The organism is Ancylobacter sp. VNQ12 (assembly GCF_049445835.1).
Taxonomy (GTDB): Bacteria; Pseudomonadota; Alphaproteobacteria; order Rhizobiales; family Xanthobacteraceae; genus Ancylobacter.
In genome coordinates, this window is sequence record NZ_JBMSDU010000018.1 from 1 (window position 1) to 56236 (window position 56236).

Annotated in this window: 52 protein-coding genes (1 of these 52 cut by a window edge); 18 read left to right on the forward strand and 34 right to left on the reverse strand. The window is 68.3% G+C overall.

Translation table 11 applies throughout. The features are described from left to right. Positions 1-584: 584 nt before the first annotated feature. From ACO2RV_RS19750 to pdeM, 6 genes are all read left to right on the forward strand, one after another. Positions 585-1466, forward strand: coding sequence for a class II glutamine amidotransferase (locus tag ACO2RV_RS19750; protein ID WP_423295957.1), 882 nt, complete (start codon positions 585-587; stop codon positions 1464-1466). Then, complete coding sequence (locus ACO2RV_RS19755) at positions 1463-2200, forward strand: protein glxC (protein ID WP_423295958.1); 738 nt, start codon at positions 1463-1465, stop codon at positions 2198-2200. Before ACO2RV_RS19750 ends, ACO2RV_RS19755 begins: the two co-directional genes overlap by 4 nt. Positions 2201-2208: 8 nt before the next feature. Further along, entirely contained in the window at positions 2209-3546 is a 1338-nt protein-coding gene (locus tag ACO2RV_RS19760; RefSeq protein WP_423295959.1) for an FMN-binding glutamate synthase family protein, read from the forward strand. A 105-nt stretch (positions 3547-3651) separates the two neighbouring features. After that, positions 3652-4956, forward strand: coding sequence for a type III glutamate--ammonia ligase (gene glnT, locus ACO2RV_RS19765; RefSeq protein ID WP_423295960.1), 1305 nt, complete (start codon positions 3652-3654; stop codon positions 4954-4956). A 74-nt stretch (positions 4957-5030) separates the two neighbouring features. After that, positions 5031-7556 (forward strand): ligase-associated DNA damage response DEXH box helicase, encoded by a 2526-nt coding sequence (locus tag ACO2RV_RS19770; protein ID WP_423295961.1) that lies wholly within the window; start codon positions 5031-5033, stop codon positions 7554-7556. Beyond that, entirely contained in the window at positions 7531-8250 is a 720-nt protein-coding gene (gene pdeM, locus ACO2RV_RS19775; protein WP_423295962.1) for a ligase-associated DNA damage response endonuclease PdeM, read from the forward strand. Before ACO2RV_RS19770 ends, pdeM begins: the two co-directional genes overlap by 26 nt. Positions 8251-8287: 37 nt before the next feature. On the opposite strand, the gene ACO2RV_RS19780 is transcribed toward pdeM, so the two are convergent. Next, a complete protein-coding gene (locus ACO2RV_RS19780; protein WP_423295963.1) occupies positions 8288-11359 on the reverse strand; it encodes a hypothetical protein in 3072 nt (1023 codons plus the stop codon). 487 nt (positions 11360-11846) lie between these two features. On the opposite strand from ACO2RV_RS19780, the gene ACO2RV_RS19785 reads away from it, so the two are divergent. The 3 genes from ACO2RV_RS19785 (at position 11847) to ACO2RV_RS19795 (ending at position 13650) form a co-directional block, all read left to right on the forward strand. Further along, on the forward strand, positions 11847-12278 hold the full coding sequence (locus ACO2RV_RS19785; RefSeq protein ID WP_423295964.1) for a MerR family transcriptional regulator: 432 nt from the start codon (positions 11847-11849) through the stop codon (positions 12276-12278). A 183-nt stretch (positions 12279-12461) separates the two neighbouring features. Further along, positions 12462-13076, forward strand: a complete 615-nt coding sequence (locus ACO2RV_RS19790; protein WP_423295965.1) for a 2-hydroxychromene-2-carboxylate isomerase — start codon at positions 12462-12464, stop codon at positions 13074-13076. 37 nt (positions 13077-13113) lie between these two features. After that, on the forward strand, positions 13114-13650 hold the full coding sequence (locus tag ACO2RV_RS19795; protein ID WP_423295966.1) for a hypothetical protein: 537 nt from the start codon (positions 13114-13116) through the stop codon (positions 13648-13650). A 13-nt stretch (positions 13651-13663) separates the two neighbouring features. On the opposite strand, the gene ACO2RV_RS19800 is transcribed toward ACO2RV_RS19795, so the two are convergent. Further along, entirely contained in the window at positions 13664-14662 is a 999-nt protein-coding gene (locus ACO2RV_RS19800; RefSeq protein WP_423295967.1) for an alpha/beta hydrolase, read from the reverse strand. Positions 14663-14779: 117 nt separating this feature from the next. Here ACO2RV_RS19800 and ACO2RV_RS19805 point away from each other — a divergent pair, with 117 nt between their 5' ends. Together ACO2RV_RS19805 and ACO2RV_RS19810 are read left to right on the forward strand one after the other, a co-directional pair. Further along, positions 14780-15244 carry a secondary thiamine-phosphate synthase enzyme YjbQ gene (locus ACO2RV_RS19805; RefSeq protein ID WP_423295968.1) on the forward strand — a complete coding sequence of 155 codons (465 nt, stop codon included), beginning with the start codon at positions 14780-14782 and terminating at the stop codon, positions 15242-15244. Between the two features lie 151 nt (positions 15245-15395). Next, positions 15396-16064 carry a response regulator gene (locus ACO2RV_RS19810; protein ID WP_423295969.1) on the forward strand — a complete coding sequence of 223 codons (669 nt, stop codon included), beginning with the start codon at positions 15396-15398 and terminating at the stop codon, positions 16062-16064. A gap of 18 nt (positions 16065-16082) precedes the next feature. Here the strand turns inward: ACO2RV_RS19810 and ACO2RV_RS19815 are convergent, their stop codons facing one another. Then, a complete protein-coding gene (locus ACO2RV_RS19815) occupies positions 16083-16769 on the reverse strand; it encodes a GntR family transcriptional regulator (RefSeq protein ID WP_423295970.1) in 687 nt (228 codons plus the stop codon). A 316-nt stretch (positions 16770-17085) separates the two neighbouring features. Here ACO2RV_RS19815 and ACO2RV_RS19820 point away from each other — a divergent pair, with 316 nt between their 5' ends. Continuing rightward, on the forward strand, positions 17086-18477 hold the full coding sequence (locus ACO2RV_RS19820) for an aspartate aminotransferase family protein (RefSeq protein WP_423295971.1): 1392 nt from the start codon (positions 17086-17088) through the stop codon (positions 18475-18477). A 69-nt stretch (positions 18478-18546) separates the two neighbouring features. After that, positions 18547-19404, forward strand: coding sequence for a DMT family transporter (locus ACO2RV_RS19825; RefSeq protein WP_423295972.1), 858 nt, complete (start codon positions 18547-18549; stop codon positions 19402-19404). Between the two features lie 36 nt (positions 19405-19440). On the opposite strand, the gene ACO2RV_RS19830 is transcribed toward ACO2RV_RS19825, so the two are convergent. From ACO2RV_RS19830 to ACO2RV_RS19890, 13 genes are all read right to left on the reverse strand, one after another. Then, on the reverse strand, positions 19441-20367 hold the full coding sequence (locus ACO2RV_RS19830) for an aminotransferase class IV (RefSeq protein WP_423295973.1): 927 nt from the start codon (positions 20365-20367) through the stop codon (positions 19441-19443). A gap of 24 nt (positions 20368-20391) precedes the next feature. Next, complete coding sequence (locus ACO2RV_RS19835) at positions 20392-21174, reverse strand: ABC transporter permease (RefSeq protein WP_423295974.1); 783 nt, start codon at positions 21172-21174, stop codon at positions 20392-20394. Position 21175: 1 nt separating this feature from the next. Then, positions 21176-22360 carry an ABC transporter permease gene (locus ACO2RV_RS19840; RefSeq protein ID WP_423295975.1) on the reverse strand — a complete coding sequence of 395 codons (1185 nt, stop codon included), beginning with the start codon at positions 22358-22360 and terminating at the stop codon, positions 21176-21178. Next, entirely contained in the window at positions 22357-23424 is a 1068-nt protein-coding gene (locus tag ACO2RV_RS19845) for an ABC transporter ATP-binding protein (protein ID WP_423295976.1), read from the reverse strand. Before ACO2RV_RS19845 ends, ACO2RV_RS19840 begins: the two co-directional genes overlap by 4 nt. A gap of 121 nt (positions 23425-23545) precedes the next feature. Continuing rightward, a complete protein-coding gene (locus tag ACO2RV_RS19850; protein WP_423295977.1) occupies positions 23546-24601 on the reverse strand; it encodes an ABC transporter substrate-binding protein in 1056 nt (351 codons plus the stop codon). Positions 24602-24668: 67 nt separating this feature from the next. Continuing rightward, the gene (locus tag ACO2RV_RS19855) at positions 24669-26054 is read right to left on the reverse strand and encodes an aspartate aminotransferase family protein (RefSeq protein WP_423295978.1); all 1386 of its coding nucleotides are present in this window, start codon (positions 26052-26054) and stop codon (positions 24669-24671) included. 363 nt (positions 26055-26417) lie between these two features. Beyond that, positions 26418-27614: an MFS transporter gene (locus tag ACO2RV_RS19860; RefSeq protein WP_423295979.1), complete on the reverse strand. Its 1197-nt coding sequence runs from the start codon at positions 27612-27614 to the stop codon at positions 26418-26420. A gap of 26 nt (positions 27615-27640) precedes the next feature. Next, the gene (locus ACO2RV_RS19865) at positions 27641-28450 is read right to left on the reverse strand and encodes an SDR family NAD(P)-dependent oxidoreductase (protein ID WP_423295980.1); all 810 of its coding nucleotides are present in this window, start codon (positions 28448-28450) and stop codon (positions 27641-27643) included. Further along, positions 28447-29706 carry an aspartate aminotransferase family protein gene (locus ACO2RV_RS19870; RefSeq protein WP_423295981.1) on the reverse strand — a complete coding sequence of 420 codons (1260 nt, stop codon included), beginning with the start codon at positions 29704-29706 and terminating at the stop codon, positions 28447-28449. Before ACO2RV_RS19870 ends, ACO2RV_RS19865 begins: the two co-directional genes overlap by 4 nt. A 37-nt stretch (positions 29707-29743) precedes the next feature. Next, entirely contained in the window at positions 29744-31030 is a 1287-nt protein-coding gene (locus ACO2RV_RS19875) for a TRAP transporter large permease (protein WP_423295982.1), read from the reverse strand. Next, positions 31027-31515, reverse strand: coding sequence for a TRAP transporter small permease (locus ACO2RV_RS19880; protein WP_423295983.1), 489 nt, complete (start codon positions 31513-31515; stop codon positions 31027-31029). Before ACO2RV_RS19880 ends, ACO2RV_RS19875 begins: the two co-directional genes overlap by 4 nt. Further along, the gene (locus tag ACO2RV_RS19885) at positions 31512-32495 is read right to left on the reverse strand and encodes a TRAP transporter substrate-binding protein (RefSeq protein ID WP_423295984.1); all 984 of its coding nucleotides are present in this window, start codon (positions 32493-32495) and stop codon (positions 31512-31514) included. Before ACO2RV_RS19885 ends, ACO2RV_RS19880 begins: the two co-directional genes overlap by 4 nt. Before the next feature lie 208 nt (positions 32496-32703). Beyond that, positions 32704-33642 carry a LysR family transcriptional regulator gene (locus tag ACO2RV_RS19890; protein ID WP_423295985.1) on the reverse strand — a complete coding sequence of 313 codons (939 nt, stop codon included), beginning with the start codon at positions 33640-33642 and terminating at the stop codon, positions 32704-32706. 277 nt (positions 33643-33919) lie between these two features. Here ACO2RV_RS19890 and ACO2RV_RS19895 point away from each other — a divergent pair, with 277 nt between their 5' ends. After that, complete coding sequence (locus tag ACO2RV_RS19895; RefSeq protein ID WP_423295986.1) at positions 33920-35656, forward strand: phospholipase D-like domain-containing protein; 1737 nt, start codon at positions 33920-33922, stop codon at positions 35654-35656. Between the two features lie 30 nt (positions 35657-35686). Here ACO2RV_RS19895 and ACO2RV_RS19900 read toward each other — a convergent pair whose 3' ends face one another. From ACO2RV_RS19900 to ACO2RV_RS19945, 10 genes are all read right to left on the reverse strand, one after another. Next, positions 35687-37291 (reverse strand): FGGY-family carbohydrate kinase, encoded by a 1605-nt coding sequence (locus ACO2RV_RS19900; protein WP_423295987.1) that lies wholly within the window; start codon positions 37289-37291, stop codon positions 35687-35689. Positions 37292-37293: 2 nt separating this feature from the next. Beyond that, positions 37294-38022 (reverse strand): SDR family oxidoreductase, encoded by a 729-nt coding sequence (locus ACO2RV_RS19905; protein WP_423295988.1) that lies wholly within the window; start codon positions 38020-38022, stop codon positions 37294-37296. A gap of 165 nt (positions 38023-38187) precedes the next feature. Next, the gene (locus ACO2RV_RS19910; protein WP_423296033.1) at positions 38188-39222 is read right to left on the reverse strand and encodes an NAD(P)-dependent alcohol dehydrogenase; all 1035 of its coding nucleotides are present in this window, start codon (positions 39220-39222) and stop codon (positions 38188-38190) included. Between the two features lie 41 nt (positions 39223-39263). Beyond that, positions 39264-40364: an ABC transporter ATP-binding protein gene (locus ACO2RV_RS19915; RefSeq protein WP_423295989.1), complete on the reverse strand. Its 1101-nt coding sequence runs from the start codon at positions 40362-40364 to the stop codon at positions 39264-39266. A gap of 59 nt (positions 40365-40423) precedes the next feature. Then, positions 40424-41407, reverse strand: a complete 984-nt coding sequence (locus ACO2RV_RS19920; protein WP_423295990.1) for a sugar-binding transcriptional regulator — start codon at positions 41405-41407, stop codon at positions 40424-40426. Positions 41408-41420: 13 nt separating this feature from the next. Continuing rightward, on the reverse strand, positions 41421-42344 hold the full coding sequence (locus ACO2RV_RS19925; protein WP_423295991.1) for a sugar phosphate isomerase/epimerase family protein: 924 nt from the start codon (positions 42342-42344) through the stop codon (positions 41421-41423). An 8-nt stretch (positions 42345-42352) separates the two neighbouring features. Continuing rightward, on the reverse strand, positions 42353-43162 hold the full coding sequence (locus tag ACO2RV_RS19930) for a carbohydrate ABC transporter permease (RefSeq protein WP_423295992.1): 810 nt from the start codon (positions 43160-43162) through the stop codon (positions 42353-42355). Then, positions 43162-44067 (reverse strand): carbohydrate ABC transporter permease, encoded by a 906-nt coding sequence (locus ACO2RV_RS19935; RefSeq protein ID WP_423295993.1) that lies wholly within the window; start codon positions 44065-44067, stop codon positions 43162-43164. The genes ACO2RV_RS19930 and ACO2RV_RS19935 overlap by 1 nt, the downstream gene beginning before the upstream one ends. A gap of 81 nt (positions 44068-44148) precedes the next feature. After that, positions 44149-44703 carry an SIS domain-containing protein gene (locus ACO2RV_RS19940; protein WP_423295994.1) on the reverse strand — a complete coding sequence of 185 codons (555 nt, stop codon included), beginning with the start codon at positions 44701-44703 and terminating at the stop codon, positions 44149-44151. A gap of 122 nt (positions 44704-44825) precedes the next feature. Continuing rightward, entirely contained in the window at positions 44826-46175 is a 1350-nt protein-coding gene (locus ACO2RV_RS19945) for an ABC transporter substrate-binding protein (RefSeq protein WP_423295995.1), read from the reverse strand. Positions 46176-46474: 299 nt separating this feature from the next. On the opposite strand from ACO2RV_RS19945, the gene ACO2RV_RS19950 reads away from it, so the two are divergent. Next, entirely contained in the window at positions 46475-47278 is an 804-nt protein-coding gene (locus ACO2RV_RS19950; protein WP_423295996.1) for an inositol monophosphatase family protein, read from the forward strand. A gap of 11 nt (positions 47279-47289) precedes the next feature. Here the strand turns inward: ACO2RV_RS19950 and ACO2RV_RS19955 are convergent, their stop codons facing one another. Genes ACO2RV_RS19955 through ACO2RV_RS19975 form a run of 5 tightly spaced genes read right to left on the reverse strand, consistent with a single transcriptional unit; the run spans position 47290 to position 51990 of the window. Then, positions 47290-48177: a 2-hydroxy-3-oxopropionate reductase gene (locus ACO2RV_RS19955; protein ID WP_423295997.1), complete on the reverse strand. Its 888-nt coding sequence runs from the start codon at positions 48175-48177 to the stop codon at positions 47290-47292. A 26-nt stretch (positions 48178-48203) separates the two neighbouring features. After that, positions 48204-48968 carry an aldolase/citrate lyase family protein gene (locus ACO2RV_RS19960; RefSeq protein WP_423295998.1) on the reverse strand — a complete coding sequence of 255 codons (765 nt, stop codon included), beginning with the start codon at positions 48966-48968 and terminating at the stop codon, positions 48204-48206. Positions 48969-49023: 55 nt separating this feature from the next. Further along, positions 49024-50523: a tripartite tricarboxylate transporter permease gene (locus ACO2RV_RS19965; protein ID WP_423295999.1), complete on the reverse strand. Its 1500-nt coding sequence runs from the start codon at positions 50521-50523 to the stop codon at positions 49024-49026. A 16-nt stretch (positions 50524-50539) separates the two neighbouring features. Then, positions 50540-50989, reverse strand: coding sequence for a tripartite tricarboxylate transporter TctB family protein (locus ACO2RV_RS19970; protein ID WP_423296000.1), 450 nt, complete (start codon positions 50987-50989; stop codon positions 50540-50542). Between the two features lie 23 nt (positions 50990-51012). After that, the gene (locus tag ACO2RV_RS19975) at positions 51013-51990 is read right to left on the reverse strand and encodes a Bug family tripartite tricarboxylate transporter substrate binding protein (RefSeq protein ID WP_423296001.1); all 978 of its coding nucleotides are present in this window, start codon (positions 51988-51990) and stop codon (positions 51013-51015) included. Positions 51991-52132: 142 nt separating this feature from the next. On the opposite strand from ACO2RV_RS19975, the gene ACO2RV_RS19980 reads away from it, so the two are divergent. Beyond that, on the forward strand, positions 52133-53026 hold the full coding sequence (locus tag ACO2RV_RS19980; RefSeq protein ID WP_423296002.1) for a LysR substrate-binding domain-containing protein: 894 nt from the start codon (positions 52133-52135) through the stop codon (positions 53024-53026). A gap of 15 nt (positions 53027-53041) precedes the next feature. On the opposite strand, the gene ACO2RV_RS19985 is transcribed toward ACO2RV_RS19980, so the two are convergent. Further along, positions 53042-53692, reverse strand: a complete 651-nt coding sequence (locus tag ACO2RV_RS19985; protein WP_423296003.1) for a glutamine cyclotransferase — start codon at positions 53690-53692, stop codon at positions 53042-53044. Between the two features lie 60 nt (positions 53693-53752). Beyond that, positions 53753-54973 (reverse strand): helix-turn-helix domain-containing protein, encoded by a 1221-nt coding sequence (locus tag ACO2RV_RS19990; protein WP_423296004.1) that lies wholly within the window; start codon positions 54971-54973, stop codon positions 53753-53755. 105 nt (positions 54974-55078) lie between these two features. Here ACO2RV_RS19990 and ACO2RV_RS19995 point away from each other — a divergent pair, with 105 nt between their 5' ends. Both ACO2RV_RS19995 and ACO2RV_RS20000 read left to right on the forward strand, forming a co-directional pair. Then, a complete protein-coding gene (locus ACO2RV_RS19995; RefSeq protein ID WP_423296005.1) occupies positions 55079-55339 on the forward strand; it encodes a hypothetical protein in 261 nt (86 codons plus the stop codon). Positions 55340-55363: 24 nt separating this feature from the next. After that, positions 55364-56056, forward strand: coding sequence for a DUF899 domain-containing protein (locus ACO2RV_RS20000; protein WP_423296006.1), 693 nt, complete (start codon positions 55364-55366; stop codon positions 56054-56056). An 80-nt stretch (positions 56057-56136) separates the two neighbouring features. Here ACO2RV_RS20000 and ACO2RV_RS20005 read toward each other — a convergent pair whose 3' ends face one another. Then, on the reverse strand, positions 56137-56236 hold the end of the coding sequence (locus ACO2RV_RS20005; RefSeq protein ID WP_423296007.1) for a gamma-glutamyltransferase family protein. It continues 1490 nt past the right edge of the window; only the last 100 of its 1590 coding nucleotides appear in the window; the start codon falls outside the window, past its right edge — the gene reads right to left on this strand; its stop codon occupies positions 56137-56139.

Here is a 56236-nt window from a genome sequence, read left to right on the forward strand (position 1 = left end):
CGATGGTACTATGTCTCAAGACCTGGGAGAGTAGGTCGCTGCCAGGCCTGCAAAACACAGCACGCTTCCATGCGAAACCAACCAAAACGCCGCCCCGCGATAAACCGCAGGGCGGCGTTTTGCGTTCAGGGGAAAAGAACGGCGCTGAGATGGACTGGCAGCGGGACCGAGGTCGCCTCCGCGAAACACCGGGCGCAATGCCCAGCGGCGATCACCGTCGCCCGCATCCGCGCCGAAGGCGCCCGCCGGCGGAGCCCCGCTGGCCAAACTGCGCCGCCTCCTCTCTGTTCTTGCCTGGCGAAGTGTATAATTAGCCGGCGAATAGTCTGCTTCTCCGATCCCTCACATTCCTTTCCGCCGGGCGATGCGTCGCTGTGGGTGTTCGCGCGTCGCCTGGAGCCGTAGGTGCAACCGACCGCCACGTCACTGCAAAGCCGCCGGCTATGGGTACCTCCACCCGGAGTCGGGCCCGTCGCCCTACCTTGCGAAGTTTTCGTGAAAAGAAAAATATATTCCTAGTGATTGACGTGTGTGTCCCGCGCGCCTAGAAACAGGGTGACCACGCGATACGGAGGCCCCACGACATGTGCGGCATTGTCGGCCTGTTTCTCAAGGACCCCAAGCTGGAGCCGGAACTCGGTTCCATGCTGGCGGTCATGCTCGATGTGATGTGCGATCGCGGCCCGGATTCGGCGGGTTTCGCCGTCTATGGCGCCGGCACGCCCGGCTTCGTGAAGCTCACTTTGCGTGGCCCGGCCGGCACGGATTTCTCCGCGCTGGGCGCGCAGATCGGCCATCTCGTCACGCCGCGCGACACTCATGCGGTGCTCAGCGTGCCGGTCGCCGAGGAAGGCGCGGTGCGCGCCGCGCTCGCCCGCCTCGCCCCCGAGGTGAAGGTGGTCGGAGCCGGCCAGCGCATGGAGCTCTACAAGGAAGTCGGCCTGCCGATCGACGTCGCCCGCCGCTTCAAGCTGGAAACCATGGCCGGCACCCATGCCATCGGCCATACCCGCATGGCGACGGAAAGCGCGGTGACGACGGAAGGCGCGCACCCCTTCTCCACCGGGCCGGACCAGTGCCTCGTGCATAACGGTTCGCTGTCTAACCATGCCGGCGTGCGCCGGCGCCTTGCCCGCGAGGGTTTCCGCGTCGACACCGAGAATGACAGCGAGGTGGCCGCGGCCTACCTCACCTACCGCATGCGCGGCGGCGACACGCTGGGCCAGGCGCTGACCCATTCGCTCGACGATCTCGACGGCTTCTATACCTTCGTGGTCGGCACCGAGAGCGGCTTCGGCGTGCTGCGCGACCCCATCGCCTGCAAGCCCGCCGTCATGGCCGAGACCGACGCCTATGTCGCCTTCGGTTCGGAATATCGCGCCCTTGCCGGCCTGCCGGGCATCGGCACCGCCAAGGTGTTCGAGCCCGAGCCGTCCAAGGTTTATTTCTGGGATCGCGCAGCATGAACCTCTCCGTCAGCCGGGCTGCCTCGACGGCTCCCTCTTCGGCCCCGACCTTCGTCGATCTCGCGACCTCCAGCCTGCGCGAGCTCAATTCCGCGCTGCATAAGCTCGGTGCCGACACCAACCAGACCTATTGGAAGATCGCCAATCCGGCCGGGCGGCACGCCGTGGTGGCCGGGCTCGACGCGCCCATTACTGTCGAGATCGATGGGCCGGTCGGTTATTACTGCGCAGGCATGAACAAGCAGGCTAGCGTCATCGTCAATGGCAATGCCGGTGTCGGCGTCGCCGAGAACATGATGAGCGGCTTCGTTCATGTGAAGGGCGATGCCAGCCAGGCGGCGGGCGCCACCGGCATCGGCGGTCTGCTGCTGATCGACGGCAATGCGGCTGCGCGCTGCGGCATCTCGATGAAGGGCATCGACATCGTGGTGAGAGGTTCGATCGGCCATATGAGCGCCTTCATGGCGCAGGCCGGCACGCTCACCGTGCTGGGCGATGCCGGCGAGGCGCTCGGCGACAGCCTGTATGAGGCGAAGCTGTTCGTGCGCGGCTCGGTGGCGAGTCTTGGCGCCGACTGCATCGAGAAGGAGATGCGCGAGGAGCACAAGACGCTGCTGGCCTTGAAGCTCAAGGAGGCCGGGCTCCTCGGCGAGGTCGATATATCGGAGTTCCGCCGCTACGGCTCGGCGCGCACGCTCTATCATTTCCACGTCGACAACGTGTCGAGCTACTGAGGCGCGCGATGACAGACCACAGCAATATTCCGCGCACCACGCCGCGTTACTCGTCGACCTTCGACGAATACACGATGTCGGAAATCCGCCGGGCGGCGGCGACCGGCATCTACGACATTCGCGGCGGCGGCGCCAAGCGCAAGGTGCCGCATTTCGACGACCTGCTCTTCCTCGGCGCCTCCATGTCGCGCTACCCGCTGGAGGGCTATCGCGAGAAGTGCTCGACCGAGGTCGTGCTCGGCACCCGCTTCGCCAAGAAGCCGATCGAATTGAAGATCCCCATCACCATCGCCGGCATGAGCTTCGGCTCGCTCTCGGCCAATGCCAAGGAAGCGCTCGGGCGCGGCGCCTCGGCCATGGGCACCTCGACCACCACGGGCGATGGCGGCATGACCAATGAGGAGCGCGGCCACTCGACCAAGCTGGTCTATCAGTACCTGCCGTCGCGCTATGGCATGAACCCGGACGATCTCAAGCGCGCCGATGCCATCGAGGTGGTGGTCGGGCAGGGCGCCAAGCCCGGCGGCGGCGGCATGCTGCTCGGCCAGAAGATCACCGAGCGCGTCGCCAAGATGCGCACGCTCCCCGTCGGCATCGACCAGCGCTCGGCCTGCCGTCATCCCGACTGGACCGGCCCGGACGATCTTGAGATCAAGATCGAGGAACTGCGCGAGATCACCGATTGGGAGAAGCCGATCTATGTGAAGGTCGGCGCGGCGCGGCCTTATTACGACACGGCGCTGGCCGTGAAGTCGGGTGCGGATGTCGTCGTGGTCGACGGCATGCAGGGCGGCACGGCTGCGACGCAGGAAGTGTTCATCGAGAATGTCGGTATTCCGACCCTCGCCGCCGTGCGGCAGGCGGTGAAGGCGCTGCAGGACCTCGGCATGCACCGCAAGGTGCAACTCATCGTCTCCGGCGGCATCCGAAACGGCGCGGATGTGGCGAAGGCGCTGGCGCTCGGCGCGGATGCGGTCGCCATCGGCACCGCGGCGCTCGTGGCGCTGGGTGACAATGATCCCCATCACCAGGCCGAGTACGAGGCGCTGGGCACCACCGCCGGCGCCTATGACGACTGGCACGAAGGCCGCGACCCCGCCGGCATCACCACGCAGGACCCGGCGCTGATGGCGCGGCTCGATCCGGTCGCCGCCGGCCGCCGGCTGGCGAACTATCTCGCCGTGCTGACGCTGGAGGCGCAGACCATCGCGCGTGCCTGCGGCAAGAGCCATGTGCACAATCTGGAGCCGGAAGACCTGGTGGCGCTGACCATCGAGGCGGCGGCGATGGCCAATGTGCCGCTCGCCGGAACCAACTGGATTCCCGGCAGCAACGGCAACTTCTGAAGAATATCCTGAAAAACCCCGCGCCTCGGCGCGGGGTTTGCACATCGACGCCACGCAACGAGCCCCCAAGGGGCCGGGGAACAGCACGAGACCGGATTGCATCACATGGCCAATGATCTTGCCCACACTGCCAAAGAACTCGGCATCAAGTATTTCCTGATCTCCTATGTCGACCTGTTCGGCGGGCTGAGGGCCAAGCTGGTGCCGGCATCCGCCATTGGCGGTATGCAGAAGGCCGGCGCCGGCTTCGCCGGTTTCGCCACCTGGCTCGACATGTCGCCGGCCGACCCGGACCTGTTCGCGGTTCCTGACGCGGAAAGCCTCATCCAGCTGCCGTGGAAGCCGGAGGTCGGCTGGCTCGCCTCCGACCTCGTGATGAACGACGAACTGGTGGCGCAGGCGCCGCGCAACGTGCTCAAGAACACCATGCTCGGTGCCGATTCCATCGGCTACCAGATGAAGACCGGCGTCGAGTGCGAGTTCTTTCTCACCACGGCCGACGGCCTGAAGATCTCCGACACCGCCGACAATGCGACGAAGCCCTGCTACGACCAGTCCGCCCTGATGCGCCGCTATGAGGTCATCAAGGAACTGTGCGACTGCATGCTTACGCTCGGCTGGGGGCCCTACCAGAACGACCACGAGGACGCCAACGGCCAGTTCGAGATGAACTGGAACTTCGCCGATGCGCTGCTGACCGCCGACCGTCACGTCTTCTTCAAGTACATGGCCCGCGCCATCGCCGAGAAGCATGGCCTGCGCGCCACCTTCATGCCCAAGCCCTTCATCGACCTTACCGGCTCGGGCTGTCACATGCACACCTCGCTGTGGAGCGCGGACGGCGCCAATCTATTCGAGGACGAGACGGGTGAACTCGGCCTGTCCGACATCGGCTACAATTTCATCGGCGGCCTGATCCACAATGCCGACGCGCTGTGCGCCTTCACCAACCCGACGGTGAACTCCTACAAGCGCATCAACGCGCCGCGCACGGTCTCGGGCGCCACCTGGGCGCCGAACACCGTCACCTATACCGGCAACAACCGCACCCACATGATCCGCATTCCCGATGCCGGCCGGCTGGAACTGCGCCTGCCGGACGGCGCGGCCAACCCTTATCTCGCCCCCGCCGCCATGCTCGCCGCCGGCCTCGACGGCATCCAGAACCAGCGCGATCCGGGCAAGCGGCTCGACATCAACATGTACACGGATGGGCACAAGGTGCGCGGCGCCAAGAAGCTGCCGCTCAACCTGCTGGACGCCATCCGCGCGCTCGGCAAGTCGACCGTGCTGCGCAGCGCGCTCGGCGCCCCGCTCATCGACGGCTATGTGAAGCTGAAGACCGAGGAATGGGACGCCTATTCGCGCCATCTCACCCAGTGGGAGCGCGACAACACGCTGGATATCTGACGGCGGCCGGCCGGGTTTTGCCCGGCCGCGCACACGCCTCTCGCAATTCGCGCCGCAGCCATTAGCTTCTCGGCGTGCCAAGCCCGAATCCCGCCTGCGACGATGATCTTCCCGAGCCGTTCCGCAGCTGGTTCGCCGGCCGCGGCTGGGCGCCGCGCGCGCACCAGCTCGAACTGCTCGCAATGGCGCGGGCCGGGCGCTCGACCCTGCTGATCGCCCCGACCGGCGCCGGCAAGACGCTGGCGGGCTTCCTGCCAAGCCTGGTGGAGCTCGCTGAACGCCCCCGCGCGCGCAACAGCGTGCGCCCGCCCGGCATCCACACGCTCTACATCTCCCCGCTCAAGGCGCTCGCGGTCGACGTTGCCCGCAATCTGGAGCGGCCGGCGGAAGAGATGGGCCTGCCGATCCGCATCGAGACGCGGACCGGCGACACGCCGGCCTCGCGCCGCCAGCGCCAGCGCCGCGATCCGCCGGACATCCTGCTCACCACCCCGGAACAGATCGCGCTGCTGCTCGCTTCCGCCGATGCCGAGCACCTGTTCGGCGATCTCCGGCGCATCGTACTGGATGAACTCCACGCGCTGGCCGGCTCCAAGCGGGGCGACCTGCTGTCGCTCGGCCTCGCGCGGTTGCGCCGCCTCGCGCCGGAAGCCCGGACCGTGGGCCTTTCGGCCACCGTGGCGGATCCCGACACGCTGCGCCGCTGGCTGGTGCCGCAGGCGGGCGGGCGCGAGATGGGCGACATGGTGATCGCCGAGGCAGGTGCCGCACCAAGCCTCTCCATGCTCGACAGCGTCGCCCATGTGCCCTGGGCCGGGCATACGGCGCGGCATTCGCTGAAGGAGATCTACGGTCTCATCGAGCGCCACGTCACCACGCTAGTCTTCGTCAATACGCGCATGCAGGCGGAGCTGCTGTTCCAGGAATTGTGGCGCATCAACGATGCCAACTTGCCGATCGCGCTGCATCACGGTTCGCTCGATGTCGCCCAGCGCCGCAAGGTCGAGGCGGCGATGGGCGAGGGCCGGCTCAAGGCCGTGGTGTGCACCTCCTCGCTCGATCTCGGCATCGACTGGGGCGCGGTCGACCTCGTGGTCAATGTCGGCGCACCGAAGGGCTCCTCCCGCCTCATGCAGCGCATCGGCCGCGCCAATCACCGGCTGGATGAGCCCTCGCGTGCCGTGCTGGTGCCGGCCAACCGCTTCGAGGTGCTGGAGTGCCGGGCGGCGCTGGAGGCGGTGCGGGCGGGCGCGCAGGACAGCGCTGTGATCCGCTCGGGCGCGCTCGACGTGCTGGCGCAGCATGTGCTGGGCATGGCCTGCGCCGGGCCGTTCGAGGCGGACGAACTCTATGCCGAAGTCACCTCGGCCGAGCCTTACGCCGATCTGTCGCGCGCGGATTTCGACGATGTAGTCGGCTTCAATGCCACCGGCGGCTATGCGCTGCGCGCCTATGAGCGCTTCGCCCGCATTCGCCGGACGAAGGACGGGCGCTGGCGTGTCGCCAATCCGGAGGTGGCGCAGCAATACCGGCTCAATGTCGGCACCATCGTCGAATCCACCATGCTGAAGGTGCGCCTCACCAGCGCCAAGGCGCGTTTCGGCGGGCGGGTGCTTGGTGAGGTGGAGGAGTATTTCGCCGAACAGCTCAGCCCCGGCGACACCTTCGTCTTCGCCGGCGAGGTGCTGCAATTCCTCACCATCGTCGAGAACGAGGTGCGTGTCGCCCGCACCCACGCCAGCGAGCCGAAGGTGCCGTCCTATGCCGGCGGCAAGTTTCCGCTCTCGACCTTCCTCGCCGCGCGGGTGCGGGCGCTGCTGGCCGAGCCGGCACGCTGGTCGAGCTTGCCGGGGCAGGTGCATGAATGGCTCGACCTGCAACGGCTGCGCTCGCGCCTGCCGGGCTATGACGACCTGCTGGTGGAGAGCTTTCCGCGCGGCGGCCGGCATTACCTCGTCACCTACCCGTTCGAAGGGCGCCTTGCCCACCAGACGCTCGGCATGCTGCTGACCCGCCGGCTCGACCGGGCGGGGCTGCACCCGCTGGGCTTCATGGCCAATGACTACGCGCTGGCGATCTACGGCATTTCCGACATGTCGCTGGCCATCTCGCAGGGCCAGCTCGACCTCGATGCGCTGTTCGACGCCGACATGCTGGGCGACGACCTCGAGGAATGGCTGGCCGAATCCTCCCTGATGAAGCGGACCTTCCGGCAATGCGCGGTCATTGCCGGGCTGATCGAGCGGCGTTTTCCCGGCAAGGAGAAGAACTCGCGGCAGGTGACGATGTCGACCGATCTCGTCTATGACGTGCTGCGCCGCCACGAGCCGGGCCATGTGCTGCTGCGCGCCGCGCGTGCCGATGCGGCGACGGGACTGTTGGACATACGCCGGCTCTCCGACATGCTGGTGCGCATCAGGGGACGAATCGACCATGTCGCCCTGCCGCGCGTCTCGCCGCTCGCCGTGCCGGTGATGCTGGAGATCGGCCGCGAGATGGTGGCGGGCGCGGCAGCGGATGCGCTGCTGGCCGAGGCCGAGGACGAACTGATCAGGGAGGCGACGAGTGGCTGGGATGCCGACCGGGACAGCGCTGGATGAAGTGACGCGCGAGGCCGATGGCGGCATCGTGCTCGCCGGCGCGCGTCTGGTGCTCGATCCCGCCGGTGCGTTGTACTGGCCGGCGGAGCGCATGCTCGTGGTCGCCGATCTGCATCTGGAGAAGGGCTCCGCCTTCGCCGCGCGCGGCGTGCCGCTGCCGCCCTACGACACGCGCGCCACGCTCGCCGCGCTGGCGCAGATGGTGGAGCGCTGGCGCCCGCGCACGCTTGTTGCTCTGGGGGACAGTTTCCACGATCGCGGCGGTGCCGGCCGGCTGGGGGGCGAGGAGCGCGAGACCATCGGCGCGCTGGGACGCGGGCGCGAGCTGGTGTGGATCGCCGGCAATCACGATCCCGAGCCGCTGGCAGGGATCGGCGGCACGCACGCGCAGGAGCTGAGGGTGGGACCGCTCACCTTGCGCCACGAGCCGCAGGCCGGCGATGGCGCGGGCGAGATCGCCGGGCATTTCCACCCTGTTGCGCGCCTCGTGGTGCGCGGGCGTGGCTTGCGCCGACGCTGCTTCGTGACCGACGGCGCCCGGCTGGTAATGCCGGCGCTCGGCGCCTATGCCGGCGGGCTGAATGTGCGCGATGCTGCGCTGGCGGGCTTGTTCACTGACGCCTATGCCGCCCATCTCGTGGGCGGGGCGCGGATCTACCGCATCGCCGGGCACGCCTGCCTGCCGGATCGCTGATCACCGATCCGGCACGGCTATCAGCGCGCGGCGGGGATTAGCGCGAGGCGGTCTTGCGGGGCACCGGGTTGGTCTGGTCCCAGTCCTGGCCGGAGCCGCCATTGGCCTGCGCGTCGACCTGCGTCGGCGTCCACTGCTCCAGCGCGACACGGGCGGAGGCGAGCGTCGAGGCATCCAGCTTGGCGGCGATCTCGTCGCGCTTGGCGCCGGCTTCCGCGTCACCGCCCGCCGCGGCCACCGAGAACCAGCGCCAGGCTTCCAGCAGATTGGTGCTGACGCCGAAGCCGCGGGCATAGAGCACGGCGAGATTGAACTGGCTGTCGCGCACGCCATGCTCGGCGGCGCGGGTGAACCACACTGCAGCCTCGCGATAGTCGGGCTGCCCATCGACGCCGGCGGCGAGCAGGACGCCGAGATTGTGCATGGCGCGCACATTTCCGGCGACGGCGGCACGGGTGTAGAGCGAGCGGGCGCGCGCGACGTCGCGGGTGACGCCTTCCGCCCCCTTCTCATAGAGCGAGCCGAGGCGGTAGAGCGCCGGAATGGAGCCATGCTCTCCGGCAAAGGCGAACCATTCCGCCGCCCGCGCCGCATTGGAGGGAATGCCGATGCCTTCAAGGAAGCGATGGCCCATCTCATACGCGGCGTTGGCGTCGCCCGAGAGAGCGGCCGCGCGCAGGGCCTGGCTGCCGATACTGCTCGGCAGGTCGCCGGGCGCGGACATGCTGGAGGGACCGGGCGTCGCGGCGGGCGCTGGCGGAGCGAGTGCCGGTGCCGGCGCGGGGGCGCGCGGTGCGCCGACCGAGCCGGTGATGTCGTCCGGCAGCGGTGCGCTGCCCGGCGCCACGTTCGGCGCCGCCGGCCGGGCGAGATTGGGTAGGCCGGCGGCCGGAATGGCCGCGCGCTGCTGGCCTTCGCGCATGACCCCGAGCAGGTGCCACGAGCCATAGGCAAGGCCGGAGCCGCAAATGCCGATCAGCAGCATGGCGCGGATGCGCGCCAGCCAGCGGCTGGTCGAGGATGGCGCCTGCTGGCGCTGGTGCCGCTCGCCGATGCGGCTGTGCATCTCCGGCAACACCACCGAGGCCGGCTGCGAGGCACGCCTGGCCTGGGCGATGAACTGGGCGCGGTTGGGGCCGTCCGCCGCCGGCTTCCCGTGTTCCTCGGCTGCGGTTCCCGCAGGGGTGGCCGCGCCGGCGCGCGCCACCTTGGCGGCGTGCACGGCTGCATTGAAGTCGAACTCGTCGCCGAGCGCGCCGGGCACCGGCGGATCGTCATCCGGCAGGAAGGCGGGGGCGGCCTTGGCGGCGGGCGCGGGGGCCGGCGGCACATAGGCGCTGGCGGCCTGCGGCGAGCGCGCGAGTTCCTCAAGCGCGGCGCGCATGAGCTGCGGCTCGAACTCCTTCGGAATCGAGGCCGGCGGTGGGGTGAACACCGGCTGCGCGGGCATTGCCTGGGGGGGCGGCGGCGTCATGGCGGGTGCTTCGGCGACGACCGGCGTGGCCGGTGGGGGCGCGGCGGGCGCGCGCGAGGCCTCGACCGCTGCGACCTCGCGCTTCAGCAGCGACGCGGCGCCCGTCCCGCCATTGCTGCGCGGCCGGTGGCCGGCATTGGCGAGAACGGTGGCGCGCGTCTCTTCCATCTGGATGAAGAGGTCGTTGACCGCGCGCTCGATACCCGCCAACTGCCCGGTGATCTGCGTCGAGGGCGTCGTCGCCGCATCGAGCTTCTGGGCGATCTCCGCGACCTGACGGCTCAGCGCGTCGAAATGCGGGGAAGGATCGGGAAGGCTGACCGGCCGCTCGATCCGCTCGATGCGGTCGGACAGGCCGCGGAACAGCTGTTCCATGCCGGCCGGCGCCTCGCGGCGCGCGGTGACGAGGTTCTGCTGGATGGAATCCAGCCGGCGGAAGATGTCGTCCAGCGGCAGGGTCGGCGCCGGCTGGCTGAGGAGGCGGTCCGCCAGCGTGTCGATGCGCCGCTCCAGCGTGCCCACCGCCGAGCGGATCATGCCCTCGTCGACGACCGGCATCTGGCTGACCTTGGTGGCCAGCAGGGCCACCTGATCGGCCAGCAGCCGCAAGGTGTCGGTCGACAGCGCGCGGCCCAAGAGGTCGCGGATTTCCGACGCCTGCGCCTGGAGGCGTGCAATAGCGGCACCGTCGACGGACTTGGCGTTGACGATGTCGATCTTGCGCTCGAGCGTTTCGATGCGACCCAGCAGCACCGCCGGATGCTCCGGCAGCTTGAGGGCGACGATCATGTCGCGCAGCGCCAGCAGCGTGCCGCGCAGTTCCTCGTCGCCCGCCTCGGTAAGTTCGGAGCGCTCGACGAGACGGGTCACGGTGCGCTGCAATTCGTCGACGGCGCGGCGCGGCGCCAGCGCGCCGATGAGCTGCCGCATTTCCGCCAGCTCGCGCTGGAGCGTGCCGAGCGTCTCGACCGGAGGGGAGGTGCGGACCGGGGAAGGGAGCGGCGGAAGGGCGGGGGCCGGCGCCGCGGGGCGCTCGGACGTGCGGCGGTGCTCATCGGCCGCGCGTTCGGTGAGCTTTCGTTCCGTCAGATTGCGCTCGGCCAGATTGCGCTCGGCAAAGCCGCGATCGAGTTCGTGCTGGCGCGCGGCGATCTCGGCCACCGCGGCCTCGATAGCTTCCGGGCCGGGGGCGGCGGAGGGCCGGTAGTCCGTGCGGTAGTCGCGGCGGCCGACGGCCTCGGCGGTGCGTACGATGTCGTTCATCCGCTGTTCGAAACGCTCGCTCGTGGCCGCGCCGCCGGGCCGTTGCCGCGGCGCGTGCATCGCGTCGATGCGTTCGTTGATCTGCCGCAGCGCGGCATCCAGCTTGGTGTCGGCGGAGGCCGGCGGGGGCGCGCTGGGGGGCGGAGCGGAAGGCCGGTAACCGCCGGGAGCGCTCGCGGCGGGCGTCGCGGCCGGCGCGGAGACGACGAGGCGGTCAATGGCGCCGGAGAGTTCCTGGATGCGGCGTTGCAGGTCCTCGACCGTGCCGCCGCCCGCCGCTGCCGTCTGCGCCACGCCGGCATTCGAGGCGAGCAACTGGGACTTGAGCCATTGGTCGAGCGGCTGGCCCGCGCGCTGCGCGGCCTCGCTCATCGCCCGCCATGCTTCGGGAGCGATCTGGCCTGTCGTGGAAGTGGCCCCTTGCCTCACCGTTGTCTCCGTCGCGTCGGGCGCCGAGGCGGCGAGAATCGCCGTGCATCAGCGCTGGAGGCTGCTGCACCGACTGTTCAATTTTCTTGGTAAATGTCGCGTTAATGCGCTGGTGCCGATTAACCATGAATGCGCGGCTCCCTCCGGCGAATCCGACCGGCGCGAGAGGCATCGGACCGCTCTCCGGGGCGATGGAATGTGCGGCTTACCCCTGCCTAAAACGACCGGAAGCTTATGGGAGCCACTTTTCGTGACAGGCGACAGGAATATGGGGTGATGAGAAAATCTCTTATAAATCAAAGCAGTGATGCGTCATTTAACAGTAAGTTGCCCTAACGTAGGGTGCGACTTTCTCCCCCAACGGAACCTCGTCTGCGACACTCCGGTCAACCTTCCTGACGTGTCCCCGTCAAACATTCGGAGTTCCGAGATGGATTTCTCCTCTTTCGAGGCCGAGCGCACCGCCGATCACCTTGGCGCCTCGCACACCGACCCGCAGTTTTTTACCATCGGTGACCTCGCCCGCGAGTTCGACGTGACGCTGCGCGCCCTGCGCTTCTATGAGGACAAGGGGCTGCTCTCGCCGCGTCGCGAAGGTCTGACCCGGCTTTACAGCGCCGCCGAGCGCGCCCGCCTCGCCATCATCCTCAAGGGCAAGAAGCTCGGCTTCACCCTCGCCGAGATCAAGGCGATGGTGGCACTGCGCGAAGGCACCGCGGTGCCGGCCGGCGGCCTTGCGCTGACCCGTGAGAAATGCGCCGAACAGCTGGCTCTCCTCGAGCAGCAGAAGACCGAGATCGAGGACGCCATCGGCGAATTGCGCCAGATGGTTGCCGCCTTCCCGGCGCGCAACGCGGCCTGAACGACGCCTTTTCTCCTGCTTGTCGACCTGAATTTGCGGCGGCGCCCCTTGGGGCGCCGTTGCCGTTTTGATGGACATGACCGGGGCATGTGGGGGGCAAGGCGGTTTCCCGAAGGGTGCTTCCTGTTCTAGCGTGTGCGGCCCGCTGAAAAGGCGGTTCGTGAATCGCCAGCCGAGAGCATCATGTCCCGTTCCATCGATTATTACTTCTCGACCCAAAGTCCCTGGGCCTTCATCGGCTATGCCGCCTTTCAGGATGTGGCTCGCCGCCATGGCGCCCGCATCAATTTCCGCCCGGTTTTTCTCGGCGAGCTGTTCGCGGAGACCGGCGGTCTGCCGCTGGCCAAGCGCCACCCGGCGCGCCAGCGCTACCGGCTGGTGGAGCTGAAGCGCTGGCGCGAGGCGCGCGGGCTGGACTTCCACATCAGCCCGGCGCATTGGCCTTTCGATCCCGGCCTCGCCGACCGGCTGATCATCGGCGCGCAGATCGCCGGCCATGATGTCGGGCCGCTGGTCGGACGGCTCGGCGCGGGCGTGTGGCAGCGCCAGGAGAACCTGGCCGATCCCGCCACGCTCGCCGCCATCCTCGCCGAGCTCGGCCTGCCGGCGGCGCTGCTGGAGGCCGCCGACGGCGACAAGGCGCGCGCCATCTACCAGACCAACCACGCGGATGCGGTGGAGGCCGACGTGTTCGGCTCGCCGGCCTATGTGCTCGACGGCGAGGTGTTCTGGGGGCAGGATCGGATCGAACATCTCGATGCGGCGTTGTCCAGCGGGCGTGCACCCCTGACGCCCTGATCGTGCCCGCCGCTGGCGGGGGTAAAGGGAGGAGCCCATGTCACGGGCCATCCATGCGACGGCGCTGCTGGCCGTCGTTCCATTGCTCATGCCGGCGGCTTCGCCCGTCGCGGCCCAGGCGGCACTGCCGCTGCCCGGCGCCTCCGCGCCCCGCTTCACCCTCCAGCCGGTGGAGGGCGGTGTGCTGAAGCTCGACACGCGCACCGGCGCGCTGTCCTTCTGCTCGACCAGGGCGGGAGGGAGCGCGGGCAGCTGGGTCTGCGAGGCGGTGCCGGAGGATCGCACCGCGCTGGAGGAGGAGATCACCCGGCTTCAGGGGCGCATTGCCGAGCTGGAAAAGGGCCGCTCCGGCGTGCCGGATATCATCGCCCCGCCTTTGCCGCCGACCGGCCGCGACGCGCCGCCGCCGCCGGCGGAAGGCGAACCGGCGCCTCCGGGCGCCGGCGAGTCGGCGCAGGAGGCCGAGCGCAAGCTCGACCGCGCCATGGACATGGCCGAGCATGTCTTCCGCCGGTTCTTCGACATGGTGAACCGGCTGCGTAGCGAGCCCGCGCCGCAGGAGCAGAAGCTCTGAGGTCGGCGGAAGCTTAGAGCGAGGTCACGAAGGCGTAGGAGCGCGCGAGCGCCTGGTCGGTGATGCTGCCGGGGAAGCCGATGAAGACGTGGCAGCCGCCGGGATAGACGGCGAGCTGTGCCGGATTGCCGGCCGCCAGCCAGCGTGGCGCCATGAACAGCGTGTCGTCGAGCAGCGCGTCGCGCGTGCCGACGGTGAACAGCGCCGGCGGCAGGCCCCTGAGATCGGCGTGCAGCGGCGAGATGTCGGACGTCGCCACATTGCCGCCCTCGCGCAGGAAATGGCCGACGAAGACGTTGATGTCGCGCGTGTTGAGCACCAGCGGCTCGTCACCCCACAGCCGCGCGCTCGGCGTCAGCCCGAGGTCGTAGCAGCCGGCGGTGAGATTGGCACCGCGGAACGGGGTGAGCCCATGCTTGTCGCGCAGCCGCAGCAGCGTGACCACGGAGAGGTGGCCGCCCGCCGATTCGCCGCCGATGACAAAGCGCTCGGTGCCGAAGCGCGCCGCCCCCTCGCGCAGCAGCCACAGCGCGGCCGCCTCGCAGTCGTCCGGGCCGGCAGGGTAGGGGTCTTCCGGGGCGAGGCGATAGTCGACCGACACCACGGCGAAGCCGGTGCGCTCGACGAAGCGGTGGTTCAGCCCGTCATTCTCCCGCGCCGAGCCGAGCGTCCAGCCACCGCCATGAATGTGGAGATAGACGCCCTTGGCCGGCTCCGGCGGGGTGAGGATACGCAGCGGCACCGGGCCGTGCGGGCCGGCGATTTCGATCACCTGCGCATAGGGGCTTTCCGGCGCCAGGGGGAAGGGGCCCTTGCCCTCCAGCCGCAGCTTGCGCAGCATCGCCATGGGGAAGACCCAGCGGTCCGGCACGGCGCCGAGCGCCTTGACGATGCCGGCATTCACCGCGCGGGTATCCGGCGCGATCGACGAGGGATCGAACACGGCGGGGTCGATCGAAATGTCCGAGGCGATGGCCGGCGAGCGGGACGACGTGGCGAGAGGCGAGGACATGAGGCGTTCACGCTCCGACGATGGAGTTGGATGAGGCTGTCATCGGGGGCTGATCTACCCTATCCAACCCCAGCCGGGCACATTCGTCCAGCTTGCCGTCGCTGAAAGGAGGTTGCGATGAACCGGATTCGCCTGTCGCAGGTGCGCGAAACCCCGGTGACGCGGCGCTTTTCGACCGTGCTGAGCGTGGACACGCCGGGGCGCGGCTTCACCGACATCACCGAGGCGGTTCGCCGCTTTGTCGCCGAAATCGGCGCCGGCGACGGCGAGGTCGCGCTGTTCTGCCGGCACACTTCCGCCTCGCTCGCCATTCAGGAGAATGCCGACCCGGATGTGCGCGTCGACCTCCTCACCGCGCTCGATCGTCTGGCACCGGAGGATGCCGGCTGGGTGCACGACATGGAGGGCCCCGACGACATGCCGGCCCATGTGAAGGCGGTGCTGACGGGCATCCACCTCGCCATCCCGGTGGTCGACGGGCGTCTGGCGCTGGGGACCTGGCAGGGCATCTATCTGATCGAACACCGCGCGCGCGGCCATCACCGCGAATTGGTTGTGGCGTTTGTCGGCGATGCCCACTAAAGGTCGTTACGGAACTTCCTGGTAAGCATGCCTGTCGCCGGACGGGCGAGGCGCTCGCGCGAATGCTTGCCGCAGAGGTTCCACGACACCATCATCGCAAGCGCGGCATGCGGAGAGCGCGTGGCGCGCGGGTGGAAAGGGCCGCTGCGAAGTGGACACGACGACGAGTTTTCGGCTGGTGATCGCGGACGATCATCCGCTGTTCCGGGGCGCCCTGCGCGAGGCGGTATCCCGGCAGTTCCCTTCCGTCGAGCTGTTCGAGGCGGGTGGCTTCGAGGATCTCCAGGCCCTGCTGGAACGCGAGAGCGACTTCGACCTGGTGCTGCTGGACCTCACCATGCCCGGCGTACGCGGCTTTTCCGGCCTGATGTATCTGCGGGCGCAGTATCCCGGCGTTCCCGTGGTGGTGGTTTCCGCCAATGAGGAAGCCGGCGTCATCCGCAACTGCATGGAATTCGGCGCTTCCGGTTTCATCCCCAAGACCAGCGCCGTCGACACCATGCGCGAGGCGATCGCCGCCGTGCTGGAAGGCCGGACCTGGACGCCGCCCGATGTCGACCTCACCGCCGGCTCCGACAAGGAGACGCAGGCGCTGGTCGGGCGCCTGGCGACGCTGACACCGCAGCAGGTGCGCGTGCTGATGATGCTGTCCGAGGGGTTGCTCAACAAGCAGATCGCCTATGAACTCGGCGTCTCCGAGGCGACGGTGAAGGCGCATGTCTCCGCTATCCTGCAGAAGCTCGGTGTCGAGAGCCGTACCCAGGCGGTGATCGCCGCCTCCAAGATCGAAGGCGGCACCTGGTCGCAGGCGGCAAGCTGACGCTCGTTTGGCCGCGCGCTACGGCACCTTGTTCAGTGGCCAGCCGAGGCGGCTGTAGAGGTAGCGCTGATAGCTGAGAATATCGACGCGGCGCAGGTCGCGCACGCGCGCGCCGTCGCGGGTGCGCAGCGCCAGCACGATCTCCTGCATGATCTGGTTGGTGAATTCGAGAAAGGCCGGGTCCTGGGCCATCGGGGCGTGCAGCGCCCGCGCCATCATCGGCGCGCCGCGCAGCCGCATGGTTCGGATCAGCGAGGCCAGCAGCGGAGAGCCGCAATGCTCCGAGACGAAGAACGCCCAGTTGTGGATGGAGCGCATGTGCTCGGCCGGCGTGCCGTGGAACTGCGCGTGGTGCGACGCCCGCGTCAGTTCCTGCAGGCCGTCGAAATCCTTCTCGCTCGCGCGCAGCGTGAACAGCGCCGCCGCCTCGCCTTCCAGCAGCGCGCGTAGCGACCACACCTCGTCGCATTGCTGGCGCTCCAGCAGCGGCACCTGGATGGTGCGCGCGGGGGTGACCTCCAGCGCGTCGTCGGCGACCAGCCGGGCAACCGCCTCGCGCACCGGCTGCATGCTGGTGCCGTAGGTGGTGGCGAGCGAACGCAGCGACACCTTGGCTCCGGGCAGCATCTTGCCGTCGAGCATGTCCTGGCGAATGGCGGAATAGACCTGGTCGGAAAGCGTGTTGCCGCCGTTCTGCTGTGTCACGCGCCCCTCTTTCCGCAAGATCAGCGCCGCGCGGTGCAACGGATTGCGCCGCGCGCGGCGGCACCCCGCTTCCCTTTGTGCACAGTCATGCCCGTCCGTCCATACCCTGCGGTGGGTCGATGCCGGTCACGCTAACAGGTGCAGGTACGATGTGTGATCACAAATGGTGTCGATGGTCGTTGGAGACGTCATTTTACGGCATCGCGATGGCGTCGACTTGGGTTGGAATGCCTGTATATGCGTAATCTCTTGACGCCGCCTCCGGCTGGCCTGTAGCTTTCATCGTCATCTGTGATCACACATCGGGAGCGTGTCGATGAACGTCCTGGCGCGGGGCTCCAACCACCCCGGCAATACGGTGCTGCTGCCCTTCTCCAATCTCCAGCAGCTGCGTGAGCAGCGCCCGCTGATGTTCGTCGGCGGCAAGGGCATCTTCACCTTCGACGAGCATGGCCGGGACTACATCGAGGCGGTGTCGACCTTCTACTGCGTCAATCTCGGCTTCAGCGACGAGGAACTGATCGAGGCGGCGATCGAGCAGATGCGCGCGCTGCCGTTCTACCCCTCGGGCATTCACCGCACAGCGCCGGTGGTGCTGGAGCTGGCGGAGAAGCTGGTGCAGAGCGCGCCGGTGCGCGGCGGCCATGTGATGTTCGCCACCACCGGCTCGGAGGCCAACGACCAGCTGCTGAAATTCACCTGGTACGCCAACCGCATTGCCGGCGAGCCGCAGCGCCGCAAGATCATCTCGCGCCGCGCCTCCTATCATGGCGGCACCATCGCCACGACGGCGCTGGGCGGCAGCGCCGGGCTGCAGGAGGCCTTCGGCATTCCGACCAGCGACAGCCTGTTCGTCTCGCACCCGACCTGGCCGATCGGCGCCAATGCCGGCGAGAGCGAGGAGGCCTATTGCGACAGGCTGATCGACGAGCTGCGTGACACCATCGAGGCCGCTGGGCCGGAGACCGTCGCCGCCTTCATCGCCGAGCCGGTCTCGGTATCGTCCGGCATGTTCCCCCCGCCGGTGGGCTACTTCCAGAAGGTGAAGGCGCTGCTCGACACCTATGGCATCCGGCTGTTCGCCGACGAGGTGGTCACCGGCTTCGGCCGCACCGGGCGCATGTGGGGCAGCGAGACGCTCGGTATCGAGCCGGACTGCGTGAGCAGCGCCAAGGGGCTCTCCGGCGCCTACCAGCCGATCTCGGCGGTGGTGATGTCGGACGAGTTCTACAGCTATCTCGAAGAGGGCAGCAATTCCGCCGGCATCTTCAACCATGGTGGCACCTATGGCGGCCATCCCGTTTCGGCGGCGGTGGCGCTGAAGGTGTTCGACATCTTCGAGCGGCGCAACATACTCGGCCATGTGCAGGCGGTGATGCCGGTGTGGCAGAAGGCGCTGGCGAGCCTGGAGGACCACCCGCTGGTCACTGCCACGCGCAGCTTCGGCCTTGCCGGCGCGCTGCAGATCGCCCCTCCGGGCGAGCGTGGCCCGGCGGCGGCCTCGACCTCGCTGGCGCCCGGCGGGCTGAGCCAGCTTCTCTATCAGGCGGGCCTCGCGGCCGGCATCGTGGTGCGCCCGCTACAGGGCTGCATCGTGCTGGCGCCGCCGCTGATCATCACCGAGGCGGAGATCGGCGAGCTGGCGCGCCGCCTGCGCGCCGCGCTCGACGCCACGCTTGGTGCGTCCCTTGCCGCCCTTCCGCGCTGAATACCGCGCCTCAGTGCAGAGGCCTAAAGGGGCGGCTGAGGCCGCCCCCGCCGGCCGGATATCCCTGACATGCGACCGATCGATCGATGGCTGGCGGTGGGTGTCGTCGCCTGCTGGGCCGGCACGCTGGTACTGGTGAAGCAGGGCATCGGCGAGATGCCGCCCATGCTGATGAGCATGATGCGCTTCGCGCTAGTCGCCGCGCTGGTGGTTCCGTTCACGCGGGTGTCGCGGCGGCACATTCCCTGGCTGCTGCTGGTGTCCTTCACCTTCGGCACGGTGCATTTCGGCCTGCTGTTCATCGCGCTGAGCCTTGCCGAGGTCGGCACTAGCGCGGTGCTGGTGCAACTCGGGGCGCCGATGGCGAGCCTGCTCGCCTGCCTCGCCTTCCGCGAGCCGCTGGGCCTCGCCCGCGCTTTCGGGCTGGCGCTGACCGTAGTGGGCGTCTTCGTGCTGGCGCAGGGGCCGAGCTTCCCCGGTCTGCTGCCGTTGGCGCTGCTGATCGTCAGCGCCGCCGGCTGGGCGGTAACCAACCTCATCGTGAAGGTCATGCCGCCGATCGACGCCATGGCGCTGACCGGCTGGTCGTCGCTGTTCTGCGTGCCGCAGCTGGCGCTCGCCGCCCTGCTGTTCGAGGGCAACCCATTGCCTCACCTCGCCGCTGCCGGCTGGCACGGCTGGAGCGCGGTGATCTACAGCGCGGTGGTGTCGTCGGTCATGGCCTATGGCGTCTGGTACTGGCTGCTGGCGCGCAATCCGGTCAGCGCCATCGTGCCCTATTCCATGCTCAACCCGGTGATGACCATCGGGCTCGGCGTGCTGGTGGTGGGCGAGAGCATTCCCCTGCTCAAGATCGCGGGCACCGCGCTGATCCTCGGTGGCGTGCTGATCGTGATCATGCAGAAGCGGCCGGCCGTCGCCCGCTGAGACGGACGCCGGCCCGTTCTGCCGGCGTCGGTCCGCTCACAATATCTCGGTGCCGTGCCAGCCCTCGGCGCGCTTGTTCCAGAAGGTCTCCTTCAGCCGCACCGAGATCGGGCCCGGCACGTCATTGCCGAGGATGCGGCCATTGATGCGGGTGGCGGGCATGATGCCGCCGGCCGTGGTGCAGGCGAAGATCTCGTCGGCATTGACGAATTCCTCGACGCTCACGTCGCGCACCTCCAGCTTCAGCCCGAGCTCCTCGCACAATTCGAACACCGACAGCCGGGTGATGCCGTCGAGGCCGCCGCGCGCGGGGGTGACCACCGTGCCGTCGGTGATGTGGAACACGTTGAAGCCCGGCCCCTCGGTGACGTTGCCGGCCTCATCAAGCAGCACGGCGAAGTCGGCGCCGGCATCCTTGGCCTCGAACATGCCGGCGGTGAGGTCGCCCCAGTGGAAGTTCTTCACGCGGGGGTCGAAGGAAGCCGGAGGGACGCGCTTCACCCTGGGGATCATCAGGTGCATGCCGCGCACCTCCATCTCGGCGCTGACCACCGAGATCCACGGCACCGCCGAACAGGACAGGTAGGCACGGCAGGAGGCGGGATGGCGCAGCGCGCCGGGTGCCGGCGAAGCGCGCAGGCATTCCATCGAGACGTAGGAATCGCGCACATCCGCCAGCAGCACCAGCCTCAGGAGGATGTCGCGGATCTCCGCGTCGCTCTCCGGCGGCGCCATGTGCAGCGCGTTCATCGAGTTGCGGAAGCGCGCGATGTGGTCGTCGAGGCGGAAGAAGCGGCCATCGCGCACGCCGACCACGTCATAGGTGACGTCGGAGCGGCGATAGCCCCAATGAGTGACGGGGATCTTCGCCTCGGCAAGCGGCATGAATTCGCCGTCGAGATAGGCGGCGGCGCCGGCATATTTGCCGCGCAGCGTGGCGAGTTCGTCGGTCATCGCGTCCATTCGGGTATCTCCTTGGGTCTGGTGTCAGCGGGCGTCGCCGAACCGGCGCCGGGCCAGCAGGACGAGCAGAGTGAGAAGCACGGTGCCGGCAATGAACAGGAACGCCGCGGCGGCGATGGCCGGGCTGATGCTGTCGCGCAGGGTAGAGAACATCTGCCGCGCCAGCGTGCGCTGGCCGGGGCCGGCGAGGAAGATGTTCAGCACCACCTCGTCCAGCGAGACGGCGAAGGCGAGCACCGCCCCGGTCATGATGCCGGGGAAGGCGAGCGGCAGGGTGACGTGCCAGAGCGTCTTCGCCGGCCCCGCGCCGAGGCTCGCGGCCGCCAGTTCGAGCCGGGTGTCCATGCCCTGCAGCGCGTTGGCCACGCTGACGATGACCAGCGGCAGGGCGATGACCGTGTGGGCGATGATGATGCCGAGATAGGAGCTGGAAAGGCCCATCCTGGCGTAGAGAATCTGCATGCCGACGCCCAGCACCACGGCGGGCACCACCATCGGCAGCAGGAACACGGTGTTGAGTGGGGCACTGATGAAGTTCAGCTTCTCGCGCAGCCCCAGCGCCGCCGGCCCGCCGAGCACGGTCGACAGCACGGTGGCGCCGGCGCCGATGATCAGACTGTTGACGATGGAATCGCGCCAGACCACGGTGGTGAACAGTTCCTCGAACCAGCGCAGCGAGAAGGACGGGATCGGGTAGATCAGGAACTGGCTGGAGGTGAAGGCCAGCGGCAGGATCGCCACCAGCGGCAGCAGCAGGAACACCACCGCCAGCACGCCAAACACGGCGCGGATGAGCTTGCCGGCCATCTCACATCCTCCCATTGACGCTGGTGCGGCCGGAGAGCTGCACATAGACGACGTAGAGGATGAGGGTGATGACCAGGAGCACCATGCCGAGCGCACTCGCCATGCTCCAGTTCGCCGTCTGGGTGGAATAGAAGGCGATGACCGAGGAGATCATCTGGTCGCCGGCGCCGCCGACCAGAGCGGGCGTGATGTAGTAGCCGACCGCCGTCATGAACACGAGCAGCGCGCCCGAGATCACGCCGCGAAAGCTGAGCGGCAGCATCACATGCAGGAAGGCGCGGAGGGGATGCGCGCCGAGCGAGCTTGCCGCCGGCATCAGATTGGCGGGGATGGTGAGCAGCACGCTGTAGATCGGCAGCACCATCAGCGGCAGCAGCACATGGGTCATGGCGATGATCACGCCGGTGCGGTTGAAGATCAGCGCCAGCGGGGCGGAGATCACCCCCATGCTGAGGAGGAAGCCGTTGATCAGGCCCTGTTCCTGCAGAAGGATGAACCAGGCGGCAGTGCGCACCAGCAGCGACGTCCACAAGGGCAGCAGCACGGCGGTGAGCAGGATGGTGCGCACCATGCCGGTCGAAGCGGCGGTGAGCAGCGCATAGGGATAGCCGATCAGCAGGCAGAAGAAGGTGACGACGCCGGCGATCCAGAAGGTGCGGATGAAGATGGTGCGGTTCGCGGAGGCGTCGTCCGGCAGCATGGCGATCTCGCCGGCCTTGTCGCGCTCAAGGTCGACGGCGGCGAGCAGATAGCGGTCGGTGGTCGGCTCCAGCGCGTCGGCGATGGCGATCCAGAACGGCGGCTGCGCCCAGCGTTTGTCGACATCGGTCAGCCGCGGGCCGGTCTCGGGCCTGGCGACCGCCGCCAGCGTCTTGGTCATCAGCGTGCGGTAGCCGGACTGGGCGCTGTTGAGCCGGCGCACCATATCGCCCACCGCCTTCTCGTCCGTGGCCGCGCGCAGGTCCGCGACCAGCGCTGCCTGCATCGCCTCGCTCGGCGGGGAGACGCGGTCCCAGCCGCCGATCGCCTCGGTAGTGCGGGGCAGGAGGTGCAGCACCGCGTCGTCCGACACTGACTGCTTGAGCATGATGGTGAGCGGCCAGACGAAGAACAGGCCGATGAACAGGATCATTGGCAGCATCAGCAACAGGGCGCGCGTCCGGCGGTTCCACAGCCTCGCCTTCATGGGATGATCACCCAGCAGTCTTCCGGGGCGAAGGTGGCGTGCACCCTGGCGCCGGTGCCCCATTCGGCGGCCCGCCGGTCGCGCCGGGCGATGAAGCGCTGGCCGCGGCCTTCCAGTTGCACCCGCAGATGGTCGCCCTGGTAGATCGAGTCGGTGACGGAGACCGGGATGCTGTTGGCCTCCGTCGGGTCCGGCGAGAGTTCGAGCTTCTCCGGCCGCACGGTGGCGAGGACACGGCGGCCAGGCGCGAACTCCGCGCGGTCGACGACGCGCAGCATGCCGCCGCTGTCGAGCCGGATGAGCGCCTCGTGCTTCTCGCGGCCGGCGATCTCGCCTTCCATCAGGTTGGTCTCGCCGATGAACTCGGCGACGAAGCGGGTGGCGGGGTGGTCGTAGATCATGCGTGGGGTGTCGATCTGCTCGATCCGCCCCTTGTTGAACACCGCGATGCGGTCGGACATGGTCAGCGCCTCGGACTGGTCATGCGTCACGAAGACGATGGTGAGGCCGAGCCTGGCGTGCAGTTCGCGGATGTCGAGCTGCATCTGCTCGCGCAACTGCTTGTCGAGCGCGCCGAGCGGCTCGTCCATCAGCACGACGCCGGGCTCGAACACCAGCGCGCGCGCCAGCGCCACGCGCTGCTGCTGCCCGCCGGAGAGCTGGGAGGGCTTGCGCTCGCTCAGAACGCCGAGCTGCACCATGTCGAGTGCCTTGCCGACGCGGGCCGCGATCTCGGCCCGGCCGACGCCGCGCATCTTGAGCGGGAAAGCGACATTCTGCGCCACGCTCATATGCGGGAACAGCGCATAGCTCTGGAACACCACCCCCATGTTGCGCTGGTGCGAGGGGATGTCGTTGATCATGCGGCCGTCGACATAGATCGTGCCTTCGGTCGCGTCCTGGAAGCCGGCCAGCATCATCAGGATGGTGGTCTTGCCCGAGCCGGACGGGCCGAGCAGGCTGAGGAACTCGCCGCGCACGATGTCGAGGCGCAGGTCGTCGACCACGCTCAACGGCCCGTAGGTCTTCGACACACCGTCGAGGCGGATATGGTAGTCGACCACGTCGGGTCTCCGTTCGGTGCCGCGCCTTCCCCGGCCCGCCCTGCAGCGGACCGGGGAAGGCGTCAGGCGGACTGACAGGAGCCCGCGGTGCATGCCGCGGGCCAGGAGAGAGGTGGCGGGGTCAGCGCGCGGCGAGCCAGGCGTTGAAGCGCTTGGTCAGGCTCTCATTGTTGTCGATCCAGAAGTCGATGTTCAGCGGCACCGCCTCCGCGAGGTTCTTCGGATCGGTCGGCAGGTTCTTCGAGACTTCCGGCGCCACCATCGCGGCAGCCTTCTTGTTGGGCAGTCCGTAGGTGATGAGGTCGGCCATCTTCACCTCGGGCTCGGGCTGGCTCATGAAGGCGACGGCCTTCATCGCCGCGTCCTTGTTCTCCGAGCCCTTGAGGATGACCCAGCTGTCGGTGGCGGTGACGTTGCCCGGCCAGACGAAGACGAACTTCTTGCCTTCCTTCTTGTTCACATTGGCGATGCGGCCATTGTAGGAAGCGGTCATCGCCACCTCGCCCGAGGCGAGGAACTGGATCGGCTGTGCGCCGGCCTCCCACCAGATCAGGTTGGGGCCGAGCTCCTCCAGTTTCTTGAACGCGCGGTCGATGCCTTCCGGCGTCGACATGACCTCGTAGAGCTTCTCGCGCGGCACGCCGTCGGCCAGCAGGGCGAACTCGATGGTGTATTTCGGGCCCTTTCGCAGCGCGCGCTTGCCCGGATACTTCTTCATGTCCCAGAAATCGGCCCAGCTCTTGGGGCCGTCGGGCCACTTCTCGGAATCATAGGCAAGGCCGGTGGACGAGGTCAGCGCGCCGACGCCGCATTCGCTGACGCTTTCGTCGAGAAAGTCTTCCTTGGGGCCGATCTTCTCCCAGTCGAGCTTCTCATAGATGCCGTCGGCGCAGCCCAGCACCAGCTCCTCGGCCTCGACCTGGACGAGGTCCCAGTTCGGCGTGCCGTTGCTCACCTTGGCCTGCAGGACGCCGTAGCCGCCATCCCAGGAATCCTCCAGCACCTTGACGCCGGTCTTCTCGGAGAAGGGCTTGAAATAGGCCTCGCGCTGGGCCTCCTGCGTGGCACCGCCCCAGCCGACGATGGTGAGGTCGCGCGCCAGCGCCGGCGTGGCGGCGAGGGCGATGGCCGCCACCGAGGCAAGGCCGAGGCGACGCGCTGCGTTCTTCGTGGTCATGCTGCTGTTCTCCAGTAGGAAAGGGTGCCGTCGCTTGTGTTCCGGCGTTGTTGTGGGAGGCGGGCGTTCAGGCCGGCTCCGGCTGGGCCGCGAGGGTGGCGGCGACATCGTCGAGCGCCTGGCCGAACGCGGCGAGCAGCGCGTCGACCTCGTCGAGGGTGATGATGAGCGGCGGCGAGAAGCCGATGGTGTCGCCCATGGCGCGGGTGAGCACGCCCAGTTCCTGCAGGCGTGCATTCACCAGCAGGCCGAGACCGCCCGGCTGGCCCGGCAGGCCGGTCTTCGCTTCCTTGTCGAGCACCAGCTCGACGCCGGCGATGAGGCCGACGCCGCGCACATTGCCGACCAGGGGATGGTCGGCGAGTGCCTTGAGCCCGGCGCGCAGATGCGCCCCCGAGCGGGCGGCATTCTCGACCAGATGGTCTTCCTCGATGATGCGCAGCGTCTCCAGCGCCGCCGCCGCCGTGACCGGATGGCCGCTGGCGGTGAAGCCATGGCCGAGAATGCCGAGCTCGCCGCTCCGCTCGATGATCGGGGCGACGACCTTCTCGTTCACCAGCACGGCGGAGATCGGCAGATAGGCCGAGGACAGCTGTTTGGAGAGCGTCATGATGTCCGGCTCGATGCCGAGCGTGGTCGAGCCGAACATGGTGCCGGTGCGTCCGAAGCCGCAGATCACTTCGTCGGCGACGGTGAGGATGTCGTATTTGCGCAGCACGGCCTGCATCTTCGGCCAGTAGCCCGCCGGTGGCACGATGACGCCGCCGCCACCCATGACCGGCTCGCCGATGAAGGCGGCGATGGTCTCCGGGCCCTCCGCGAGGATGAGGTCCTCCAGTTCCTGCGCGAGACGGTCGGCGAAGGCCTGCTCGCTCTCGCCCGGCAGGGCGTTGCGGTAATGATCCGGAGCGGTGACGCGCAGCACCTGCGGCCCGACGAGATCGAAGCCGCGATGATTGCCCGGCAGGCCGGTGAGGCAGGAGGCGGCGATGGTCAGGCCGTGGAAGGCGCGGTCGCGGGCGATAAACTTCTTGCGTTCGGGCTGGCCGAGGGCGTTGGAGCGGTACCAAACCAGCTTGATCACGGTATCGACCGCCTCGGAGCCGGAATTGGTGAAGAACACCTTGCTCATCGGCACCGGCGCCATGGCGACCAGCTTCTCCGCGAGATCGACCACCGGGCCGTGCGAGCGGTGGGCGAAGGTGTGGTAGTAGGGCAGGGTGGTCATCTGCCGGTAGACCGCGTCGGCGACGCGGGTCTCGCTGAAGCCGAGGCCGGCGCACCACAACCCGGCCAGCGCCTCGATATATCGGCGGCCGGCGGCGTCATGGACATAGATGCCTTCACCACGCTCGATGACCAGCGGGCCGATGTCGAGATGTCGGGCGGCATTAGTGGCCGGGTGGAGATGGAAGGCGATGTCGCGCGCTTCGACGGAATTGGGGAGCGGCATGGGGGCTTTCTCTTCAGATGCCTGCCAAAGCGGCATGGCGGCGTGCAGGGGGATTATTCTGTGATCACAGATGACGGAAATGTCTGAAAAAGCAGGTGTTTTCAGCCGACGCAGCACGGTGCGAGGGGCTGAATGGCCTCTCGAATGGCTCGATTTCGATGAATGTGATCACAAAAATCCCCTTTTATCTTCCAAGGCTTGCGCCGGATTGATCTGTCGGGGGAGTCATTCGCAAAAGCCGTTCCACCTTGCGGAACCGCTGAATTAGCCTTTTGTCGTGAGGCGCGCCGAGGTTTTGCGTCGCGCTGTGATCGCATGAGAAGGGCGGCGAGCCGGCCACCGGCGGTGCCGACCTGGAGCGCACTAGGCGTGGCCGCGAACGTTCGCCGGGCGGGCGCGGCAGAGCGCGACCATGCCGATGCCGGCCGCCGCGCACAGCGCGCAGACGGCGAATATGCCGGGATAGTCGAGCACGGCGAGCAGCAGGCCGGCCAGCGGGCCGGTGATGGCGAGCGCGAGATCGAGGAACACGGTGTAGATGCCGAGGGCGCCGCCGCGGCTCGCCGCCGGTACGCGCTTCATCAGCTCGACGCCGAGCGAGGGAAACACCATGCCGAAGCCGAGGCCCGCCAGAGCGCCTCCGACCAGCGCCGGCAAGGGCGCGCCGGCGAGCCAGATCAGCGCGAGGCCGGCCGTCTCCAAAGCAAGGGCGAGGGCGGCGACCGTGAAGCCGCCGACGCGGTCGATCTGCCCGCCGAATACGACGCGCGAACCGGCAAAGCACAGACCGAACACGCTGACCAGCAGCGAGGCGCCCTCCCAGCCGGCGGCGATGAACATCAGTCCGCCGAAGCTCGCCACGGCGCCGAAGCCGATGGCGCCGAGGGTAAGGGCGGCGCCGAACGGCAGCACCAAGGCCAGCGTGTGGCCGGCGCGGGCGCGCACGCCGGCGATGACGGGCACTTCGCGGTGCAGCAGCGCCGTGGCGAGGCCGAGGAGCGGGGTGAGGGTCGAGACGAGGCCAACCGCCGTGAGGCCGCCGGCCCCGAAGGCGAGCCCACCCAGCGGCGCTCCGGCGGCGATGGCGCCATAGGCGGCGACTCCGCCCCAGGACATCACCTGCGCGGTGTGGGCGGTGCCGACGCGGCCGATGTTCCAGGTGATGGTGGCGGTGCCCGAACAGCTCTCGCCGAAGCCGAGGAACAGCCGGCTGAGCACAATCAGTCCATAGGCGATGAGCGGCGGGGCGGCCAGCAGATCGGCGCCGGTGAGCAGCAGTCCGGCCAGCAGCGCCGCCAGCAGGCCGTACACCACCGTGCGCCTGGCGCCGAGCGCGTCGGACATGCGTCCGGCGATGGAGCGGGTGACCACGGTGGAGAGGAACTGACTGCTGACCGACAGCCCCGCCAGCACCGCGCCATAGCCGAGATTGTGGACGACATAGGCCGGCAGCACCGCGATCGGCAGCCCGACCCCGAGATAGGTGCAGAAATTGACGAAGGAGATCGGCAGGATGCGCAGCAGGACCGGCCTCTGCCGGGGAGCAGGTTCTGACGACACGGGCCTTGTCCTGATCGGGCCGGCGCTCAGGCGGAGCGCGGAAGGCCGGGAATGCGGCCGAGGGCCGTTTCGGTATAGCCGCCGTCCATGCACAGGTTCTGCCCGACGATGAACAAGGCGTCCGGGCCGAGCAGGAAGGCGACGGCCCCGGCGACGTCCTCGGGTCGTCCCACCCGCCCCAGCGGCACGATGCGGTTGCGCTCGGCCGCCAGATCTGGATCGCGGTAGATCGCCTCGGTCAGCGGCGTGCGGATCATGCCGGGCGAGACCGCGTTCACCCTTACGCCCTCGGGCGCCCATTCCTGGCCGAGCTGGCGGCACAGCATGATCAGCGCCGCCTTGGTGGGGGAATAGGCGCCCATGCCGGGATGCGGCGCCATGCCGGAGGCCGAGGCGACGGCGACGAAGGCGCCGTGGCTGGCGGCCAGATGCGGGAAGCCGGCCTTGGCGAGCAGCCAGACGGCGCGGACATTGACCGCGAACAGCCGGTCCCACGTGGCGGGATCGAGCTCTGCCAGCGGTCCGGGCCCGGTGATGCCGGCATTGGCGACGATGCCGTCGAGCCCGCCGCAGAACCCGGCGGCCTCCGCGACCAGGCGTTCGGGCGCCTCGGTTTCCGCAAGATCGCCGGAAAGCGTGGTAACCGCCGCGCCGAGGCCGGAAAGCTCGGCGGCGACGCCATCGAGCCCAGGGCTCGCGGAGCGCCCGGCAAGCGCGATACGCAAGCGCCTGCCATGCTGGGTGCCGAGGCGCCGTGCGATGGCGGCACCGATCCCCCGGCTGGCGCCGGTGACCAGCAGCCGCATCGGCGCGCCATCGTCATTCGCCGGGCTCATGCCTTGAACTCCGCGCGGGCAAGCTCGCGCGCCGCCTCGCGGAAGGCGCGCACGGTGATGTCCATCTCGGTCTCGCCATGGGCGAGAGAGACGAAATAGCGGCCCCAGACGGTGGGCAGCGCCACCACGCCGTTGCGGCGCAGCGTGTCGCTGACGCGCTTCATCGCGTCGGGCCGTACCTTGGCCTTGGCCTCGTCATAGGTGCGCGGCGCCTTGTCGGTGAACCACAGCGAGAACACGCTGTCGAAGCCGGTGGTCGTCGCCCTGATGCCCTCGCCGGCGAAGGCGTCGACCATCGCCGTGCGCAGCGCGGCACCCCAGTCGAACAGGCGGGTGTACTGCGCCTCGTCTTCCAGCACCTTCATCGTCGCCAGTACCGCCGAGGCGACGAGCGGGTTGCCGTGATAGGTGCCGAAGCAGGGCACGGTGCCGTCCTCCACCACCTCGAACGCCGCCGGGGTGCCGAGCACCGCTGCCACCGGCACGCCGCTGCCGATGGCCTTGCCGAAGGTGGCGAGGTCGGGCGTCAGGCCGAGATCCTCGGATACCAGCTTCACGCCGCGCCGCAGCCCCACCATCACCTCGTCGGCGATGATCAGCGTGCCGTTGGCGCGGGCGCGCGCCGTCAGATGCTCGAAGAAGGCGCGGTCCGGCACCAGGCAACCGGTATTGCCGAGCATGGGCTCGACCAGGATGGCGGCGAGGTCGGGGCCCATCTCGTCGAACAGCTGGTCGACGTCGTCGATCTCGTTGACGCGGAACAGCGTCGTGCCTTCCTTCACCGGGCGCTCGTTCATGCGCTCGGCCTCGGGGGATTCGACGAGGCCGAACCGCACCGGGTCGAACCAGCCGTCATAGCCGCCGACCGGCTTGGCGATGAGCCGTCGGCCAGTGAGGCCGCGGGCGATGCGGCAGGCGAGGTGGACGGCTTCCGTGCCGGTGGTGGCGAAGGTGGCACGGGTCAGGCGGTCGCCGCCGATGCGCGCCAGCGCCCCGCCAGCCGTATCCTCGATATCGTTGGGAAAGCCCGGCATCGGGCCGTTGGCGAGCGCTGCCGTGCAGGCTTCCACCACGGCGGGATGGGCATGGCCGAGCAGGGTCGCGCCCATCGCCATGCCGTAGTCGACGAAGCTGCGGCCATCGGTGTCGGTCAGCCGCGCGCCGTTGCTGCTTGCGACGACGAAGGTCTTGCCGTCGAGTTCCGGCAGGCTGCGCGCGCGGCTCGACACGCCGAACGGCACCGTCAGTGCGCCCATGTCAGGTACTCCAGTCTTTTCTAGAACGACGGCTTCTTCAGAAGCCGAGCAGTTTTGGCAGCCACTCGGTGGTGGCCGGCACGAAGGCGACGATCAGCAGGCAGATATTGCTGGTGATGAAGAAGGGGATGAGGCGCCGGGTGACCGGGTTCACCCCGATCTTGGCGACGTTGCACACCACGAAGATGTTGGTGCCGACCGGCGGGGTGAACAGCCCGATGCCGCCGGAGATCACGAAGATCAGGCCGAGCTGGTAGGGCTGCAGGCCCGCTTCCAGGCCGATCGGGTGGACGATCGGCGCCAGGATGATCAGCGTCGGGCCAAGGTCCGCCCAGGTGCCGACGAAGGTCAGCAGCAGGATGATCAGCAGCGTTGTCACCACCGGGCCGGCACCGAGATCATGCAGCAGTCCGGCCGTCCATTGCGGGACCTCCTCGACGGTGAGGATCCACGAGAACGGCACCGACACCGCCATGATGATCATGATGGCGCCGGTCATCTTCACCGTCTCGTCGCCGACGCTCCACAGCTTGCCCCAGCCGATCTCGCGATAGACCAGCCCGCCGACGACGAGCGCCCACACCACCGCGACGAAGGCGGCTTCGGTCGGCGTGACGATGCCGGTGAGCATCGAGCCGAGCACGCCCACCGGCATCAGTACCGCCGGAAGCGCGCGGAACAGGTGGCGCGAGAACGACGCGACGGTCGGGCGGTTGTCCGACTTCGGAAAATTCTCGCGCACGCCGATCCAGTAGGCGGTCAGCATGAAGGTGATGGTGAGCATCAGGCCGGGGATGATGCCCGCGGCGAACAGGCCGCCGATCGAGGTGTTGGTGATGACGCCATACATGATCATCACCACGCTGGGCGGGATGATGATGCCGAGCGTGCCGGCGGCGGCGGTGACGGCGGCGGAGAAGTCCCTGGGATAACCGCGCTCGGTCATCGCCGGGATCATCACCGCGCCGACGGCGCCGGTGTCGGCGGTGGCCGAGCCGGTGATACCGCCATAGACCATGCAGGTCGCGACATTGACGAGGCCGAGGCCACCGCGGATGCGGCCGAAGATGTCGTCGGCCACCTTGATGATGCGGCGGGTGAGGCCGCCCTCGTTCATGATGCCGCCGGCGACGAGAAACAGCGGGATGGCGGCCAGTGCGATCGAGTTGGCGCCGTTGAATACCTGCTGGGCGAACCAGGCGGGCGGCAGCGGCACGAAGCCGAGCGTGATGACGGCGAGCGTCGAGATGGCGATCGACCAGGCGACCGGAACGCCGGAATACAGCGTGAGCGCGAACACGCCGAAGAGGACGAGCAGGGTCATGGCACGCGCCGCACGATCCGGAACAGGCGCAGCAGCGCGACCGCGCCGAGCCCTATCCCCATGAAGATGACAATGCCCTGCATGGTCCAGGACGGGATGCGCATCACCGGAGTCGGCATGAAGCCGGTGCGGCCGAGCATGGCATAGCCGCTGCGCACCAGTGCGGCGGCGACCAGCAGCAGCACCAGCGCGTGGTAGAAGCGGATCACCGGTCCGCGCTCCGACGAGGTGCCGTCGATCGAGACGTTCTCGCCGGCGATCTCGGCGACCACGGTGCCGACGGCGGTGATCCAGAGGAACATGATCGACAGCAGCTCGAACGACCAGGTCACGCCGCTTATGTGAAAGTAGCGGCCGACGACGCCGAGGCCGGTGGAGACCAGCAGCACGATGAGCGCCAGCATCCCGGCCCAGGCGAGGCCGAGATGGACCGCGCGGCCGAACCGGGAGCATCCGGTCCGGCGCGAGGGGATCGGCGCGTTCACGCCTTGCTCGCCGCGTCGCGCACCGATTTCACGAGGTCGGCGCCGTATTCCTTCGAGAAGGTCTCGTAGACCGGGCCGACCATCGCCGCGAAGGGGGCGGTATCGACCGGGTTCACCTGCAGGCCCTTGTCCTTCAGCTTGGCGATGACGCCGGCATAGGAGTCGGCGATGGCGGTGCGGTACCAGGCCTGCGTGGTGGCAGCGGCGTCGAGCACGGCCTTGCGCTCGCTCGGGGAGAGGCTATCGAGCTTGGCCTTGTTGGCGTACCACCAGTTGGCCATCCACATGTAGTTGGACAGCGAGAGGTATTTCTGCGCCTCGTACCACTTGGCGTCGTAGAAATCGCGCAGCTCCGGCTCGGCGCCGTCGACCACGCCGCTCTGCAGCGAGGTGTAGACTTCGCCATAGGGGATGGCCTGCGGCAGCGCGCCGAGAGTCTTGATGGTCTCGATGGCGACCGGGATCGGCGGGGTGCGCAACTTCAGGCCCGCCATATCGGCGGGCTTCTCGATCGGCTTTTTCGAGTTGGTGAAGCTGCGGAAGCCGGAATCGAGCACGCCGACCAGCTCATAGCCCTTGGGCGCGGCCATCGCCTTCAGCTGGGTGCCGACGGGGCCGTCCAGCACCGTGTGGACCTTGGTGAAGCTGTCGAACAGGAAGGGCAGCGACACCACGCTGAGGCGCGGATCGATGGCGTCGATGACGCCGCCGAGGCCCATGTCGATCGAACCGTCGCCGACCGACTCGCAGACCGGTCCCTCGTCGCCGAGCAGGCCGTTGGCGAAGATCGAGACCTTCACGCTCCCGCCGGTCGACGTCTCGACATCGGCCTTGAACTTGATGAGGGCTTGCTGGATGAGGCTGTCTTCCGGCGAGGAATGGGCCACTTTCAATGTGGTGGCGGCCGAAGCGCGCCCGGTAATCGCAAAGGTGGAGGCGGCAGCCACGCCTGCGATGAAAGTCCTGCGGTCAACGCGCATAGTCGTCTCCAGATTTTTCACCCGCTGAGGCGAGTTGATGTCTTGGAGTTTCTTCCCGAGGATCGTTCTGAACGAGGACTATGCGCGGAGAGGTAAGTCAGGACCGCCGCGAAAAGGTCTCGATGACGAATTGACGACACTGTGTTCCGCGGGCGGCCGCAGCGTCAATCGTCCGCCGGCCCCGCCGGCTCAACAAGTTCTTATGCGTTCATAACCCGGCTTTATCGCTGCCGGTGCGCAGCGCCGGCCGGCGGTCGGCGGCGGGCATCCAGCCCTCGCCAAGAGCGTCCGGCTCGTCGGGCCGGGCGAATTCGCGGCGCAGGAAGGCGGCGACGCGCCTCGCCGCCAGGCGCTCGCTGCGGCTGACCAGCAGCACCAGCGGCAGGGCCGGCAGGCGGGGCAGGCCGTCTTCCTCGCCGAGGCACCGCCAGCCCGCCGGAACGGCGGATTCGGGCAGTACCGTCAGCATGTTGCCGGAGGCGACGGCGAGATGGATGCCGCTGAGATGGGACGAAGTATGGGCGAGCCGCCACGGCCGGTTGGCGCGCTCCAGCGTGGCGAAGACGCGCGGGCGCGCCGAGCACTCGTCGGAAAACAGGGCGAGGCGCAGCACGTCCTCCCGCTCGGGATCCCCGTTCGGCCCGGTGCACCAGACCTGCCGCTCATAGCGGAAGACGGCGTCGGCGGGATCGTCCGGTCCCTGGGTGACGACGGCGACGTCCAGTTCGCCGCTGTCCATCATCAGCCGCAGCTTGCGGGAGAAGTCGCAGGTGAGGTCGATGTAGAGCGCGCGGTTCTGCGGGCTGAAGCGATGCAGCAGCGCCTCGCCGAACGAGCCCATGAAATCGTCGGGCATGCCGAGCCGCACGCGGCTGTCGGTCACCCGGTCGGCGACCGCTTCCAGCGCCTCGGCTTCGATCGCCCGGATCTTGCGCGCATAGCTGATGAGGCAGTCGCCAGTGATGGTGGCGGTGACGCGGCGGTGGCCGCGCTCGAACAGCTTCTTGCCCAGCCGCTCCTCCAGCCGGGCCACGCTCATGCTGACCGCCGCCTGCGTCTTGCCGAGATGCTCGGCGGCGGCGGTGAAGCTGCCGAAATCGGCCACGGCGATCAACGCGGCCAATGCGTCGCTGTCGAGATGGCGCACGTCCACCTCCTCTCATCACACCCTTTGACACCCCCGTGCCCGGCGCGAGGCTAGCGCGTCGCGGGGCGCAGCTTAAGAATGAATAAGCTGCAGCCAATCGGCGAAAATGCCGGCGTATTAGGCAGAATTTCGCCGCATGCCGGCGGCCGGCGCGAGCGCCCGCCGCGCTGTGAGGCGCCGCATTCGCTCCACCAATCGGCGGTTGCACCGGCACCTATCGTTACGTCACATTGGCGACATCGGTTGCGTCTATCCATGGGCATCGGCGGGGGTCGCGATGACGGGTCATCTGGTCAGGCAGACGCAGGGCGGCACCACCATCAAGCTGCATCGCGGCGAGCGCAAATGTCTCATCGGTCTCGATCTCGACCGGAGCAACGCCACCGATGATTTCGTCGGCTTCGCATTGGAGTTCCGCGAGCCCGGCAACGGGTCGTGGAAGCGGGTGTGGAACCGGCTCCGCTTCTCCTATGACGGGCTGACCGAGGACGAGATACGCGCCGGCGCGCCCTCGACCGTGGCGCCGATTCAGAAGTTCCGCTGGGTGCACTTCCCCTTTGAGCCGAGGGACGGCGAATATCGCTACCGCGCCACCCCCATGTACATGCGCGCCGACGGGTCGCTGGTGCGCGGGCAGGCGGTGGAGGCGGCGATCGACCTCAGCCACGAGACCATCCGCGACATACTCGATGTCGGCTTCACCCGTGGTTATGCCTCCTCGCAGGCCTATGCCGATGCCGAGCGCTTTCCCTGCCAGGCACGCATCCTGCCGCCGCCCGGCAGCGCGCCGCCGGCCGATCTCGACCACGACATGTCGACCTGCCAGCGGGAATATGCCTGGCTCGGCTTCGAGGGGCGCGCGACCATCTATCAACTGCTGGACGAGGCGCTGGCCGATCCGTCGGTGACGGTCGACGCCATGCTCTACGAGCTGCGCGAGCCGATGATCGTCGGCAAGCTCGAGGCGCTGGGTTCGCGGCTGCGGGCCATCGTCGACAACCATGATGCACAAGGCGATCCGACCTCGAATGAGAGCATCGCCTGCGACCGCTTCACGGCGGCGGGGGCAGCGGTGAAGCGGGGCAAGTTCGGCCGCCAGCAGCATAACAAGGTGGTGGTGCTGCGCCGGAACGGCACGCCCTACAAGGCATTGGCCGGCTCGACGAACTTCACGTTGCGCGGCCTCTATGTGCAGAGCAACAACACGATCGTGTTCCGCGACACCAAGGCGACCGCGCTCTTCGGTGCCGTGTTCGAGCGCTATTTCGCGATCATCGACAAGCGCGGCGCTGCCGGGGCGTTCCACCGCGATCCGCTGTCACAGGTCTGGCACGACTGCACCCCGGCGGGTGGGCCGGTCATCCGGATCGCGATCTCGCCGCACGAGGATCCGGCGCTGGCGCTCGATCCGGTCGTCGATGCGGTGGAGCAGGCGGAAAGCTCGGTGCTCTACGCCGTGGTGTTCCTCAACCAGCTGAGCGGCCGCGTGCGCGACACGCTGGAGGAACTGGTGAAGCATCGCTCGACCTTTTCCTACGGCATCGCCCAGCGTACCGGCGGCCTCTCGGTGTTCAAGCCGGACGGCAGCCGGGGGCTGGTGTCCTTCGCCTATCTCGCCGAGGACGCGCCCGAGCCCTTCGCGGCGGAATGGTCGAGCCATGCCGGCGGCAACAGCCGCTCCAACGTGCTGCACCACAAATTCGTGGTGACCGACTTCAACACGCCGCGCGCTCGCGTCTTCACCGGCTCGTCCAACATGGCGAAGGGCGGCGAGCGGGACAATGGCGACCATCTGATCATGATCGAGGATGGCCGGGTCGCCACCGCCTATGCCGTGGAGGCGCTGCGCACCTTCGACCATTTTCACTTCCGGGTGGCGATGAACGAGGCCGACCGCAAGCGACAGGTGCTCAAGCTGGCGACCCCGCCGGCGCCGGGCGGGCCGACCTGGTTCCGCGAGGTCTATGTCCCCGGGCACATCAAGGCGCGCGACCGGCTGCTGTTCAGCGCCTGACGCCGTCCTTCCCGCCGACCTATGCCTGCGTCAGTCGCGCAGCCCGCGATAGACTGCCTGCAGCGCCTCGAAGCTGCTGAAACGGCGCGCGTGCCAGTCGCGGTTGGCGGCGGTCGGCGAATGGATCACCTCGATCTGCGACATGGACCGCATCGCCGTCTCGAAGCCGTCATAGTGGCCGGAGGCCACGGCGCCGAGCACGGCGGAGCCGAGCAGCACGGGCTCGGGCGAACTGATCCCGGCGATGTTCACGTCCGCCGCATCCGCCAGCACCTGCCGCACCAGCGGGCTCTGGCCGGCGCCACCGGACACCACGACGGTATCGGTCTTCACGCCCTTGGCCGCCTGCGCGTTGAGGATCTGCCGCAGGCCGTAGCCGATGCCGGCGAGGCCGGCCATGTATAGCCCTGTGAGGCTGTCGAGCCCCTCATCCATGCCGAGCCCGGCGATGATGCCGCGCGCGAGATGATCGGCGAAGGGCGCGCGGTTGCCCAGAAACTCCGGCACCACATGCAGCGTGCCGACCAGCGGCGCGATGGCAGCCGCGCCGCCGGCCGCTTCGGCGCGGCGGGCGAGCCAGATGCTCAGATTGGTGCCGTCCCTGCGGGCGAGCTCGCTCGCCTCCGGGGCCGCCGGATGCAGCCGCACCAGCCGGTCGATCGCCGCGCCGGCGGCGGACTGCCCGCCCTCGTTCAGCCAGAAGTCGGGCACCATCGCCGAGAAATAGGGGCCCCACACGCCCGGCACGAAGACCGGTTCGGCGGTGGTGAGCAGGGTGCAGGCCGAGGTGCCGAACACATAGGCCATGCGGTTGAGCACATCGCCGCTGCCGCCGCGCGCGCCGACCGTGCCGATGCCGCCGGCATGGGCATCGATGAGGCCGGCCGCCACAGCCGTGCCGGGCATGAGGCCGAGTTCGGCAGCGGCCTGCGCGGTGAGGCCGGTGCCGAGCGGCGTGCCGGCGGCGACGATCTGCGTGCCGATGCGCGCGAAGTCCTCATCCGCCAGTGCGCCGAGACCGGCCTTGCGGAAGTAATCCTCGTCCCAGCGCCCCTCATGGGCGAGATAGGTCCATTTGCAGGTGACGGTGCAGACCGAGCGGGCGAGGCTGCCGGTCGCCTTGAAGGTGAGGAAGTCGGCGAGGTCGAGTAACTGCCAGGCGCCGTCGAAGGTGTCCGGCAATTCCTCGCGCAGCCAGAGCAGCTTGGGCGTCTCCATTTCCGGCGAGATGGTGCCGCCGACATAGCCGAGCACCCGGCCGCCGAGCGCGTTGATGCGGTCGGCCTGCCCGGTGGCGCGGTGGTCCATCCAGACGATGACGTTGCGGGCGGCATCGCCGTGCCGGCCGACCGGGATCGGCCGGCCTTCCGCGCCCAGCACCACCAGCGAGCAGGTGGCGTCGAAGCCGATGCCCTTGACCGCGCCCGGCGCGACGCCAGAGCCTTTGAGTGCCTCGCGCAGGCTGGCGCAGACCGCCTGCCAGATGTCGTCGCTCGACTGCTCGACGATGTCGCCGGGTTCCTTCCACATGCGGATGTCGCGCTTGGCCGAGGCGAGCAGCGTGCCCGCCGCGTCGAAGATGCCGGCCCGCACGCTGCCCGTGCCGACGTCGATTCCGGCGAAACACCCGCTCATGGTCAAAGGTCCGTTCCGTTCGGCAGGATCACCAGGTCGCGGATGGTGACGTTACGCGGACGGGTCAGCATGAAGATGACGCTGTCCGCCACTTCCCTCGGCTCCATCAGTGCGCCCGAGGCCAGCGCCTCGTCCAGCTTGGCCTGCGGCCAGTCCTTGATGAGGGCGGTGACGACAGGCCCCGGCAGCACCGCGCCGATGCGCACGCCGTCTTTCGCCACCTGCCGGCGCACCGTGTGGACGAAGGCCTGAACGGCGAATTTCGAGGCGGTGTAGACCGGCTCCCACACCACCGGCACCACGCCGGCGATGGAGGAGGTGAAGATCACGTCGCCGGTCTTGCGCGCCACCATGTGCGGCAGCACGGCGTGCACGCTGCGGAAGGCGGCGTTGACGTTGAGGTTCAGCACGCGGTCCCATACATCGGGATCGCCTTCCACCACCGGGCCGCCGATATAGGCGCCGGCATTGGCGTGGAAGATGTCGAGATGGCCGCAGCGGTCGAGGATCGACGGCAGCATGGTGGCGACGCTCGACGGGTCGAGCAGGTCGACCACCAGCGGCACCGCCCTTGTGCCGAGCCCGGCGCAGATCTGTTCCAGCGCGTCGGCGGCGCGGTCGACGAGGACGACGGTCGCGCCTTCCTCCAGCATCGCCTCGGCGCATGCGAGGCCGATGCCCGACGCCGCGCCGGTGATGGCGGCGACCTTGCCCTGAAGCCGTGAGGCCATGTGAAACTCCGGTGGTTGACGTTGCTCTTCCACGCCCCCGTCATCCTGAGGTGCCCGGCCAAAGGCCGGGCCTCGAAGGATGCCGGTTCGCGGCACTTTTATTCATCATCCTTCGAGGCCCGCTGCGCGGGCGCCTCAGGATGACGGCCTTCCTGCGCGCCGGTCTTACGGCATGCGGATCTGTAGTTTCACATCCGTCGGCAGGCCCTTGGCCGCGCGGTCGAACGCCTCGATGCTGCGCGCGAAGTCGAAGGTCTCGGAGATCAGCGGCTTCAGGTCGACCTTGCCGGAGGCGATGAGGTTCACCGCGCGGTCGAAATTGTTGGCGTAGCGGAACACCGTCTCGATCCGCGCTTCCTTGATGATCGAGGCCGCCACGTCGAACTTGGTCGGCTCCACCGGCATGCCGATCAGCACCAGCGTGCCGCCCGGACGCACCACGTCGAAGATGCCCTCATAGGCGCGCGGCGAGCCGCTGGCCTCGAACACCACATCGGCGCCCCAGCGCTCGGTTTCCTCGGCGATCACCTGCGCCAGCGGCTTCGCGGTGATGTTGACGGGGTGGATGCCGGCATATTGCCCGGCAATGGCGAGCTTCGGCGCCGAGAGGTCGGAGATGTAGACCCGCGCGCAGCCGCCGGCGAGCGCGGCGAGCGCGGTCATGATGCCGATGGGGCCGCAGCCGATGACCACACCGACATCGCCGGGGGTGATGTGCGCGCGGGTCGCCGCCTGCAGGCCGACCGCGAAGGGCTCGACCATCGCGCCCTCGGCGAAGGAGACATTGTCCGGCAGCTTGTAGGTGAAGGCGGCGGGGTGCACGACCTCGGGGGTCAGCACGCCATGGATCGGCGGCGTCGCCCAGAAGCGCACGTCCGGATCGACATTGTAGATGCCGAGCTTGGTCGCGCGCGAGTTCATGTTCGGCACGCCCGGCTCCATGCAGACCCGATCGCCCACCTTCAGGTTTTTCACCTTGGCGCCGACCGTGGTCACCACGCCGGCGGCCTCGTGGCCGAGCACCATGGGCTCGCGCACCACGAAGGAGCCGATGGCGCCATGGGTATAGTAGTGGACGTCGCTGCCGCAGACGCCGACCGTGTGGATGGCGATCTTCACATCGTCGGGGCCGACCTCCAGGGGGAGGTCGATGTCGCGAAGGGAAAGCTCGCCCTTCTTTTCGAGAACCAGTGCTTGCACCATGGTCTTGTCCTGCTGGAGTTGCCGTCGTCGAGGGGGCGTCAGAGCGCCAGCCCGGCGGCGTCGAAGAGATAGATGTGGCGCGGGTCGATGCCGAGATGGAGCGCATCGCCCGGCTTGAGATCGGGGCGGCCGGCGGTGAGCACGATCACCGGCTCGGCGTTGCCGTCAGAGGAGGTCTGGCCCCGCGCATAGAGCTGCGTCGAGCCGCCCAGGCTCTCGGCGAAATCGACGGTGAGCGACAGGATCGGCTCGGCCGCGCCGACGGTGAGATGTTCGGGACGCAGGCCGACGGTGACGCCGTCGCCCACCTTCACCCGCCCGGCCGAGGGCGCGTCGACGGTACGCGTGCCGCCGACGAAGGAGGGGTGCGCCAGCGTGAGGGTATTGCCCGACGCGCCCGTGACCTTGGCGTCGATGAAGTTCATCTTCGGCGACCCGATGAAGCCGGCGACGAAGGTGTTGGCCGGCTTGTCGTAGAGCTCGGTCGGCGAGCCGATCTGCTCGACCAGGCCGGCACGCAGCACCACGATGCGGTCGGCGAGCGTCATCGCCTCCACCTGATCGTGGGTGACGTAGACCATGGTCGCGCCGAGGCTGCGGTGCAGCTTGGCGATCTCCACCCGCATCTGTGAGCGCAGCTCGGCGTCGAGGTTCGACAGCGGCTCGTCGAACAGGAACAGCTTGGGATGGCGCACGATGGAGCGGCCGATGGCGACGCGCTGGCGCTGGCCGCCGGAGAGCGCGCGCGGCTTGCGATCGAGCAGCGGCTCCAGCTGCAGGATGCGCGCCGCTTCCGCCACCTGCGCCTTGATCTCGGCTTCCGGCTTCTTCGCCATGCGCAGGCCGAAGGCCATGTTCTCGAACACGCTCATATGCGGGTAGAGCGCATAGGACTGGAACACCATGGAGACCTCGCGCTTGGCGGGCTCCTCATAGGTGACGTCCTTGTCGTCGATATAGAGCTGGCCGGAGGTGACGTCCTCAAGGCCGGCGATCATGCGCAGCAGGGTGGACTTGCCGCAGCCCGAGGGGCCGACGAACACCACGAACTCGCCCTTGGTCGCGGTAAAGCTGACGCCCTTGATGACCGAGACGTCGGCATAGCTCTTCTTGATGTTGTCCAGCCTCAGGAATGACATCGGCTCTTACTCCAAAACTCTGGCCACGGCCCCTTGCGGTCGGCCTCGGGCGGTATCGGTCAACGCTCCAGGAGAGCAGCGGCGCATTTTTCGTCGGTCACGAGGCGTTTGACATAACCGCCCCGCAGGATGGCCCGGATGATCGGCACCTTGTGCAGGCCGCCGGAAGCCAGCAGCGAGAACTTCACGTTCTTGAGCTCCTGCGGCGACAGCGACAGCACCCGCTCGTTGAGCGGATGGTCGAGCGGGTGTCCCTCCGCATCGAGGAACACGCCCAGCAGGTCGCCCACCGCGCCGGCCGCGATCAGGCTGTCGCGGTTCTCGGTCACTGTCTGCGTCTGGATCAGCAGCGAGCGGTCGCTCATGTCGCCGCAGGACACCAGGGCGACGTCGACCAGCCGGGCCCGGCGCAGCGTCTCGCCGATGCCGTGATGCGACAGCAGGAGGGTCCGGCTCTCCGGCGTCGGCATGTAGATGGGCGCGGCGATGTAATAGCAGTCGGCCGAGATGGCGCGGGCATAGCCGGTGGCGACCTCGAAGGTGGAGGCGCCGGAGCCGCGGGTGACGCCGCCCATGATCGAGGTGACCCAGCTGTCGGGGAGCGGGCGGGCGGAAATCCGCTTCAGCCCGGCGGCGAGCGTCTTGCCCCAGCCAACGCCGATGCCCATGCCGTTGCTCAGGTGCCGGTCGAGCAGTGCGCCGGCCGCTTCGCCGATCACCCGCTGCTGGTCGGTGTCGTCCGGCAGGCTCGGCACCACGCTGACGCCCTGCAGGCCGTAGCGCTCCTTCAGCCGCTGCTCCAGTTCGACGCAATCGGCCATGGGCAGGCGGATGTCGATGCGCACCGATCCGTCGGTGCGCAGCTGGCCGAGGATCTTGTTGATGCGCAGCCGGGTCAGCCCGAGCTGGTCGGCGATGTCCTGCTGGGTGAGGCCGCCGATGAAATAGAGCCAGGCCACGCGGGCACGGATCTGCGCGGCCTCGATCTCGTCCACCGAGCTCGGCTGGCCGGCCTGTCCGTTCCTGTCGCGCGTGCCCGTCATGTTCCCGGCTTCCTCAGGCGAAGGCCCGCTTGAGAAGCACCGACGTCGCTTCCAGCGCCTTCAGGATCGAAAGATCGTCCCGCTCGAACGGATAGAACACCTCGAGGAACACCGGCCGGTCGGCGAGCCCGGTGTCGCGCAGCAGGGCGGCGGCGGCGGCGGGGTCGACGGCGCCGGGTTCGGTGAAGTCCCAATGGCGATCCAGAGCGAAATCGGTCTGCTGGATGTGCACGGCGGTGATGACTTCGGCAAGCGCGCGGAACCACGGTTCCATGCCGCCGTGATCGGAGCCGTAGAGCGGCGCGAACGTGCCGTGCCCCCAATCCGGGCACAGGCGCCAGGGCACGGCGCTGCCGGCGACATCCGACATCATCTTGCGCGCCTGATCGATGGTCCATGGCCATTCGCGGCGCAGCGGCGTCGGTTCGACATAGAGCTCGGTGAGCCCTTCCGCCGCCGCGCGCGACGCCAGCCGCCGCATGCGGGCGATGAGGTCGTCATAGTCGGCGTCCGCAATCGCCTCCGGCTCGGTCCCGTCGAGGCGGGCGGCGATGGCGCCGAGCGGGCCACCGACGCGCGGAATGCCGGCAAGGGCAGCGAAGCGATAGGCGCGGCCGAGCCAGTGTTCGGCATAGTCGCGCACGTCCGGGTCGGGATGCAGCAGTTGGTTGAAGGTGTAGTGCGCGAGGCCGATGAAGGCGCTGTGGACCTCGATGCCATGCGCGGAGGAGGCCGCGCGGATGGCGCCGGCCTGGCGGTCCAGCACCGCGTCCTGCCACATCGGGTCGACGAGGTCGAAGGAGAACTGCACCAGATCGAGGCCGAGCCGCTCGCGCACCACGGCCGCCCACAGCTCCGGCGTCACCCAGCGCTTGACGCAGAAGCCGAGATTGATACCGAGGGTGATGGGGGCGTGACCGCTCGTTTCCGCGCTCAATTCGCCGCTCACTTGGTCGCCCCCATGGTGAGGCCGCGCACCATGTGGCGCGAGACGATGAGCGCGAAGATCGTCACCGGCAGCACGATGACCGTGCCGGTGGCCATGATCTTGCCCCAGGGCAGTTCGTAGCCCGACATGAAGGAGGTGGCGACCACCGGGGCGGTCTGCGCCGCGCGGCGGGTGAGCACCAGCGCGTAGAGCAGCTCGTTCCACGAGAAGATGAAGGAGAAGATCGCCGACACCGCGATGCCCGGCGCGCCGAGCGGCAGGTAGATCTTGCGGAAGATGGTGAACTGGTCGGCGCCGTCGAGCCGCGCCGCCTGTTCGAGGTCCGGCGGGATCGACTTGAACTGGTCGGTGACGATCCACACCACGATCGGGATGTTGAAGGTGAGGTAGATCAGGATCAGCACGAGATGGGTGTCGAGCAGATTGGCGTACATGGCGAGCAGATAGACCGGCAGCGCCAGCACGATCGGGCTCGTCATGCGGTTGGAGATGAACCAGAACCACAGGTCCGACTTGCCGCGGAACTCGTAGCGCGCCAGCGCGAAGGCGGCTGGCGTGCCGAGCACCACCGCCAGCAGCGTGGTCGCGGTGGCGACGATCAGAGAGTTGACGATCGCGCCGGAGACCTTGGTGTCGGAGAAGATCTCGACATAGTTCTGCAACGTCGGGGTGAAGAACCACACCGGCGGCGAGGCGAGAATGTCGGACTGGGTCTTGAAGCTCGCCGCCACCATCCACAGGAACGGGAACAGCGAGAAGCCGATGACGGCGACGAGACCGAGCGCATGAAGCAGCTTGCCGCGCATCAGTTGACCTCCCGGTAGAGCAGGCGGATGTACAGCCGGCTGATGACGATGGTGATGATGAGCAGCAGGATGGCCTGAGCCGAGGCGGTGCCGAGGTCGAAGATGCGGAAGCCGACGCGCTGGATGTAGATCGAGATGAGGTCGGTGGCCGAGCCGGGGCCGCCGCGGGTCATCACGAACACCATGTCGAACAGCTTCAGCACGTCGGCCGAGCGCAGGATCATCACCGCGGTGAGGCTCGGCATCAGATAGGGCATCTGCACATGGCGCAGCAGCGCCAGCTTGGACGAGGTCTCCAGCCGCGCCGCCTCCTCGATCTCACCCGGCACCATGGAGAGGCCGGCGAGGAAGATGAGGGCGCAGAACGGCGTCCACTGCCACACATCCATGATGACGATCGCGGCGAAGGCGCCGCCCTGGGTGCCGAGCCAATCGATGCCGCCGATGCCGAACCCGTCGAGGAACTGGTTGGCGACGCCGAATTCGCGATTGAAGATGAGCCGGCCGATGAGGCCGACCACCGCATAGGTGGTGGCGAGCGGCACCACCAGCGTCACCCGCGCCAGCGACTTGAGCAGGCCGAGGCCCGGCTTGTGCAGCAGCAGCGCGATGATGAGGCCGAGCACGACCTGGATCGGCAGCACCGTGACGTAGAACTTGGCGGTGAGCGCCAGCGAGGCCCAGAAGGTGCTGTCGGTGAGCACCGCGACGTAGTTCTCGAAGCCCACGAAGGGAAAGCCCTCGCGCGGCCGGGCGATGTTGTAGCGCCGGAACGAGGTGACCAGCGCGAAGATGGTGGGGTAGATGCCGATCAGGAACAGCGTGAGGACGGCCGGGGCCAGGAACCAGGCCGGCGTCCAGCGGCCATATCCTCGGTTGGGCTTGGCGGCGGGTGCTTCACTCATGGGCGTCGGGTCCTCGGCGTGGGGCCGCCGGTTTCGGGGGCGTCGACAGGGGCGGAAGTCCAGCCCGGAGGGACGGAGGGGTCACTCCAGATTGGTATGGTTCGCCCGCATCTGCGCCGGCGTCACCCCAAGCCGATCGCGCAGGCCCAGGATGAGAATTTCGAACAGCACGTAGAGCGCGCCCTCATAGAGCGAACCCATAGGCAGCACGGATGTTGCCCCCGCGCTCTGGTCGCGGGCCATGGTCTGCGCCGGCACGGTGAGCACGCGGTCGGCCTTCGCGGCTGCCTGGCCCTCCGGCTCGGCGGTGACGACCAGCGTGCGGGCACCGGCGGCGCGCGCGACGCCGATCAGCGCCGAGACGGTGGAGAAATCGCCCGGACCCGCCGAGACGATGAGCAGGTCGCCGGGGCCGACCGGCGGGGTGGTCATGTCGCCCACCATCGCCGCCTTCAGCCCGAGATGGAACAGGCGCATGGCAAGGCCCTTGATCGCCAGACCCTCGCGGCCGACGCCATACAGCGCGATGCGGCCGGCGGTGGCGATCTCGGCGAGGGCGGCCTCGACGTCCTCGCCGCTCACCTTGTCGAGGCAGTCGCCGATCTCGTCCAGTGCGCGTCGGTGCAGTGTGGTCATGGCGTCGAAACCCGCAGGCGTCAGGAGGAAAAGAAGGCGGATGCCGCTTCGCGGGTCACGGCATCCGCCTGCCGAGGCCGGCGACGAACAGGGCGCGGGGCCCGGCCGTCGCCAGCGTCAACTCACTGGAGCAGCTTCTTCTTGCCGTCGTAATAGCCTTCCTTGCCGAGGATGGTCTCCATGCGGGTGCCGATCTCCTTGGAGCCGGCCTCGACCGAGACTTCACCAAGCTCCATCTTGGAGCCCCATTCGGCGACAATCTCGGAGATCGCCGGCCACGCCGGGAAGCGCGGGCGATATTCGGGAACGCCGGCCTGCCAGGAGGCGACCATCGGCGCGACGAACTTGTACTTCGCCGCGATCTCCGGGTCCTTGTAGACGGCCATGCGGCCCGAGACGCCGCCGGCCTCGACATAGGCCTTGGCGATCTCTTCCGAGGTGGCCCACTGGATGAACAACCAGGTGGCCTTCTGCTGCTCGGGGGTCGCCTGCGCGGCGACGGCGAGCGAGAAGCCGCCCAGCGCGGGCAGGCGTCCGGCGGGACCCGCCGGCTCGGGCGCCACGGCGAGGCAGTCGCCGAGCTTGGAGGTCGCGGGATCCGCCAGCGTCGAATAGAAGGCCGACCATTCGGTGATCATCGCCACCTGACCCTGCGCCAGCGCGTTCACGGCTTCGGCGTGATCGAAGCTGACGACGCCGGGCGGCTGGTACTTGAGCAACTCCTGGCGGAAGTTGAGGCCGGCCTGGCTTTCCTTGCTCATCAGGTTCGACTTGAACTCCTTGTTGAGGAGCGAGCCGCCGAAAGGCCACAGGAAGCGCATGAAGCTGTCGGCCGACTGGGTCTCGCCGCGGCGCGACTGCAGGGCATAGGCGTACTGGTTCTTCGAGGCGTCGGTCAGCTTGGGTGCGTAGACGTCCTTGAACTCCGCCCAGGTCGCCGGCGGCTTGTCGAAGCCGGCTTCCTTCAGTTTGCAGGAATTATAGAACAGCAGGCCGGAATAATTGTCGAAGGGCAGGCCGTAGGTGGTGCCGCCCCAGGAGCCGAACGCGGTCAGCAGCAGCGGGAAGAAGCCCGGCAGGTTCAGGTTCGGATCGGTGATCGACTTGTCCTTGGCGAGCTCGTCGACCGGCACCAGCCAGCCATTCTCGGCGAATTCGCCGATCCAGACGAGGTCGACCAGCGCCATCGTGGTATCGCCGCGCGAGGTGAAGTTGAGCACCTGCTTCTCGCGGGCGTTCTCGTAGGGGACGATCTCGTAATTGACCTTGATGCCGGTGCGCTTCTCGAACTCCGGCAGCAGCTTGATGATGGCCCGGTAGCCGGGACGGTCGAGGAAGACGCCGGAAATCTCGGTGCCCTTCAGCGGCTTGGCGGCGTCGGCGAGCCAGTCGGCGAAGGCGGCGACCGGCATGGTCGCGGTTGCCACGGCGATGGCGGCAACGCTGACGCAGATTCTCAATGCACGATTCATGTGTTTCCTCCTGAGATGGCGCATCACCCCGTTGGGCGAGGCCGGCATCCGGGCGACTTGGGTCGCCTCTCACCTTTTGGCGCACACGCGAAAGGACGCAGACGGTGCCGCTTCCTGCCTGTGCGCGAGACGATTCCGTCGCCTTCGGCCGGCGGGCTTGCGAGAATGCCCAACGGTGGAAGCCACGACAGCACGCGATCGATGCGGAAACCGATACATTTGTAATCTGAAATATGCAATAGCATCACACGGTGCTGATGCGCCGTTACACCGCGATGAGACGTCGGAGGCCTTCGAGGATGAGTTCGGGACAGACTGCGCAGGCCGATCCGTTGCAAAGCCGGCTCGCCATTGCCGAGAGGCTGGCGCGGACCGCCGGCGACAAGGCGCGCGCCTTCTTTCTCAATCGCGACGCGCTGCATGCGATGTCGAAGTCCGATTCGCAGGATCTGGTCAGCGAGGCGGACCGGGCGATCGAGGCCTGGCTGCGCGCCGCTATCCGCGAAGCGTTTCCCGAAGACGGCATCGTCGGCGAGGAGGAAGCCGCATCGGAGGGCAGCTCGGGCTTCGTCTGGGTGATCGACCCGATCGATGGCACCATGCCGTTCCTGGTCGGCCAGCCCAACTGGACGGTGTCGATCGGCGTCGCCTGGGAGAAGCGGCCGGTGATCGGCGTGATCTTCGCGCCGATGATGGACGAACTCTATGCGGCGGTGGAGGGAGGCGGGGCGAGGCTCAACGGACGCCCGCTCACCATCAACGCGGACTGGACGATCGCCTCGACCACCATCGGCTTCGGCGCCACGCAGAAGGCGTCGCCGCGCGAGGTCGGGGCCTTCACCGAGGCGCTGTACCACGCCGGCGGGGTGCTGTTCCGGGTCGGGTCAGGCGCGCTGATGCTGGCCTATGTCGCGGCCAGCCGGCTGGCCGGCTATTACGACCCCATCCTGTATTGCTGGGACTGCTGGGCCGGCATCGTTCTGGTGCGCGAGGCCGGCGGCGTGGTCACCTTCGACGGCGATCTCGCCACACCCGGCCCGATGTGGGCCGGCAATCGCCGCGTGCATGACGAGCTGCGCCGCCTGAGTCATGGCACCCCCTGAGGCGCGAAGGCTCACGCCTCGGGCGTGACGGTGTGGTTTGCGAGCAGTTCCAGCGCCTTGACCAGCGCGGAATGATCGAGCGCGGCGCCGCCATGGGCCGCGACCGAGGAGAACAGCTGCTGCGCCAGCGCGGTGGACGGCAGCGACATCTGCAGCTGCCGCGCGCCGGTCAAGGCGAGGTTCAGGTCCTTCTGGTGCAGCTCGATGCGGAAGCCGGGCGCGAAGGTCCGCTTCACCATGCGCTCGCCATGCACTTCCAGGATGCGCGAATTGGCGAAGCCGCCCATCAGCGCCTGGCGCACCTTGGCCGGATCGGCGCCCGCCTTGGAGGCAAACAGCAGCGCCTCGCCGACGGCGAGGATGTTCAGCGCCACGATGATCTGGTTGGCCACCTTGGTGGTCTGGCCGTCGCCATTGCCGCCGACCAGGGTGATGTTCTTGCCCATCTTCTCGAACAGCGGCTTGACCGTCTCGAAGGCGGCCTCCGGGCCGCCGACCATGATGGTGAGCGAGGCGGCCTTGGCGCCGACCTCGCCGCCCGACACCGGGGCGTCGAGATAGTCGCAGCCGAGCGCGTTGATCTTCGCCGCGAATTCCTTGGTCTCGACCGGGGCGATCGACGACATGTCGACCACGATCTTGCCCGCTGTCAGACCCGCCGCAATCCCGTTCTCGCCGAACAGCACCTTGCCGACGTCGGCCGTGTCGGGAAGCATGGTGAAGATCACCTCGGCGGCTCGCGCCACCTCCTGCGGGCTGGCGCAGGCGATGGCGCCGGCCTGCGTTAGCACCTGCGGCAGCCCGCTGCGCGAATGGGCGTAGAGCGCGTGCCCTCCCGCCAGAAGATGGGCGGCCATGGGCGTGCCCATGATGCCGAGACCGACGAAGCCGAGTTTCATGCTTCACTCCTCACACGCGTGGCGGCTCACGCCTTGAACTTCTTCGCGATGGCTTCGCTGGTCCGTGCGAGAAGCCCGGTGTCGATGCCGACCGCCGTATAGGTGCAGCCCGCCGCCATATAGCGCCGCGCCAGCGTCTCGTCGCCGGTGAGGATGCCCGCGGGCTTGCCGGTGGCGACGATGCGGCCGATCGCGGCTTCGATCAATTCGACGATGTAGGGGTTGCCCTGGTCGCCGAGATAGCCGAGGTCGGCGGAGAGGTCGCCCGGCCCGATGAACAGCCCGTCAATGCCGGGCACGGCGGCGATCGCCTCGATATTGTCGAGCGCCTGCCGGGTTTCGATCTGCACCAGGATGCACAGCTCCTCATGCGCCCGGTGATGATAATTCGCCACGCGGCCATAGCGCGAGGCGCGGGTCGCGCCGGCGAAGCCGCGCACGCCGTCCGGGGCGAAACGGGTCGCCGCCACGGCCGCCTGCGCCTGCTCCACCGTCTCGACCATCGGCACCAGGAAGGTCTGCGTGCCGATATCTAGGAAGCGCTTGAACACGATCGGGTCATTCACCGGAATGCGCACGATCGGATGGGTGGTGTTCTCCATCGCGGCGTGAAGCTGGCCCATCACGCCCGGCACGTCGTTCGGCGCATGCTCGCCATCGATGATCAGCCAGTCGAAGCCCGAGCCGGCGAGGATCTCGGTCGCGGTGGGGCTCGCCATCGAGTTCCAGAAGCCGATCTGCTGCTGGCCGGCGATGAGCTTGCGCTTGAAATGGTTGACGGGCAGGTCCACGGGAAACGTCCTTCTGGATGCGGGCAAGTCGGCTGGGAGGGGAACAGGCTGCGCGCTACTCGGCGAGCGCTTCCTTGCGGGTGCGCAGCACCTGGGGCGAGAGCATGGCGAGCAGCATCAGCGCCACCACGCCGAGCAGGACGGCGCTGATCGGCCGGGTGAGGAATACCGAGGGATCGCCATCGGAAAGCTGCATGGCGCGGCGGAAATTCTCCTCCAGCTGCGGGCCGAGCACGAGGCCGAGCAGCAGCGGGGCCGGCTCCACGCCGACCTTGATGAAGAAATAGCCGACCAGCGCGCAGCCCAGCATCAGCCAGACATTGAACGCACTGTTGGAGATGCCGTAGGTGCCGATGCAACAGAACAGCACGATGGCCGGGAACAACAGCCGGTAGGGGATCTTCAGCATCGAGACCCACAGCCCGACCAGCGGCAGGTTGATGATCAAGAGCATCAGATTGCCGGTCCACATGGAGGCGATGACGCCCCAGACCAGCGCCGGCTGCTCGGTCATCACCTGCGGGCCGGGCTGGATGCCCTGCATCATCAATGCGCCGATCATCAGCGCCATCAGCGCGTTGGCGGGGATGCCGAGAGTGAGCAGCGGGATGAAGCTGGTCTGCGCCCCGGCATTGTTGGCCGCCTCCGGGCCGGCGACGCCCTCGATGGCGCCCTTGCCGAAGCGGCTCGGGTCCTTCGCCAGCTTCTTCTCCAGCGCATAGGCGGTGAAGGGCGGCAGCGCCGCGCCGCCACCCGGTAGCACGCCGAGCGCCGAACCGATGAAGGTGCCGCGCAGCATGGCGGGGAACGCCGCTCCGAGGTCGGCGCGCGAGGGAACGAGGTCGCGCAGCTTCTGGCTCACCACCTGTCGCACTTCCGGCCGCTCGAGATTGGCGATGATCTCGGCGAGCCCGAACATGCCCATCGCCACCGGCACGAAGTCCAGCCCGTCGGCCAGCGCCGACACGCCGAAGGTCATGCGGGCGACGCCGGAATTGACGTCGATGCCCACCGTGCCGATCAGCAGGCCGAGGAACACCATCGCCAGCGACTTGGCGACCGAGCCATGCGCCAGCACCACGGCGGCGAACAGGCCGAGCACCAGCAGGCTGAAATATTCCACCGCGGTGAATTTCATCGCCAGCGCCGCCAAAGGCAGGCTGAGCAGGGCGATGACCACGGTGGCGACCGTGCCGGCGAAGAAGGACGAGATGGCGGCGATGGCGAGCGCCGGGCCGGCGCGGCCCTGCTTGGCCATTTCGTGCCCGTCGAGGCAGGTGACGACGGACGAGGTCTCGCCCGGCACGTTCACCAGGATGGCCGTGGTCGAGCCACCATATTGCGCGCCATAGAAGATGCCGGCGAGCATGATGAGAGAGGAGGCCGGCTCCAGCCCGAAGGTGAAGGGCAGCAGCAGCGCCACCGTCGGGATCGGCCCGATGCCGGGCAGCACGCCGATGGCGGTGCCGATCACCACGCCGATCAGGCAATAGACCAGATTGTTGAGCTGCAGGGCCGTGGAGAGACCGAGGAGCAGGTTGTCGAACAGTTCCATGACGCGCCTGCGGTGCTCACCAGGGCCAGATCGCCACCGGCAGGGCAAGCGCCTTCACGAACAGAAGGACCGCCCCGGCAGTGATGCACAGGCCGAACAGGATGACTTCGAAGAAGCGGCTTTCGCGGCTGGCGATGGCGGCGACGAGGACCGCGGCGAGCGAGGCGGCGGCAAGGCCGGACGTCTCGATCAGCAGGGCGAACATCCCCACCGCGACGCCGACGCCGAGGATCGGGCGCCACTGCGCCGGCTCGATGCCGGCGAATGGCCGGCGCAGCCCCCGCACGGTGAAGAACAGCCCGAAGCCGAGCAACGCCAGGGCGATGGCGCGCGGCATGTAGCCGGGCCCCATATTCGCCGCGGTGCCGCCGGCGAGCTTCCAGGTGGCGGCGAAGGTGCCCGCCGCCACCGTGGTGAGGAACAGGCCGAACAGCAGGTCCGGCCAGTCGATCCGACGCTGTGTCACGGGTGCCGTCCGCGCTGGAGCGATCAGTTGGTCTTGATGTCGGCGGCGCGGACGATGCCGCCCCAGTTCTTGATGTTGGCGGTGAGCCAGGCTTTCACATCGTCGGGCGTGCCGGGACGCACGGAACCACCCTGTTCGGCGATCTTCTCCTTGATCTCCGGCAAAGCGAGGATCTTCTGCAACTCGGCATTCAGCCGCGCGACGACCTCCGGCGGGGTCTTGCCGGTGGTGAGCAGGGCCTGCCAGGTGCCGGCATCGCTGAGCGGCAACTTGGCTTCCTTGAAGGTCTCGACATTCGGCAGGCTGGCGAGGCGCTCGTCACCTGTTACCGCGATGCCGACGAGCTGGTTGCTGGTGACGAAGGGCAGCGTCGCGGTGGCGCCGTTGATGATCACGTTGCTCTCGCCGGAGACGACGGCGCGCGAGGCCGCCGAGCCGCCCTTGTAGGGCACGTTCTTCCAGTCGATGCCGAGATCGCGGGCGAGCGCGACCGCCGTGATGTGGTTGAGCGCGCCGACGCCGGAATTGGCCACCGCGAGCTTGCCGGGATTGGCTTTGGCGTAGGCGACAAGCTCCGCGAGGTTCTTGGCCGGCACCGACGGGTTCACCGCCAGCACATAAGGGCCGAACATCACCATGCCGACCGGGGCGAGGTCGGTTTCGACATTATAGGAGAGGTCGGGGAACAGGCTCGGCGCGACGGCGAGCGAGCCGATATCCATCAGCAGCAGCGTGTGGCCGTCCGGGCGGGCCTTGGCGACGGTGTCGGCGCCGATATTGCCGGCCGCGCCGGGCTTGTTCTCGACGACGACCGGCTGGCCGATCGCCTCGGAAAGCTTGGGGCTGATGAGGCGGGCGAGAATGTCGGACGTGCCGCCCGGCGCGAAGGGCACGACGATGCGCACGGGGCGCTCGAAATTCTGCGCCGAGGCGAGGGCGGGAGCGAGGGCGCCGCAAAGCGCGAGGGCGGTAGCGGCTGCCTTGATCAGGCGAAAGGACATTGGCGTTTCCTCCAGAAACGACGGCGGACAGGGCGACGTGTTTTTTTGGGATGGCTGGCGTGGCGATCCGGTTTGCAGCCTAGGCGAGATGCGATGCCCGAATGAGTTGTTCTCTGCATCGATCAATGCCAAATTTGGATCGATGTTTGAGCTCAGCCATCTCCGCTGCTTCGTTGCGGTCGCCGAAGAACTGCATTTCGGCCGGGCCGCCGCGCGGCTGAATCTCACCCAGCCGCCGCTGAGCCGGCAGATCCAGCTGCTGGAGCATGTGCTCGACGTGCGCCTGCTCGACCGCACCAGCCGCTCGGTGAGCCTGACCCGTGCCGGGCAGAACTTTCTCCCCGAGGCGCGCCGCCTGCTCCGGCTGGCGGAGGGCGCGGCACTGGCCGCACGGCGCACGGCGAGCGGCGAGGAGGGGTCGATCACCCTCGGCTTCACCGCGGCCTCGGGCTACGACTTCCTGCCGCGCCTGATCAAGAGCTTCCGCTCGGCGGCGCCGGGCATCGACCTCGTGCTGAAGGAGATGGTCTCGACTGACCAGTTCGAATCGCTCACGGCCGGGCGCATCGATGTCGGGCTGGTGCGCCCGACCTTCAACCGGCGCGAGGTGAATTCGGTCTGCGTGGTGCGCGAGCCGCTGCTGCTCGCCGCCCCGGAGGGCCACCCGCTGGCCGCCGCGCCGCAGGTGCATCTGGCGGATCTCGACCGGCAGCCGATGGTCACCTACTCGCCTTACGAGGCGCGCTATTTCTACGACCTGCTGGCGACGCTGTTCGCCTCGGCGGCGATAACCCCGCGCTATGTGCAGCACATCAGCCAGGTGCATTCCATCCTCGGCCTGGTCAAGGCGGGGATCGGACTGGCGCTGGTGCCGCGCGCGGCGCGCAACCTCCGCTTCGAGGGGGTGGCGCTGCGCCCGCTGGAGCTCGATACGCCGTCGATCGTCGAGCTTCACGCCATCTGGCGGACGACCAACGCCAACCCGGCGATCGACACCTTGCGCGCTACGCTGCGGCAGCTCACCAGCCTGGCCTGAGCGGCGGCAGCGCGTTCAGGACGCCGGATCGGCGCGCTTCGGCCGGCGGATGGCCCGCACCTTGCCACTGCCGCCGCCACCGCAGAAGAACCGGTCGCCGCCATCGGATTCCAGCCCGGAGACGCCGGTTCCGGCCGGCATGTCGAGCCGCTCGAGCACCTCGCCGGTGCGCGGGTCTATGCGCCGGACATCGCTCGCCTCGTCCTGCCAGGTGCCGTGCCAAAGCTCGCCGTCGACCCAGGTGACGCCGGTGACGAAACGGTCGGATTCGATGCTGCGCAGCACCGCGCCGGTGTTGGGGTCGATCTGGTGGATGCGGCGGCTGCGGTACTGCCCGACCCACAGGGATCCCTCGGCCCAGGCGAGGCCTGAATCCGCGCCATTACCGGGCGCCGGGATGGTCGCGACCACGTCGCCGCTCGCCGGGTCGATCTTGCGGATCACCGCCTCGGCGATCTGGTACAGGTGCTTGCCATCGAAGGCGGTGCCGGCGTCCGCTGGCACGTCGAGCGTGCCGATGATCGCACCGTTCTCGGGATCGAGCGCGTTCAGCCCGTTGACCGAGGCGAACCAGACGTGGCGGCCATCGAAGCTGACGCCGGCAACGTCGCCGGCTTCCGGGAAGGGGCCATATTCGCGAAGGATCTCGGCGGGTGCGTGTTTCATGTCGTCACTCCAGAGCCTGATCCGATCAGGTTGTCTCAACCTGATCAGATAACGCGTTCTCTAGCTGCCCGTCAGTTGAACCGGGAGTAACAAGCTTGTCGGGAAACCCGGCACGCTCAAGGCCATCCAGCGGCAGGCCCGCCCGCGCCCGAAGGCCTCGACCTTGCCCTCCGCCGCCAGCGTCTCCAGCGCGCGCTGCACCGTGCGGGGACTGATGCCGAGCGCCATCGCGAGCGCCGAACTCGACCACGCCTCGCCATCGGCGAGCAGCGCCAGCACCTCGGCATGTGCGTCCTCGACCGGCGGCGCGAACAGGGCGACGGCGCGCGAGCGTTGCGGGATCAGCGCGAAGCCCCTGCGCGTCGCGCTGATCCCGGCCATTGGCCGCAGGGCCTTGCGCAGCCGCCCGATCTCGACCCGCAGCCGCGCGCGGTGGGATTCATCGGCCTCGCGTGCCCGGAAGGCCCGCGCGATCAACCCTTCGCGCGAGGCGTCGCCGGGCCAGGCTTCGGCGAGCGTGCGGGCGAGGGCGAACAGCACGGGGCGGCCGGCGAGCGGAACGAGCGTGGTCCCGGTGCGGACGACACCGCGACAGGCATCGACGGCCAGCGTGTCCGAAGCGATCAGCGCTTCGACTTCGGCGAGCCCCAGCAAGCGCTGTCCATCCCGCGTGACGAGGCGAGCGGCCGGGGCGTCGAGGGCGTGCGCCGTCCGGTCGACCTCCGCCGCCAGTGCGGGAATCCGCGCGGCCTGCGCGGCGCGCCGGGCCTGATCCAGCGCGGCACGCGCCGTCTCCGCCTGAATGCGCCGCATCGCGAGGCCGACCGCGACCAGCCAGTATCCGGTGCGCGACGCCTGCGGCAGTGCGTCGGCATCGAGCGAATGGAGCGCGCGCTCGGTCTCATCGAGGCGTCCCACCAGCAGCAGGTGCCGGGCTTCGAGGTAGCCGGCATGGGCGGCGTTCGCGCGGTCGCCATGGGCGTCGAGCGCCGCCCGCGCCGCACTGAGCGTCCGCAGCGGACCGCTCAGATCGCGCGAGACCAGCGCGATCTCCGCCTCGGCGACGGCGCAGCGCGCCCGCGCCATGGGCTCGGTCGGACCGAAGCCGCGTGCGGCGCGGCGCAGCAGCTCTTTCGCGCGCTTGAAGTCGCCGAGCTGCGCCATGGCGATGCCGCGCAGCGCGAGCGCGGGGGGATCCTCGCGCAGCGCGACCCGCTTCAGCGCCGCCAGCGGATCGCCCTGCGCCAGCGCCCGGCCAGCGGCGGTGATCAGCGAGTCCATGGAAATCCCGCCAAACTTGTCACTCTCACCCGGTCCACGCGCGGCCCTAGGTTTCTCTCGCCCTGCAATCAGCGGGCACGGCGACAATCAATCGGGAGGCGGAGAATGACAATGTCCCCACTCGCCAGAGAGGGCCGCCATGCCGGCGGGCGGGCAAGCGGCGTAGGCGAATGGCTCGCCCTCGCCGCGGCGCCGACCTTCGGCCTGATGGCGTTGAGCGCGGCGGTCGTCCCGCCGCCGGTCACGCTGTGCAGCTCCGGCCTCCTGCCGCTCGACGGCATGGCCACGATGTACCTGCTGATGAGCCTCTTCCATCTGTCGCCCTGGCTGAAGCTCGCTTCCGGCGGCTTCCCGGCGCGCAGCTGACCCAGCAAGCAAAGGAGACTGACCATGAACCACGCCATCGTTTCACGCCAGGAATGGCTCGACGCCCGCAAGGCGCTTCTCGCCCGGGAGCGGGCCGTGACCCACGAGCTCGACGCGCTGCGCGCCGAGCGCCGGCAGTTGCCCTGGGTTCGGATCGAGAAGCCCTATGTCTTCACCGGACCGGACGGCGACTGCACGCTGGCCGATCTGTTCGGCGACCGCAGCCAGCTCGTCGTCTACCACTTCATGCTGACGCCGGGCTCGGAGCATATCTGCCCCGGCTGCTCGTTCATCGCCGATCATGTCGATGCGGCGCGGCAGCATTTCGAGCAGGCCGACCTTGCCTTCGCCGCGATCTCGCGCGTGCCGCTGGCGCGGATCGAGGAGGTGAAGCAGCGCCTCGGCTGGACCTTCCCCTGGGTGTCCTCGCAGGGCAGCGACTTCAATTTCGACTTCGGCGTGTCGTTCCGGCCGGAGGACATCGCCGCCGGCCGGGCGATCTACAATTACGGCACGGTGATCCAGCGGAGCCAGGATATGCACGGCACCAGCATCTTCGTGAAGGGCGAGGACGGCGCCGTCTTTCACAGCTACTCGACCTATCACCGCGGGAATGAGCTGCTGATCGGCGCGTTCAACTGGCTCGATCTCGTCCCCAAGGGACGCAATGAGGACGGCTCGACCATGGGCTGGGTGCGGCTGCACGACGAATACTGAAGCGGGGCAGGCGTGCTGTGTGTCCGGCCCCTGGCGGCGTCGTCTCGCCGTCAGGAGCCGCGCAGTCGGAAGCCGCGCAGCTAGAAGCCCATGGCTGCACCATCGCTACGCGGATCGCTCGCGCCCTCCAGGCGCCCATCCGCGTGGCGGGCGATCGCGCCGGCATGGCCCATCATGGCG

What these genes read in the sequence shown, in the direction of transcription:
- ACO2RV_RS19795 (WP_423295966.1), top strand. Translation starts at nt 13,114, where the DNA reads ATGTCACGGGCCATCCATGCGACGGCGCTGCTGGCCGTCGTTCCATTG.
- ACO2RV_RS19930 (WP_423295992.1), bottom strand. Translation starts at nt 43,162, where the DNA reads ATGCGCGGCAAGCTGCTTCATGCGCTCGGTCTCGTCGCCGTCATCGGC.
- ACO2RV_RS19935 (WP_423295993.1), bottom strand. Translation starts at nt 44,067, where the DNA reads ATGAGTGAAGCACCCGCCGCCAAGCCCAACCGAGGATATGGCCGCTGG.
- ACO2RV_RS19780 (WP_423295963.1), bottom strand. Translation starts at nt 11,359, where the DNA reads ATGAGCGAGGCCGCGCAGCGCGCGGGCCAGCCGCTCGACCAATGGCTC.
- ACO2RV_RS19835 (WP_423295974.1), bottom strand. Translation starts at nt 21,174, where the DNA reads ATGGCCGGCAAGCTCATCCGCGCCGTGTTTGGCGTGCTGGCGGTGGTG.
- ACO2RV_RS19955 (WP_423295997.1), bottom strand. Translation starts at nt 48,177, where the DNA reads ATGAAACTCGGCTTCGTCGGTCTCGGCATCATGGGCACGCCCATGGCC.
- ACO2RV_RS19865 (WP_423295980.1), bottom strand. Translation starts at nt 28,450, where the DNA reads ATGAGCCCGGCGAATGACGATGGCGCGCCGATGCGGCTGCTGGTCACC.
- ACO2RV_RS19750 (WP_423295957.1), top strand. Translation starts at nt 585, where the DNA reads ATGTGCGGCATTGTCGGCCTGTTTCTCAAGGACCCCAAGCTGGAGCCG.
- ACO2RV_RS19940 (WP_423295994.1), bottom strand. Translation starts at nt 44,703, where the DNA reads ATGACCACACTGCACCGACGCGCACTGGACGAGATCGGCGACTGCCTC.
- ACO2RV_RS19830 (WP_423295973.1), bottom strand. Translation starts at nt 20,367, where the DNA reads ATGGACGCGATGACCGACGAACTCGCCACGCTGCGCGGCAAATATGCC.
- ACO2RV_RS20000 (WP_423296006.1), top strand. Translation starts at nt 55,364, where the DNA reads ATGAACCACGCCATCGTTTCACGCCAGGAATGGCTCGACGCCCGCAAG.
- ACO2RV_RS19915 (WP_423295989.1), bottom strand. Translation starts at nt 40,364, where the DNA reads ATGTCATTCCTGAGGCTGGACAACATCAAGAAGAGCTATGCCGACGTC.
- ACO2RV_RS19785 (WP_423295964.1), top strand. Translation starts at nt 11,847, where the DNA reads ATGGATTTCTCCTCTTTCGAGGCCGAGCGCACCGCCGATCACCTTGGC.
- ACO2RV_RS19820 (WP_423295971.1), top strand. Translation starts at nt 17,086, where the DNA reads ATGAACGTCCTGGCGCGGGGCTCCAACCACCCCGGCAATACGGTGCTG.
- ACO2RV_RS19850 (WP_423295977.1), bottom strand. Translation starts at nt 24,601, where the DNA reads ATGACCACGAAGAACGCAGCGCGTCGCCTCGGCCTTGCCTCGGTGGCG.
- ACO2RV_RS19895 (WP_423295986.1), top strand. Translation starts at nt 33,920, where the DNA reads ATGACGGGTCATCTGGTCAGGCAGACGCAGGGCGGCACCACCATCAAG.
- pdeM (WP_423295962.1), top strand. Translation starts at nt 7,531, where the DNA reads ATGCCGACCGGGACAGCGCTGGATGAAGTGACGCGCGAGGCCGATGGC.
- ACO2RV_RS19965 (WP_423295999.1), bottom strand. Translation starts at nt 50,523, where the DNA reads ATGGAACTGTTCGACAACCTGCTCCTCGGTCTCTCCACGGCCCTGCAG.
- ACO2RV_RS19950 (WP_423295996.1), top strand. Translation starts at nt 46,475, where the DNA reads ATGAGTTCGGGACAGACTGCGCAGGCCGATCCGTTGCAAAGCCGGCTC.
- ACO2RV_RS19840 (WP_423295975.1), bottom strand. Translation starts at nt 22,360, where the DNA reads ATGAAGGCGAGGCTGTGGAACCGCCGGACGCGCGCCCTGTTGCTGATG.
- ACO2RV_RS19920 (WP_423295990.1), bottom strand. Translation starts at nt 41,407, where the DNA reads ATGACGGGCACGCGCGACAGGAACGGACAGGCCGGCCAGCCGAGCTCG.
- ACO2RV_RS19905 (WP_423295988.1), bottom strand. Translation starts at nt 38,022, where the DNA reads ATGGCCTCACGGCTTCAGGGCAAGGTCGCCGCCATCACCGGCGCGGCG.
- ACO2RV_RS19825 (WP_423295972.1), top strand. Translation starts at nt 18,547, where the DNA reads ATGCGACCGATCGATCGATGGCTGGCGGTGGGTGTCGTCGCCTGCTGG.
- ACO2RV_RS19980 (WP_423296002.1), top strand. Translation starts at nt 52,133, where the DNA reads ATGTTTGAGCTCAGCCATCTCCGCTGCTTCGTTGCGGTCGCCGAAGAA.
- ACO2RV_RS19875 (WP_423295982.1), bottom strand. Translation starts at nt 31,030, where the DNA reads ATGACCCTGCTCGTCCTCTTCGGCGTGTTCGCGCTCACGCTGTATTCC.
- ACO2RV_RS19790 (WP_423295965.1), top strand. Translation starts at nt 12,462, where the DNA reads ATGTCCCGTTCCATCGATTATTACTTCTCGACCCAAAGTCCCTGGGCC.
- ACO2RV_RS19975 (WP_423296001.1), bottom strand. Translation starts at nt 51,990, where the DNA reads ATGTCCTTTCGCCTGATCAAGGCAGCCGCTACCGCCCTCGCGCTTTGC.
- ACO2RV_RS19985 (WP_423296003.1), bottom strand. Translation starts at nt 53,692, where the DNA reads ATGAAACACGCACCCGCCGAGATCCTTCGCGAATATGGCCCCTTCCCG.
- ACO2RV_RS19760 (WP_423295959.1), top strand. Translation starts at nt 2,209, where the DNA reads ATGACAGACCACAGCAATATTCCGCGCACCACGCCGCGTTACTCGTCG.
- ACO2RV_RS19945 (WP_423295995.1), bottom strand. Translation starts at nt 46,175, where the DNA reads ATGAATCGTGCATTGAGAATCTGCGTCAGCGTTGCCGCCATCGCCGTG.
- glnT (WP_423295960.1), top strand. Translation starts at nt 3,652, where the DNA reads ATGGCCAATGATCTTGCCCACACTGCCAAAGAACTCGGCATCAAGTAT.
- ACO2RV_RS19995 (WP_423296005.1), top strand. Translation starts at nt 55,079, where the DNA reads ATGACAATGTCCCCACTCGCCAGAGAGGGCCGCCATGCCGGCGGGCGG.
- ACO2RV_RS19885 (WP_423295984.1), bottom strand. Translation starts at nt 32,495, where the DNA reads ATGCGCGTTGACCGCAGGACTTTCATCGCAGGCGTGGCTGCCGCCTCC.
- ACO2RV_RS19755 (WP_423295958.1), top strand. Translation starts at nt 1,463, where the DNA reads ATGAACCTCTCCGTCAGCCGGGCTGCCTCGACGGCTCCCTCTTCGGCC.
- ACO2RV_RS19900 (WP_423295987.1), bottom strand. Translation starts at nt 37,291, where the DNA reads ATGAGCGGGTGTTTCGCCGGAATCGACGTCGGCACGGGCAGCGTGCGG.
- ACO2RV_RS19855 (WP_423295978.1), bottom strand. Translation starts at nt 26,054, where the DNA reads ATGCCGCTCCCCAATTCCGTCGAAGCGCGCGACATCGCCTTCCATCTC.
- ACO2RV_RS19805 (WP_423295968.1), top strand. Translation starts at nt 14,780, where the DNA reads ATGAACCGGATTCGCCTGTCGCAGGTGCGCGAAACCCCGGTGACGCGG.
- ACO2RV_RS19990 (WP_423296004.1), bottom strand. Translation starts at nt 54,973, where the DNA reads ATGGACTCGCTGATCACCGCCGCTGGCCGGGCGCTGGCGCAGGGCGAT.
- ACO2RV_RS19800 (WP_423295967.1), bottom strand. Translation starts at nt 14,662, where the DNA reads ATGTCCTCGCCTCTCGCCACGTCGTCCCGCTCGCCGGCCATCGCCTCG.
- ACO2RV_RS19870 (WP_423295981.1), bottom strand. Translation starts at nt 29,706, where the DNA reads ATGGGCGCACTGACGGTGCCGTTCGGCGTGTCGAGCCGCGCGCGCAGC.